Raw genomic sequence first — 56844 nt, 5'->3', positions numbered from 1 at the left:
GCACGCTCGTGTCGACGGGGGTCGCCGAGGCCGCTCCACCGGCGGTGACCGCCGGGCAAGCCCGCTTCGAAGTCCTGTCGCCGACACTCATCCGCACCGAGTACGCGGGCGACGCCAAGTTCGTCGACGCTGGCACGTTCAACGCGATCGGCCGCGGCAGTTTTCCCAAAACCCCTTACACCGCAACAAAACGCGACGGCTGGCTGACCATCCGGACCAGCGCCGTCCAGCTGCGCTACAAACTCGACTCAGGCGCGTTTTCCGACGACAACCTCACCGTCCAGCTGCGCACCGGCGGCCAGGATGTCACCGCGCGGCCGTGGGCGGGCAAGCTGACTCCCGTCTGCGCGTTCGGCACCCTCTGCGAGGCCGAACAACTGCAGCTCAACGGACCCGGCACGGCTACCGACCACCGCGGCTACACCGGCGACGGTTTCGCGGCCGGCTTCATCAACCCCGGCGACAGCCTGTCCTTCCGCGTCACCGCCCCCGGTGCTCAGCAGCTGGATCTGCGCTACGCCAACGGAACCGGCGGCGACGGGCAGCACACCACCCGCACGCTCACCGTCCTCGTCGACGGCACGAACGCGCACCCCGTCACCCTTCCAGCCACCGCGGACTGGGACACCTGGGCCCTCGCGACCGTGCCGCTCACCTTGCCTGCCGGACAGCACCAGGTGACCGTCAAGCGCGGCACCGCCGACTCGGGCAACGTCAACATCGACAGCCTTGCCGTGGTCAACCCCGGTGTCGCGTACCCGCAGCCCGTGCCACCCGCGCCGACGCCGTGCGCGTTCGGTGCCCTGTGCGAGGCAGAACAAGGCGCACTGTCCGGCGGCGCACACCCGGCCAGCGACCACGACGGCCACTCCGGCAAGTCCTTCCTCGCGGGCATGGAGCGACCTGGCGCGGCCGACGCGTTGACCATCACCGACGTCCCCGCCGACGGTGCCTACGACCTGCAGCTGCGCTACGCGGACGCGACCGCCGTCTCCGGCCAAACCCAACCGACCTCGTTGACCCTCCAAACCGGGGGCACCTCGACCAACCTGACCCTGCCGTCGACCAGCAGCTGGAATTCGTGGCGCACCAAGGCAATCCCGGTGCGACTCAAGGCTGGCGCCAACACCGTCACGCTGTCCTGCCCGGACCCGAACTGCCACGTCAACCTCGACACCGTCGCCGTCACCGCCGCGCATTCGGCACTGCTCGCCCCGCACGCGCCGCTCGGCGGCTACCGACGCGGCCTCGACGGCGTCGACGGAAGCGTGGTCTCCGCACCCGGAATCCTTTATCAGGACGGCTGGTCACTCCTCGACGACACCGCATCGGCGCTGTACGACCCGCGCACCAAAGCCGTCACCCAGCGGCCCAGCAGCGAGACCTACCAGGACGGCTACGTCTTCGCCTACGGCCAGAACTACGGCCAAGCGCTGCGGGAACTGGCCCAGCTGACCGGGCCGTCGCTGTTGCTGCCCCGCTGGGCTTACGGCGTCTGGTACTCCGAGTACTACGACCGCACGGCCGCCGACTTCCAGCAGACGATCGTGCCGAAATTCCGCGAGCAGCGCGTACCGCTCGACATGCTCGTCGTCGACACCGACTTCAAATCGCCCGACCGCTGGAACGGCTGGGAAATCGACCCGACCCGCTTCCCCGATCCGAAGGCGTTCTTCCAGTGGGCGCACGAGGAGGGCCTGCACACGTCGCTGAACATCCACCCGAGCATCCGCGCCGACGACCCGCAGTTCCCGGCGGCGCAGGCGACCGCGAAGGGCAAACTGCAGCCCAGCTGCGGAAAAGACTGCTACGTCTTCGATTTCGGCGACCCCGACCAGCTGCGCGCCTACTTCGACCTGCACCGGCCGATGGAACAGCAGGGCAACGACGTCTGGTGGCTCGATTGGTGTTGCGACAGCTCGAAATCCAGCCTCGCCGGCGTCACTCCGGACGCGTGGATCAACCAGCAGTACGCACAGCGCGGCAGCTTCGCGTTCTCCCGCGCGTACGGCTCGCTGCAAGCCGGCGGATACAGCTCGCCGACCGCGGTGCCGACCGGACCGTGGGCGGACAAGCGCACCACGCTGCACTTCACCGGAGACACCATTTCCGACTGGGCCACGCTGGCTTTCGAGGTCGGCTACACGCCCGGCGAATCCGCGGCGACCGGCCTCGCTTCGATTAGCCACGACATCGGCGGCCACACCGGCGGATTGCAGCAGCCGGGCACGGAGCTGGGCAGCACGAAACTGCCGGACGACCTGTACGCGCGCTGGGTCCAGCTCGGCACGTTCCAGCCGATTGACCGGCTGCACTCCAACCACAGCGACCGGTTGCCTTGGCAGTACGGAGCGGCCGCGGACGCGTCCGCGACGAAATTCCTTAACCTGCGCGAAAATCTCGTGCCCTACACGTACACGCTCGCACAGCAGGCCACGGCGACGGGAATGCCGATCGTGCGCCCGCTGTACCTGCAATACCCGGACCAGCAGGAGGCGTACGCACAGGCTGGCGGGGAATACCTGTACGGCCCGGACGTCCTCGTAGCTCCGGCGACCAGCCCGGGCACCACGGCGACCACCAGTGTCTGGTTCCCGCCGAGCAGCGACTGGACGGATTACTTCACCGGCAAGACCTACCGCGGCGGCACCAGCGCGCAGATCACCACGGGCTGGGACACCATGCCGGTATTCCTGCGCTCGGGCGGAATCATGGTGACCCGCAGCGGAAACGTGCCCGGCGACGCACAGGACCCGCGCACCGCCGCGACCGTCACCGTGGCTGGCGGGCACGACGGCGCGTTCACGCTTAACGACGGGCCGGGCACGACTGCGTTGCGCTACACCGAAAATCCCCACTCGGCGACGCTCGCGATCGGTGCCTCGCAACGCGCTTGGACGGTCCGGTTCACGAATGCCAGCGCGCCAGCCGCGGTGTACGTGGACGGGCGGCGCAGCGGAAGCTGGAGCTGGGACGCGCCGACCCGGACCGTGACCGTGCAAGCGCCGCCGACGCAGCACCCGCAGAAGGTCGTGAGTGTTTATCCCGGTTAGAACCGGGATGCGCACTCACGAGCCACCTGCGGCTCAGGCCGGGCGGACACGCCGGTGAGTGCTGTGCACGGGGACTGGCCGTGCGCAGCAGTCACGAGCCGGTCAGTCCAGCGGACGTGCGCCGAGGTGGTCCGAAAGCAGCTTGCGGGCGATCTGCTCCGGGTCCTCCTCGGCGGGCGGCGGCGGAGGCGGCGGGACCGGGCTCGAGTCCTCGGAGTAGATGTCGTCGTCCTCGTCCGTGGGTTCGGGCGGGAGCGGGATGTCCGGTTCGCTCGTGGTGACGCGCGGGCGGCTCGGGGCCTCCGGCGCGGGTTTCGGCGGCGGGGGCGCGGCGGCCGCCGGGGCCTGCGCGGACGCGGACGGACGCGTGAACGACCGTTCCGGAGCCGGTGCGGCCGGTTGCTGCCGGGGCGCCTGCCGCGCCGGAGCGGCGGCCGCGGCCGCGCCGTGCACGCAGCGGACCTGCCATTCGCCGCCGAGCACCTCGCTCAGCCCGGCCGCGATCTTGCTCGCGTTGCCCTGGTCGCTCAGGCGCCGGGCGAGCGGTTCGGACTTGTGCGTCAGCGTGACCGCCGAACCGTCGACTTCGGCGACCGTCGCCTGCGTGAGCATGGCTTCGAGCGCGCGCCCGCCGGTGAACTTCCGCAGCGACGCCAGCAGTTGCGGCCACTTCTCGCGCACCTTGGCCGCGTCGATCCCGCCCGCGGCCGGGGCTTCCGCGGCGGCAGGCGCTTCCGGGGCGGGAGCGGGGGCAGGCGGTTCAGCAGGAGCCGGACGGCTCACCTCCGGCCGAGCCGGACGCGCTGGTTCCTCCGCCGCCGGACGGGCCGGTGCGGCGGGAGCTTCCTGCACCGGACGTGCGGGGGAAGCTTCCTGCGCCGGACGCTGCGAAGGGCGCTGGAACCGAGCCGGAGCCTCCGCCGGAGCAGCGGATGCGGCCGGAGCAGCGACCGGAGCGGGACCAGCGTGCGGAGCCGGAGCGGGCGCACCGGCCGGACGCCGCTCGAGCTTTTCGATCCGCGCCAGCAAGGCTTTCTCCGCCTCGGTGACCGACGGCAGCAGCATCCGCGCGCAGAGCAGTTCGAGCACGAGCCGCGGCGACGTCGCGCCGCGCATCTCCAGGAGTCCACTGTGGACGATGTCGGCATAGCGGGACAGCGTGGCCGGGCCGAGCTTCTCGGCCTGCTCGGTCATCCGCTTCAGCTCGTCGTCCGGTGCGTTGACCAGGCCGCGTTCGCCCGCTTCCGGGACCGCGCGCATCAGCAGCAGGTCGCGCAGGCGGTCGAGCAGGTCGGTGGCGAAGCGGCGCGGGTCGTGCCCGGCGTCGGCGAGTTTCTCGACGGTGCCGAACACTTCGGCCGGGTCGTCGTTCGCGAGCCCGTCGATCACCGCGTCGATCAGCGCGGTGTCCGTGACGCCCAGCAGCGCCACCGCCCGCGGGTACGTGACGCCTTCCGGACCGGCCCCGGCGAGCAGCTGGTCCAGCACCGACTGCGTATCGCGAGCCGAACCCCCTCCGGCGCGGATCACCAGCGGGTACACCGCCGGTTCGACCGTCGCGCCCTCGGCGGCGACGTTGCGCTCCAGCAGCTCCCGCATCGAACTCGGCGGGATCAGCCGGAACGGGTAGTGGTGCGTGCGCGAGCGGATGGTGGTGAGCACCTTGTCCGGCTCGGTGGTGGCGAAGATGAAGATCAGGTGCTCAGGCGGTTCTTCGACGATCTTCAGCAGCGCGTTGAAGCCCTGCGTGGTGACCATGTGCGCCTCGTCGATGATGAACACGCGATAGCGCGATTCGGCGGGCGCGTAGAACGCCTTGTCCCGCAGGTCGCGGGCGTCGTCCACACCGCCGTGGCTGGCCGCGTCGAGTTCGGTGACGTCGACGCTGCCCGGGCCTTCCGGCGCGAGCGCGCGGCACGAGTTGCACTCGCCGCACGGATCCGGCGTCGGGCCCTTGGCGCAGTTGAGCGAGCGCGCCATGATCCGCGCGCTCGACGTCTTGCCGCAGCCGCGTGGCCCGGAGAACAGGTACGCGTGGTTGATGCGCCCGGCGGCCAGCGCCGTGCGCAGCGGTTCGGTCACATGCTCCTGGCCGACGACCTCGGCGAAGGTCGCCGGACGGTACTTCCGGTACAGCGCGAGAGCCACGTGCCCGAGACTACAGTGAGCACGGTGAGCCCCTCCCGTTCCGGTCGCGGCCGTGCGCCGAGCGGCCCGCGGCCGGGCACGTACCCGGTGCGGTTCGGGACCGCCGAGCTGCTGCGCGACGCCGATCGGCCCAACGCGTGGATGCTTTCGGTGGGCGGGGTGGCGCAGTCCTACGTCGATCTGGACGATCCGACGAATCTGGAGTTCGACTACGTGCGCCGGCTCGGCGACCTGGTCGACTTCCTTCCGCCCGGCCCGCTCGACGCGCTGCACGTCGGCGGCGCGGGCTGCTCCCTGCCGCGCTACGTCGCCGCGACGCGCCCAGGTTCGCGGCAGCTGGTCTTCGACGCCGACGAACCGCTGATCGACCTGGTCCGCGAACAGCTTGACCTGCGCAGCGTCCCGAAACTGCGGGTGCGGATCGAGGACGGTCGCGCGGGCGTGCGCAGCCGGCCCGACGCGACGGCGGACCTGATCGTGCTCGACGCCTTCGAACGCGCGACGCTGGCGAGCGGCTTGGCGACCGTCGAGTTCGTGACCGACGTGGCCCGCGTGCTGCGCCCGGGCGCGACGATGCTGGCGAACATCTCCGACGGCCCTGGCCTGCCGTTCGCGCGCCGGTTCCTCGCGACGCTGGCGGAGGTGTTCCCGCACGTCGTCCTGCTGGCCGAACCCAGCGTGCTGCGCGGGCGCCGGTTCGGGAATCTCGTGCTGGCCGCTTCCCGGCTCGAACTGCCGACGGCGGAGCTGACCCGGCGCGCGGCGTCCTCGCCGTATCCAGCGCGGGTGGTGCACGGCGCTGAGCTGCGGCAGCTTCGCGGAAAGGCCGCGCCGGTGTTTGACGCGGAAGCGCTGCCCTCGCCGACACCGCCGGACGACGTGCTCGGCCTGTTTTAAGGCATACTGCGCCGTCTGCTGCTCATTCGCCGACAGTCACGGCGGGGAGGGTTGCAGCGAGCAGATCGGCTGCGGTCCGTGCCCGCCTGCTTTTCGCCGAATCAGCATAAAAAGCGGGTTCCCCCCGTACCCGCCAGAGCCCGCTTATCCTTGCTGCCTTCCGGCCCTGGGGAAGTTCACAGGGTGGACGCCACGGGGGGTCCCCGCAGACGACTATAGCGGACTCGGTTGCCGCGCCCGCGCCCCCTCGGCCACCCCCGCCGCGACCAGGTCGAGCACCTCGCGCACGGACGCCGGGTCGCGGGCGTCGAACGGGTGCACCGGGACGCCGTCGCGCACGGTCAGCGCCCAGCGCACGTCGTGCAGCGGCCGGGTGAGCAGGCCGTCGAAGCAGTTCACCCCGACCACGAAGGGCAGCCGCATGCCCTCGACCGCGTCGAGCACCGGGTAGGCGTCCGCGATCCGCCGCGGGTCGACCACCACGAGCGCGGCGTCCGCGCCCCGCACGAGGTCCGGCCAGCGGAACCAGAACCGGGCCTGTCCCGGCGCGCCGAACAGGTACCGCCGCCGCTCGCCCTCGCCGAGCCTGCCGAAGTCGAGCGCCGCGGTGGTGGCGCCGGCGTCGGTGCGCACCGGCGCGATCTCCGAAACGGCGTGCACCGCCGTCGTTTTCCCGGCTCCGGCCGGGCCAAGCACGAGGATCTTCACGGGTCAGGCGAACGCGGTGTTCTTCAGCTCCTCGACCAGCGCGGGGGTGAGGACTTCGGACGCGCGGTTGGCGAACATCGCCATCTCGTAGGCGATCGTGCCGAGGCTGGCCTGCTTGTTGGCCAGCACGCCGAGCGAGCAGCCGATGCTGATGGTGCAGACCACCAGGTAGCCGCGTTCCAGTTCGACCACGACCTTGTCCGGATCGCCGAGCGGATGGCTTTCGGACACGCTCTGGGCCAGCGCGAGCATCGCCGAGCAGGTCGCCGCGAGCCGGTCGGCGTCCGCCCGGTCGAGGTCCTGCGAGGCGGCGATCAACAGCCCGTCCGCGGACACCGCGAGCGCGGCGATCGCGCCGGCGGTGTGCAGTGCGAAGCGGTTGACCAGCCAGTTGAAGTTCTGCGCGGCGGCGGGAACGGTCATGATCCTCCTTGATCGGCCTGGCGAGCGGTGACTTGCTGTGCTTTGGCGACGCCGTCGGAAAACGAGTCGAAGGTGGCCCGCTCGGCGGCCGGATCGCGCAGTTCGCGGCGCGGCAACGGGGTGCGGACGAGCTGCGGGAGTTTCAGCCCGGGAGCCAATTGGGCGCCGGGGACGCGGCGGAACACTCCGTCGCGGGATTCCGGTGGCACCACGGTGAACTGATGCGTCGGGGACGGGTCAGCGGCACCCTCAGTGTCCTTTGTGGACGGCTCAGGCTCTTCGGGTTCGTCGGGGAGTTCCAGCGTTCCGGTGAGCGAGGCGAATTCCGGCTCCGCCTCCGGCCACTCCGGATCCTCTTCCGGTTTCGCTTCGTCGGCTTCGGGCTCCGGCTGGTCGGCGAACCACCGGAATCCGGGCGGGGTCGGCGTGGACAGCGCGGCGATCGCGGGCGCGGGCAGCAGCACCGGCCGCGGGTCGGGCACCTGTCCCGGTTCGAAAAGCCCTGGCCCGCGCCGGAAATCGACGTCGCGGGTGAACAACGCCTGCGGCACCGAAACCATCGCCGTCACCCCACCGTCCGAAGTGGACTCCAATTGGACGCGCAGCGAATGCCGCCGCGCGAGCCGCCCGACCACGGCCAGGCCGAGTTGCTGCCCGGACGCCGCGTCGACCGGTTCGGCGAGCCGGTGGTTCTCCTGCGCCAGCCGTTCCGGCGACAGCCCGACGCCGTGGTCGGCGATGCGCACCAGCAGATCGCCGGAGGGCTGGAACTCGGTCGAGATCTCCACCAGGGACTCCGGCGGCGAGAACGCGGCCGCGTTTTCCAGCAGTTCGGCGAACAGCAGCACGAGGTCGATGCCCAGCGACGGCGCGAGCAGCGCCTCCGCCGGTTCGCCGATCCGGATGCGGGATTCGTCGTCGATTTCCGCGGCGGCCGAGCGCAGCGCGGTGGCCAGTTCGATCGGACCGCCGACCCGCGTTTCGTCCCGGTTTCCCGTCACTACCAGGAGATCGTCGGCGGTGCGGCGCAGCCGAAGGGCGGCGTGCCCCACGCGACGCAGACCGGCGAGCAATACCGGATCGTCGGTGCCGCGCGTCAATTCCTCCACCGTGGTGCGCTGGCCAGCGACCAGGTTCTGCGTGCGCTTGGCCGCTCCGACCAGCAGCTGGAGCGCGGCGCGGCGGGCATTCGCCTGTTCTGTCACGGCTTCGACCGCGGTGCCTCGGAGCCGGTTGAACGTGTCGGCCAACTCAGCGAGTTCGCCACCGGTCCCGGCCTCGAGCGCGGGCAGCAACGGTTGCGGCGGACCCGACGCCGGCTCCGCGGCCTGAACCAATTCAGGGCCGGCCAGGTCGGCGGTCGAGCGGGCCTGCCCGCTCAGCCGCCGCAGCGGCCGGACGACCGATCGCGCGGCCAGCACGGACAGCGCAGCGATTAGTCCGAAAAGGACAATCGCGGCACCGCCGACGAGATAAGCCGTCCGGGTCGCGCTGGACGCTTTCGCGGAGGCGGTATCGGCGATCGCGCCGGCGATCCGGGCTTCCACCGCGCCGCGCTGCTCGGCGAGCTGAGTACCGGCAGTGACCACATCGGACACAAACTGCCGGTCCTGCCGCGGCGCGGCGGCCAGCCGGTCGAGCTGCTGGGCAGTCGCCCCGGTTTCCATCGCGGAGACCTGTGCCGCGTCCTGCTTCCCGGCCAGCCGGTCGAACTCTTCTTCGTAAACCGCAGCGCGCTGACCTGCGCGATCGGCTCCGGCGGACGCGATCAGCGCGGTCGCCCTGGCCGCTCGCTGCTCGTCCGCGCGGAGCAGTGCGTCGAGGGCCCGGACCCCAGCATCGTCCGAAGTGGCCAGTCCGAGTGCGTCGATCAGCCCACCGGAGATGGAATCGTAGCCAGAGGCAACATCAGCTACGGAAATCTGTCGATTGAGCGCGTTCTGCCGCAGTTTCGACAGTTCGCCGCCGGGGCCGACCAGGCTGTCCGCGACGCCGTGCGCGGTGCCGTCCACCATCTGCTGCTGCCGGACGAGCGCGGTGTTGGTGGCCGAGGGGTCCGCGACAAAAGCGGCCGTGAGCAGGCCTTCCCGCTGCAACTGCCCCACCAGGGAGCCCACCTGCCGCGCCCGGGCCGCGGTGTCCGAAGTGGTCGCGGCCTTCGACGCGGCGGTGACCTGGGTGAGCACGAGCGGGACCGCCGCCGCTGCGGCCAGGATCAGCGGAGCCACGACCAGCACAGTCACTCGCGCCTGCACAGTGCGGATCCCGAGGCGGTCAAGCAGCCGCGCAGCGGATTCCGGCGACCGGGCCGAGCCGTCGCGCATCCACGTCACCTTCCGTTCCCGAGGAGTCCCGGCGAGACCGAGGCGTGAAGTGCACCGAACGGGGACACCCGCAGGACGCTACTACTCTCGGTAGTACTCGTCGCGGTACGCACATGGTCGGACACCCCACGTCTGCGCAGAGCTTAGCGAGATCGGCAAGAGCTAGACAATGCCCTCTTGCCCCGTGTCGCGCCCTGCCACGCTGGGGTTTTCCCGGCGAGTGGCACCCGAGGCGGCCCGGAAGAGGAGAATGACCGATATGCGCATCGCACCCTCTGCCGCCGACGTCGCCACTGCCCACCTCCGCCTCCGACCACACGTCCGGTGGACGCCGCTGTTACGCACCGAAATCGATGGTCGTCCGCTCGTCCTCAAGCTGGAGCACCTCCAGCGGTCCGGTTCGTTCAAGCTGCGCGGCGCGGTAAACGCCCTGCTCAACGGCCCTGAACCGAAGCGAGTGGTCACCGCGTCGGGCGGCAACCACGGTCTCGGCGTCGCGACCGCCGCGCAGGCGCTGGGGGTTCCCGCTGTCGTCTACGTGCCGGAGACCGTGCCCGAGGCGAAGGCTGCCGGCATCGAAGCAGCCGGTGCGAAGCTCATCCGGCACGGCGCGACATATGGCGAAGCCGCGGCAGCCGCGTTGGCGGTCGCCGACGAACCCGGCACCCGCTACCTGCACGCGTACGACGACGCCGACGTGATCGCCGGGCAAGGAACCGCGACCGCGGAAATTGTCGCCGACGCACCGGACGTGGACGCCATCGTCGTCGCAGTGGGCGGTGGCGGACTGGCCTCCGGCGCGACGCTGGCCGCGGACGGCCGTCAGGTGTTCGCCGTGGAGCCGGAGCACTGCCAGGCACTGCACGCCGCCCTCGCCGCGGGCGAACCGGTGGACGTCACCATCGACTCGGTCGCCGCCTCGGCACTCGGCGCGACCCGCGTCGGCGAGCTGGCGTTCGGCATCCTCAACTCGCCAAGCGTCACTTCAGTGCTGGTGTCCGATGCCGAAATCCTCGCCGCGCGCGAACTGCTGTGGCGCGAGTTCCGGCTCGTCGTCGAGCCCGCCGCCGCGGCTCCGCTGGCCGCCTGGCTGGCTGGGCGCGTCCCGGCCGAGCTGCCGTGTTTTGTCTTGTGCGGAGCCAATACCTCGGTCACCTTCGCGTGAGGTCGTCGCGCCGCTCGACCCGGGCGGCGCACCGCTCACGATTGCGGGAAGGAAGCCACGAACTCGGTACGCCCCGGCTGGCTGGTGACCATCACGCGCCCGGAATGCGCGGCCACGACCGCGGCGACGATCGCCAGCCCCAGCCCGGTGCTCCCGGCGGCACGCGACCGCGAATTGTCGCCCCGGGCGAACCGCTCGAACACCTCGGGCAGGATTTCCGGCGGAATGCCCGGCCCGTCGTCCACAACGGACAAAGTCGCCCATCCGTCCTTAGTGGACAGCGCGGTGGTCACCGTGGTCCCCGCGGGCGTATGCGTGCGCGCGTTGCCGAGAAGATTCAGCACCACCTGGTGCAACTGCCCGGAATCGCCGAGCACCGAGATCGGCTCGCCGGGAAGTTCCAGCAACCACTTGTGTTCCGGGCCGGCGACGTGCGAATCGGCGACCGCGTCCGCGACCAGCCGGGACAAATCGACCGGCTCGGGCACCACCGGACGCCCGGAGTCGAGCCGGGCGAGCAGCAGCAGGTCTTCCACGAGCGTCGTCATCCGCGCCGATTCGGATTCCACCCGGCTCATCGCGAACGCGATGTCCGGCGGCACCTGTTCGCCGCTGCGCCGGGTCAATTCGGCGTAACCGCGGATCGCGGCGAGCGGCGTGCGCAGTTCGTGGCTCGCGTCCGCGACGAACTGCCGCACCCGGCTTTCGCTCGCGTGCCGAGCGGCGAGCGCTTCGGCGATGTGGCCCAGCATCCGGTTGATCGCCGATCCGACCTTGCCGACCTCGGTCCTCGGGTCAGTGTCCACTTCGGGCACTCTCTCGGACAGCGCGACCTCGCCGCGGTCCAGCGGCAGTTCGGACACCCGGGAAGCGGTGGCGGCGAGCCGGTCCAGCGGGGCCATCGTCCGCCGGATCGTGACCGCGCCGGCGAACCCGGCGACGAGAATGCCGCAGAGCGCGACGCCGCCGAAAATGAATCCCAGCCGCCACAACGTTTCCGAGACCCGGTTCATCGGCAGTCCGATCACGGTGAACTCGCCGCGCGGCGAATACGTCGCGACCACGCGGTATTTCTTGAGGCTTCCGGGAAGCTCGACGGTGCGGCTCTGTCCGTTCGGCGCGAGCACGAGCAGGATCCGGTCCTGGTCCGGTGTCAGCGGGACGAGCCCGAACGGGCCGATCACCTGCCCGTTGACCACGCCGTCGTGCACGACCAGGCTGAGCGTCCCCTCGGGCTGGCCGAGCACGCGAAGCGGGTCCGGCGGCAGTTTTCCGGGACCGTTGATGGGCGGACGCGGCACGCCGTGCCGGAACCCGCGGTCGCTCGCCGCCGCCAGCTGTCCGTCGAGCTGCCCGACGAGGAAACTGTTCAACGCCAGTTCGGTGACCACGCCGACCACCACGCAGACCAGCGCGAGCAGCGCCGCCAGCTGCACGATCAGCCTGCGGCGCAAGGACCACGGACGGCGGCGCTCAGCCCGCGGCGGGTTTGAGGACATACCCGGCGCCGCGCATGGTGTGGATCATCGGTTCCCGATCGGCGTCGATTTTCTTGCGGAGATAGGAAATGTACAGCTCGACGATATTGGCCTGGCCGCCGAAATCGTAGCTCCACACCCGGTCGAGGATCTGCGCTTTCGACAGCACGCGGCGCGGATTGCGCATCAGGTACCGCAGCAGTTCGAACTCGGTCGCGGTCAGCGGCACCAGATCGCCGCCGCGGTGCACCTCGCGGCTGTCCTCGTCCAGCGTGAGATCGCCGACCACGAGCTGCGACCCGGTCGCCCCGGAAACGCCGCCCGCCCGGCGCAGCAGCGCGCGCAGCCGCAGCGCCACTTCCTCCAGGCTGAACGGTTTGGTCACGTAATCGTCGCCGCCCGCGGTGAGCCCGGCGATCCGGTCCTCCACCGCGTCTTTCGCGGTGAGGAAAAGAACCGGCAGATACGGCGTTTCGGCGCGCATCCGGCGCAGCACCTCGAGCCCGTCGAAATCGGGCAGCATCACGTCGAGCACCACGGCGTCCGGCCGGAAATCGCGGCCGACGCGCACCGCCTCGGCCCCGGTGCCCGCGCTGCGCACCTCCCAGCCCTCCATCCGCAGGGCCATGGACACGAGTTCGGCCAGCGTCGACTCGTCGTCGACGACCAGCACACGGACCGGGCTGCCGTCCGCGCGGCGCAGTTCGGCCTTGCCCCGGCCGGCAGACGCGGCGTTCACACTGCTCATGGTGCCATCTTCGGATTCCGTCTTCAGGCCGAGCTGAGTACTGGCTGTGCGTTTCCTGTGCGGCGTTTCCCCGAACGGGGCGCACAGGTGTCCCCCACGTCCGGCACAGCCTCCGCACAGCGGCCGCCCCGACGCTCGGAGGACCAGCCCGAACGTTCCGGAGGAGACCATGACGACCGATCCAGCACAGGGCGCGACCTGGGGAGAGCAGCCCGCTCCGGCATCCGGCGGCCCGCGCACCACGTGGTCGGGCCGGAAAACCGCGCTCGCGGCGGGTGTCGCGGCCGTGCTCGCGGTGGGCGGCGGACTGGCGATCTGGGCGGGCACCAGCGGCAACGACGCGTCCGCGCAGCAAGGTCCGGGCGGATTCGGCGGCCCAGACGGACCCGGTGGTTTCGCCGGCCGCGGCATGGGCGGAATCGCCGCGCTGCGCGACGCGCTGCACGGCGACTTCGTGGTGCCGGACGCGGCCGGCGGGTACGTGACCGAACGCCTGCAGACCGGGACGATCACCGAACTCAGCGCCACGTCGGTGACCCTGACCAGCAAGGACGGCTACCAGCAGACCTACACGCTGGATTCGGCCACGGTGAAAACCGGTTCGCCGAAGTCCGGCGACAACGTCACCGTGGTCGCGAAGGTCCAGGGCACTACGGCCACCGCGACCTCGCTCGGCGAAGCACAGCAGCTCGGAAACGGACAACCTCGCCGCCGCGGGTAACTCGGGACGAAGGGAACCTTGAGAGACTTCCTCGAGGTTCCCTTCCCGAGCGAGGAGATGGTCGTGAAGCGGTGGATCACGCTGGCGTGCGGGGTCGTGCTGGTGCTCGTCGGCGCGGTGTGGGTGCTGCAGGGCGTCGGCGTGCTGACCGGCAGTTTCATGACCGGACAGAAACTGTGGTTCCTGATCGGACTGGTCGCGTTCCTGGTCGGCGTGGTCCTCGTCGCGGCCACCGCGGTCCGGAAGCGCTGACTCACCGGGTGAAGACCTCGAACACCGGGTAGCCCGGCGCGATTTCCAGCAGCTTTTCCTCCGGCGCCTTCGCGTCCACGCCCTCGAAGAACGCGCCGACCTCGAACGCCCAGCGCTTGAGATACGAGCGCAGGATGGCGGGTTTCTCGTCGTCGGACAGCTCGCGATAGCGGAAAGTCTCGGTGCGCCGCCCAACGGTCAGCTGGCCTTCGCCCGCCGCGCGCAGGTTCCGCACCCACTGGGTTTCGCCGCGCGCGGCCACCAGGTACTGCTTGCCCTCGAACGGCAGCAGGTTCACCGGCACCTCGCGCAGTTCGCCGGACTTGCGGCCGCGAACGCCCAGCACCCGGCTGCCCCACACGCTCAGGCCGCGCTTGGTGAGCCAGCGGACGCAGCCGTTGAACGCCGCGGACGCCTTGCCCGGTTCGAGGTAACGAGTGCTGGTCATGGGGTTCTCCTCCAGTTTACGAGAGCGGTGCTCTCTGTTGTGAACAGTGAACACCTCAAGCGGTCTCGCGTCAAGAGCACTGCTCTCGGTTTTGCGCAGCGCTCTATTCCGAGGCACACTGATCGCATGACTGCCGCACCCCGGACCGCCCGCGAGCGGGTCCGCGCCGAGCTGACCCGCGAGATCAAGGACGAGGCCCGCCGCCAGCTCGCCGAGGTCGGCGCGCACGGACTTTCCCTGCGTGCGGTCGCCCGTGAGCTGGGGATGGTCTCGTCGGCGCTGTACCGCTACTTCCCGAGCCGCGATCACCTGCTCACCGCGCTGATCGTCGACGCGTACAACGCCGTCGGCGAGGCCGCCGAACAGGCCGACCCGCACACCGGCGACCCGCGCGAACGCTGGCGGGCCATCTGGCGCGCGACCCGCGAATGGGCCCGCGCGCACCCGCACGAGTACTCGCTCATCTACGGCTCGCCGATCCCCGGTTACCAAGCTCCGCAAGACACCGTCGGCCCCGCCGGACGGGTGGCGTTCGCGCTGGTCGCGGTGCTGCGCGACGGCAACCCGCACGAACCCGCCGTCACCGCGCCGATGTCGGACGAACTGCGCGCGCAAGCCGGCGAGCTCGCCAAGATCCTGGACATCGACGCGCCGGCCGAGGTCGTCATGCGCGCCATCGCCGCCTGGACCCAGCTGTTCGGTGCGCTCAACTTCGAGCTGTTCGGCCAGTACGTCGGCAGCGTCGACCCGGCGGACGCGTACTTCGAGCACCTCATCGGGCAGATGGCGGACTTCGTCGGTCTGTAGTCCGGGGTAAGTTCGCCGTGGCGCCAACGCGAAAGGTGGGTTCGACGTGACGGGATGGGCCGGACGGGTCGGCAGGATCCGGGTGATCGGCACCGGGGTGATGGGACGCGGCATCGTCCAGCTCGCCGCGACCGGCGGAGTCACCGTGGAACTCGCGGACGCACAGCCGGAAGCGGTGACCGCGGCGATCGACCACGTCGGCGCGATGGTCGACCGGCTGGTCGCCAAGGAGAAGCTGACCGAGGAGGCCGGCCGCGCGGCGAAGGAAAACCTCGTCCCGGTCGACGGCCCGCTCGCCCCCGCCGAGGGGGTCGACCTGGTGATCGAAGCCGTCCGCGAAGACCTGGAAACGAAGCAAACCCTCTTCGCCGGCCTCGAGAAGGTCTGTGGTCCGGACACCATCTTCGCGACCAACACCAGCTCGCTGTCCGTCACCGAAATCGCCGCCGGACTCGCCGATCCCACGCGAATGATCGGCTTGCACTTCTTCAACCCAGTCCCGCTGATGCGACTGGTCGAGGTCGTCCCCGGCGCCCGCACCGCCGATTGGCTTCCCGGCGAAGCCCTCGAACTCGTCCGCGGCTGGGGCCACGAACCCGTGCTGGCGAAGGACGCCCCCGGATTTCTCGTCAATCACGCCGGCCGCGGCCTGAACACCGAAGCCCTGCAGATTCTTTCGGAATCCCTCGCCGCCCCCGCCGAAATCGACCGCATCGCACGCGACGTACTCGGCCTCAAACTGGGCCCGTTCGAGCTGCTGGATCTGACCGGCCTGGACGTCTCGCACGCGGTACTGGAAAGCATCTGGAGCGGCTTCCACGCCGAACCACGCCTGCGCCCGTCGTGGCTCACCCGCCCGCGTGTCGCCGCCGGACTCTTCGGCCGCAAAACCGGCGAAGGTTTTTACCGTTATGTCGACGGAAAACAGGAACTCCCGCCCGAGCCCGCAGCACCGCCGGCCCCCACCACACCGGTCTACGCGGCCGACGAACGACTGGCCCGCCTCCTCTCCGCAGCAGGCGTGGACGTAGTCCAAGACGCCTACCCCGACACGGTTCTCCTGGTCACCCTGCGCGGAGAGTCCACTGTGGAGGCCGCGCGGCAACTGGAACTGCCCGCCTCACGCGTCGTCGGAATCGACGCCCTAGGCTACGAATCGCGCTTCACGATGTCCGTCCACCCAGGACTGGACCCCCACTATGGCCGTGCTGCCTGGGGTGCCCTGGCCGCCACGGGAACCCCAGTAACGGCAGTCCGAGACGGTGCCGCCCCCATCGCCCAACGCTTGCTGGCCTCCATCATCAACACGGCCTGCTACCTAGCCGACCAGGGCCTGGCCGCCCCCGCCGACATCGACACCGCAGTCCGCCTAGGCCTGGGCTACCCTCGCGGCCCCCTGGAATGGGGCGACCGGGTCGGACCAGAAAAAGTCCTCCGAATCCTGAACGGCCTGCACCGAGCCACCGGCGACCCCCGCTACCGCCCCAGCAACTGGCTGACGGAACGCGTCGCACTGGGCTTGCCACTCGCCTCCATCGGCACCCGCCCGGCTGACCTGGCCTGACTTTCTGTCGGTGGTGCGCGGTAGCTTTTTGCATGACTGCCGTTCACCGCCCCTAAAACCGCACCGCTGCACCCAAACAGCGAGGCACCCAGCCCCTCCCCCACACCCCGATACGAAGCCGCCCTGCGGTTCGGGGGTGCTTGTCAAGGCATCTTTCCCGCCTTGACAAGCACACCCGAACCGTCAGCACAATTGGCTTTCGGGGTGCCCCACGCAACCACTCCGGGCGCAATGTCGCCGCCAGGCGACGAGCCGCCCACGAGCACCTCACCACCGATAATCCGCCACACCCCCATTCCGATAAACAACAAACCCACCCCGAAAATCACTACGAGCACCCCCGCCAATCGGATACTCATCCGACACAGGCAACCCCAAATACCCTCTCTCCCACCCCAACGCAGCCCACCGCTTCCGAATCTCCCCCTGCACCATATGCGCCCCAGTCCCCGCACTCCAATAAACCGACCCACCACCGCCAAAGTGGTTATACCGAGCACCCCCACCAGGAGTAGCGGTCTCATCGGTCACGGGATACCCAAGCCCCCGCTCCCACCCCAACGAGGCCCACTTGTCCCGAATAGCCCCACCAATCTGATGCGCCCCAGTACCCGGCGTCCAATACACCGACCCGCCCGTAAAGTGGTTATACCGCCCAACCCGATCCGGCGTCACAGACTCATCGGTAGTCGGATACCCAACCCCCCGCTCCCACCCCAGCGAAGCCCACTTGTCCCGAATAGCCCCACCAACCTGATGCGCCCCACCAGCAGGAGTCCAATACACCGACCCACCCGTGAAATGGTTGTACCGCCCAACCCCGTCCGGAGTCCCGGACTCGTCAGTGACCGGATACCCAACCCCGCGCTCCCACCCGAGCGCAGCCCACTTGACCCGGATCTGCCCCTGCACCGAATGCGCCCCAGTACCCGGAGTCCAATAAACAGAAGCGGCTTGACTCCCCGGCGTACCCATCAAATGGTTGTACCGCCCCACCCCATCCGGAGTCGGAGTCTCATCGGTAACCGGCGGCCCATAAACCCGATGCCCGCCAATCGCGAGATACCGAGCCAAAATCTGCCCGCCGATCTCCCGCACCCCAGTAGCCGCGGACCAGTACAACCGCCCGTTCGCATAAGCCCGGTACCGCACCAGCCCGTCCACCACCTCGGGCCCCGTTGGCGCACCAAGCAAACTCCGCAACCCAGGCTCACCCGCATACCGCTGATCAATCGCAGTAACGTAATTAGCAGTAAGCGTCAGGTCACCAGCACCAACGGTGATCGACCACGAAGAGGTGGCCGGACCACCCTGCCACCCAGCGAACTTGGAAACCCCGTCAGTCCCCACCAACGCCGCGGTCACATCAAACGTGGCCCCCTCAGTGACCATCGCACTGCTGACACCCCCTTCGCTGGGAATACTCAACGCGGCAGGCTGCGTCCCCACCAACGTCAACCGATGCTGGCGCGGGTAAGCGACATAGGTCTTACTAGCCTGCACCCCAGCACTATCGGTAACCGTCGCGGTGAACTCCATCCGCGAGTCCGTGTGCTCAGTAAACGGCACCGTCAACGACGGCCCAGTCGAACTATCCCCAGGATGCACATGGCAGGCCCCAAGATCCGGACAGTGCCGAATCATCGACGTCCACGTAACAGGAAGCCCGCCATCCTCCACATCACTAGCCGTGGCCGACAACGAAACCGGCTCACCCACCGCAAAAGCCTTGTCCGGCGCGGACAACGTCAACACCGGCGAGTGATTACCCGGCGCGACAACAACCTTCGCAGTCCCGACCCCGCCCAGCGGATCCGACACCGTCACCGTCGCGGTGAACGAAGCCCCCTCGCCATACTGATGACTGACCTGAACCCCAGCACCCGTAGCACCGTCCCCGAAGTCCCACGAATACGTCAGCGCATCCCCGTCAGCATCAGTAGAACCGCTGGCATCAAAGGAAACCGTCCGACTGTCCGGATCCGTAGCTGAAGCAGCCTTCGCCGCCGGAGGAGCATTGTTCGTCGAGTAACTCAACCGCCGCAACACCCCGGCGTTGAGATCACTGAAGACGATGTCCCCGTTGGGCGCAGCGGAAATCCGAGTAACCCCACCAACATTCTGGAACGGCGCCGGACTCGAAGGCGCCTGCGTGAGCTTGCCCTGCGCGTCATACCGCAGCGTCCAGATCTTCTGCCCCGCGTAGTCCCCGAAGAAATACGCACCCTGGTAAGCCGCCGGATAGGTCGTGCCCCCATACACAATCCCGCCGGTAACGCTGTTGCCTTGCGCCGGACCAGTCCCGTGCTGGTAGTCCCACAACGGCGGCGTGTTCACCGCCGAAGCACAGCGCGCGTCAGTCGAATAGCCCGGCGTCAGGTGGTTCCCCTCATAGCAAGGCCAAGCGAGATTCGCGCCAGGCTGCACGACATCCAGCTCTTCCCACGTGTACCAGCCGACGTCGCCGACCACCGGCAGCCCGCTCTTCGGATCGAGGCTGAACCGGAACGGGTTGCGGAATCCACTCGCGAACACCTTGCTACGAGCGGAATCCGGCGCGGCAGCGTTGTAGTACGGATTGCTCGGCACGCCCTTGCCGTCCGCGGTGAGGTGCAGGATCTTGCCGAACGGCGAGTCGAGGTCCTGTGCGGCGAAGGCGACCGGGTTGGTCTTGCCCGCGTCGCCGTTGTCGCCGACGGAGTACCAGAGCGTGCCGTCCGGTGCGGGATAAACCGTGTCGAGGCCGTGGATGTAATACGGGCTGCCGGGCAGGTCGAAAATCACCTGCTCTCCGGTCAGTCCGGACGGATGCCCAGCACCGTCGAGCTGCACGGTGAACTTGGCGGCGCGCAGCGTGTACTGACCGTTGCCCAGCGACACCGAACGGTTCAGGTAGATCTGGTGCGAGGTGGCGTAGTCCGGCGCGAGCGCGATGCTCGTCAAGCCCATGTCGCCCTGCGTTTCGACCGAGAAGGTCGCGATCTGCTCCGGTGCGCCGCCGCCCGCGGCCGGTACCCAGTTGACGACGCCGGACTTGCCGAGGGCCAGCACGCTGTCGTCGGGCATCCAGGCGAAATCGGTGAACTCGTACTGCCCGAGCCCGGTGGGCAGGTCCCGCAAGACAAACCCCGGCGGCAGCGCCGGAGTATCGGCTGCTGCCACCGGGGCGGTGACCACGGTGGGGACTGCGACGACTGTGCTGGCCACGAATGCGGCCACCAGCAGGGAACGGAGCTTGTGCCAGGCCATCCAGGCCCCCTTTCTCAGCGATCGGTAATCGCTCAAAAGGGGGAGTAAGTTGCCTCGATCGGGTGATATTTACTCGACCGTGACGCGCTGAGTCACGCCACGACCTGGACCACGTCACCGATGTGCAGCGTGGTGAAGAACCGCAGCGACGACGCCGCCGACAGGTGGATGCAGCCGTGCGAGTACACCTTCAGGCTGCCGGTGTGGAACGCGTCGCCCGGGTAGAAGAAGACCGAGTTCGGCATCGGCGCGTTGTCGAACTGCTTGCTCAGGTGCAGCTTTTCCTTGGACAGCACGTGGAACGTACCGGTCGGGGTCGCGTGCCCCTTGCGTCCGGGCAGCATCGAGACGGGGCCGTAGATCACCTTGCCGTCCTGCAGGAGCCAGGCGCGGTGCGCGGAAATGTCGACACAGGCGCTGGTGCCGGAAGCGGCGGCGGCCGCCGCGCACGGGACGTCGGCGTCGCTCGGCTCCGGGTCCGCCTTCGGCTTGGGCGTGGGCTTCGGCGTCGGTTTCGGAGTCGGCTTCGCGCTGGTGCTCTCCGGGCTGCTGCTGGTCGCCGGGGCAAAACTGCTGGTCGGCGCACTCGAGGACGAGCTGGACACGCTCGCCGCCGCGGGCACTGCCCCGCCGCCGGACGCCGACCCGGCCGTGCCCCCGGAGCAGGCCACGAGCCCGAAAGCCGCGGCCAGCGCCGCCATCCCCACCAGAACCCTCTTCACGATCCGGTACCCCCGCGTTCGGTCGGGTCGCATTCGGCAGGACCCGTATCACCCGAATAGACGACCACCACCCCTTCGTGGTTGCTCGGCAATGGTCACGATCCGGCGTCTCCACCCGAGGGTTGAACCGCGAATCCACCCGGCCCCAGTCCGTGCGCCGACGAAAAGCGCATCGATCCCGGCGAGGCTGGGAGCACGCCGGGCCTCCTCCCGGCACCCGCCGCCGGCCGGGCGAAGCCGACCACCTCCCCGAAGGAGCACCGTGAACCTCGGCCCGCTCACCATCGTTCTGTACGTCGCGATCGCGGCGCTCGTCCTCTACCGGGTCGTCTACCGCCAGTGGCGCGGCACGCTGCTCAGCCGCAAGCGCTTGCTGACGCTCCCGTTCATCCTGACCGCGATCGGCGTGTTCTCCGCCGCCACCGCGTTGCAAAGCGCGACCGCGACGGACTACGCGCTGCTGGCTGGCGACGTCGTGGTCCTCGGGCTGCTGGGCGTCGTCCGTAGCTCGTCGTCGGTACTCAGTGCTCGCGAAGGCACGACGTTCGTGAAGGGCACTCCGCTCACGTTGGTGCTGTGGTTCGCCACTATCGGTGTACGCGTCGCCTTCTCCTTCATCGGAGCCGCGCTCGGCGTCAGCAACACCGTGGCCTCTTCGACGATCATGCTCACGATCGGCATCAGCATCGGCGTACAGAACGCCTGCACCTACTACCGCATCCAGAAGCTCGGCCTGCCGCTCTCGGAGCAGACGCCGACGAGCATCAACGCTGGCCGCTAAGCCCCACCATGCGCGCGTACATCCGCGAAGGACTCAACGCCGTTGCCGGGTGCAGGAACCCCGGCAACGGCGGCAAGTCCCGCGCGAAGGGCACTAGATGCGCGTACAGGACTTCCGCCGCAGACGGTCGCATCGAAGGATCCTTCGCAAGCGTCGCGGCGAGAAGCGCATTCAGCTCCCGAGGTACGCCGGGAACGACCGGCGCTGGTTCCTTCACCTGCTTGTCGAAGACGGCGTACGCGGTCGGCCCGGTGAAGACCGGACGGCCGGTGAGCATCTCGTGCAGTACACAACCGAGCGCGTACAGATCGCTTCGCGGCTCTGCCTGCCCACGCTGAATCTGCTCCGGAGCCATGTACGACGGTGTGCCCAGCAGCTGTCCCGCACGCGTGAAGCGAGCAGTGTCGGCTTCGCGCAACACAGCGAGCCCGAAGTCCATCACCTTGACGCTGCCGTCCGGGCAGAGCATGAGGTTGGCCGGCTTGAGGTCACGGTGACAGACCGCGCGCGCGTGCGCCGCCGACAGCACCGCGGCCGCCTGCGCCGCTATCGCCGCCGCCCACGGCACCGGCAGCGGGCCGTGCTCGGCGAGCAGATCGTCCAGCGCCACGCCTTCGACGAACTGCATGACCTGGAACAACCGGTCGTCGTGCGTGCCGAAGTCGTACAGCGTGGGCGCGCCGGGATGGTCGAGCGTGGCGAGAATCCGCGCTTCGCGCGCGAAGCGTTCTTCAAGCTCTTCGTCGCCGCCGGGAAGCCGAAGCAGCTTGATCGCGACTTGCCGGCCGAGCCGCCGGTCGAACCCACGGTGCACCGAACCCATGCCGCCTCGGCCGAGCGGCAGATCGTCGACCTCGTAGCGGTCCGCGATCAGCATGGGCCCCCTCACAGCGCTCACCCGCCACCGGGCTTCAGCCGTCCTTCGGCGAGTGCGGCAAAGCCTAGCCGCACCAGGTCGCGGCCGATTTCCGCGGTTTGCCGCAAGGCCCGGTCGAAGTCCGCGAGCGCGCGGAACGCGACGCCGTACGCACGCTGCGTTTCGAGCGGATGCCGCGGCACCTTGAGCCGGCGCGCGTCGATCCGGGTCGACGCGCTGTGCACCGGGAAGTCCGCGGCGCGCAGGCATCCGGCGAGGAACTGCGCGTCGAGCAGCTCCGGATCCACGCGATAACGGGAAAGCGCGGGTCCGAGCCGCACCGGCGCTCCACTGTGGACGATCACCGCGCCGGTGACCGACGCGACCACGTCGCCATCGTGGGCGAACACCGCCGCCGGATCGGCCGCGGCGTGCCCGGTCGGCGGACCGCCGATCAGGACGTCGTCGGTGGTCAGCACGGGTTCGTCGCCGTCGGCGGTACGCGGCGGCGCGTGCGTGATCCGCAGCGCGCCCGCCTTCACCAGCTCGCCGACGGTCGTGTGCGCCGCTTCGCCGGACGCCAGTTCCAGCTTGGGCAGCTCGATCCCGATCTGGCCGAAAATCCGTTGCGCGGCCAGGAAAGCCTCGCCCGAATCGCTCTTGCCAGGCCGGCCCGAGGGGGTCAGGTCGACGTCGTCGTCGAGCACGTCAATGATGCGTCCGCCGGTGTCCGGATCGGCCAAAAAGGCCTGCCACACCTGCTCGACGTTCTCCGCGGTGGTGTCGGCGATCAGCACGGTAGCCGGTGCGCGCTGCTCCGGCTCCGGTCGCGTGAGCAGCCAGAGATCGGTGCCTGGCGCGAGCGTGCACACCGCGCGCAACGCGCCCGCACGCAGCAAATTGGCCCGGATGCGCTTCCCGCTCCGCCGTCCGGCCGCCGCGCCCGGCATCAAAACCGCCACCGCGCCACCGGGTTTCACGTGCGCGAGGCAGTGCTGCACCCACGCCAGCTCCGACTCGCCACGCGGCGGCAAGCCGTACTCCCACCGCGCGTCGCCGACGAGTTCCTCGTGCCCCCAGCCCCGCTCGTTGAACGGCGGGTCGCACAGCACGACGTCCGCCAGCCGTCCGGCGAAAGCGTCCGCGCGCAACGCATCCGAGGCGTGCACCTCGGTGTCCGCGCCGTGCAGCCGCAGCCGGATCGCGGCGATCCGCGCGGTGTCCGGGTCGACGTCCTGCCCGCGCGCCCGGGTCGCCGCGGCGGCCAGCAGCAGCGACCCGAATCCGCACGCCGGGTCGAGCACCGTGGCTCCCTTCGCACCGGTCAGCCGCACCATGAGGTCGGCGTACGCGGTCGGCGTCGTGGAGAGCCGACGCGCGTGTGCTTCGAAGAACCGGTCGCAGAGCTGCTCGAACGTCTCCGCCGCGCCTTCGTCCGAGGCGAGCTGGGAGATCAGCGCCAGCAGCTGCGGATCGTCCGGCCCCGCGGCGTCGTCCGCGAGATACTCGCCGACCGACGCCAGCCGCGCGCCAAGGTCGAGGTCATCGCCGAGCGCGCGCAGCCGTTGCCACGCTTCGTCGATCGGCGCCAGCTCGAACGGACGACCGCGCCCGCGCAGCCACGCCTGCACTTCCGGCAGCGAAAACAACGGGCTGGATGCCGTGCCGCCTACCGGCTTGGGAAAATCGTCATGGCGCCGCCGCCAGTTGCTCACCGCCGCCCGGCGCACGCCCGCCAAGCGCGCGATGTCGGCCGCACTCACCGCCGCGTCGTCTGCCATGTCGAGCACGATAGCCGACGACAGCGGTTTCCATCGTTTTGCTTGTTAACTCAGTCAACCAATGGTTTCATGGGGGCATGGCCACCGAGCAGACCCGGTTCACCCTGCGCTACTCAGCGGGATCGGACCAAGGGCGACGACGCCCCAACAACGAGGACTCCGTGTACGCCAGCGGGCGGATGCTCGTGGTGGCGGACGGGATCGGCGGCCAGCCGCACGGAGAGGTGGCCAGCTCGACCGCGGTCAGCGTGCTGGCCTCGCTGGACGCGGAGCTGCGCACCCTGGACCTGACGGCGCACAACCTGTCGAACCTGCTCGCCGACGGCGTCCGCCGGGTCGGCGAACAGCTCGCGCAGGTGGCCGAGGAAACCCCCGCGACCCACGGCATGGGCACCACGCTGACCACCCTGCTGTTCGACGGCACCCACTTCGCCGCGGCCCACGTCGGCGACTCCCGCGGCTATCTCCTGCGAGACGGCGAACTGCAGCGCATCACCCGCGACCACACCCTGGCCCAGGCCCTGGTCGAAGACGGCACGATCAGCGCCGCCGACGCCGACGGCCACCCGCGCGGCTCAATGCTGATGAAGGCCCTCCTGAGCACCGGATCGGCCGAACCGGACGTCTGGGAATTCACCCCGCAAGCAGGCGACCGCTACCTGCTCTGCTCGGACGGCCTCACCGCGGGCGCCAGCGAACCGGCCATCCAGGACGTCCTTTCCCAAGGCACCCCAGAGGAAACCGTCCCGAGGCTCATCGCTCTGGCCAACGAGGGCGGCGGCCCGGACAACATCACCATCGTGGTCGCCGACGTCGTCCCGGCCTGAACGCGTACCCGCAGGTCGGACCACCTGCGGAAGGCGAAAGGGCCTTCCGGTATTCTTCCCCACGGAGGATTGGCCGAGCGGCCTAAGGCGCACGCTTGGAAAGCGTGTTGGGTTCACGCCCTCGCAGGTTCGAATCCTGTATCCTCCGCAGCGGTAACCAGCGGAAACGCCGGTCGTCCCAGGTTTGGGGCGACCGGCGTTTCTCGTCTTGGGCTCAGTTTTAGGCTCGGCTGCCCCTGGCCGGTGACCGGCTCCTTGCCCTTGTCCGCACGCCCCTCTTCACGAGCCTGCTGACGTCGGGTTTCGTCGCGGGAAATGCAGAGCGCCGCAGCCTAGGCGGGCTTGGCGAAGGAGCCGGTTCGGCGCTTGGTCACCCCCTCACCGAACACGGACAATCACCACAGCCGCCCCAAGCATCAACCCCGCACACACCACCGCCGCCACCCCGGTTTCCGTGCTGAACGCCGCGAAAGCCGCCTCGCGCAACGCATCCCCGGGCGGGAGCTTCGCCGCCGCTTCCAAGGTCTCGGCACCCGACGGCATCGCCGCGCGGTACACGGCCGCGCCGATGCTTCCCAGCAGGGCGATTCCCATCGCGCCGCCGAATTCCGCGGACGTTTCCGCCATCGCCGACGCCATTCCGGCTCGTTCCGGGGGCGCGGCGGACAGGATCACGTCCGTCACCACCGCCGCGACTCCGGCGATGCCCAGCGACACCACGGTGAGCGCCGCGATGAAGTACGCGGCTCCGGGCAGCGGCAGTGCCAGCAGTCCGAACCCCGCCGCGGCCACGAGCAGGCCGAGCGCCAGCACCCGCGGTTTGCCGATGCGGGCGGCCAGCGTCGCGGCCACCCCGATCCCGATCGGCATCACGGCGAACGTCGGCAGCGCCCACAGCGCCGACTCCAGCGGGCTCATCCCCAGCACGACCTGCAGGTACTGCCAGGTGAAAAGGTTGAACCCGACCAGCGCGAACGTCGCCAGCAGGTCGATCAGCAACGGCACCGCGAACGCACGCGAGCGCACCAGCGCCAGGTCGATCAGCGGACGCGCCGCGGTGCGCTGGCGGCGTACGAAGGCGACGCCGGCGACGAGACCGGCGACGCAGCCCGCGATCGGCAGCCAGCCGAACCCATGCGCGGCGAACTGTTTGACGCCGTAGACGATTCCGAGCACGGACCCGATCGACAGCACCGCGCCGAGCAGGTCGAAGGGCCCCTCCGCGAGCGTCCGGTGTTCGGGCAGCAGCAGCGGGCCGAGCGCCAGCAGGAGCAGCATCACCGGCACGTTGATCAGGAACACCGAGCCCCAGTGGAAGTGCTGGAGCAGCAGGCCGCCGATGATCGGGCCCAGCACCGCGCCTCCCGCGAACCCCGCGGTCCACAGGCCGACCGCGGTCGCGCGCTGCCTGGCGTCGTGGAACATGCCGCGGATCAACGCGAGGGTGGACGGCGCGAGCGTCGCCCCGGCGATCCCGAGCAGCATCCGGGCGACGATGAGCATCGTCGGCGTGGCGGAGAAAGCGGCGAGGACCGACGCGCCGCCGAACGCCGCCGCTCCGGCCAGCAGCAAGCGGCGGCGGCCGATCCGGTCGCCGAGGGTGCCCATGGTGATGAGCAGGCCGGCCAGCAGGAACCCGTACGAGTCCATGATCCACAGCAGCTGCGAGCCGCTCGGCTCCAGATCGGCGGTCAACGACGGCATGGCCACGAACATCACCGACATGTCCATCGACGCCAGCACGCACGGCAGCAGCAAGACCGCCAGTCCGGCCCATTCCCTCGGACCCGCGGTCGAGGAGGTTGTTTCTTCCAGCATGCGTACAAAGTACGCACGCCTGCCGCCGACTTCCAAAGCCTTTTATCCAGCGGCTGACAGAGCAATTCCGGCACCGGCTAGACTTTCCGCACGGCCGTTAGTGGTGTGACGAAAAGAGGTATCGAGTGAAGTGCGGGTCCTGCGGAAAGCCCCTCGCCGCTCCGGACCGGGGCCGGCCGCGGCAGTACTGCTCAAGGGCCTGCCAGGCGAAGGCGTATCGCGCGCGCAAGGCGGAATCCGAGGAGGACCGCGGCCAGTTGACCGTCGACCGGATCGTGCGGGCGGGGATCGCGGTCGCGGACGCCGAGGGGCTCGAAGCGCTGTCGATGCGCCGGGTGGCGGCAGAACTCGGCGCGGGGACCATGGCGCTTTACCGGCACGTCGCGTCCAAGGACGACCTGGTGGCGCTGATGGTCGAGGCCGCGCTCACCGAGGTCCCGCCGCCGGAAACCCCGCCGCGCGACTGGCGGGCCGGGCTGGAGCGCGCCGCCTACCGCGACTGGGACCTCTACCACCGGCACCCGTGGATCCTGGCGAAGGTGCTGGTCACCACCCGGACCCACGACAGCCCGGCCCTCTCCGCGGACAGCGAGCACGCGTTCGCCTCCTTCGACGGCCTCGGCCTCGACCCGGCGGACGCGTTCCGGTACCTGTTCCTGTTCGCCTCGTACGTGCAAGGCGTGGCGCTCACCTACGTCAGCGACGTGGAGGCCGAACGCCGCGGCGCACCGAGGCACCGCCCGAGCTTCGACGCCTACCCGCGGCTCGGCGCCGCGATGCGGGCGATGGCCGATCCGTGGGACCTGGACGAACTGTTCGCGTCCGGGCTTTCCGGTGTCCTGGACGGGATCGCGGCCGACCTGGCCCGCAAGGGAATCCTCTGACGGCGCACAATCCCACCCCTCGGACGCTGGCAGAATCCGGTCATGGACCACAGCGCGGCGCACGAGTTCGCCACCCACTGGGCGAAGGCCTGGAACGCCCACGACCTCGACACCCTGATGACCCACTTCGCCGACGACGTGACCTTCCGGTCCCCGGTCGCGGTCCAGGTGATCGGCGGCGACGGCGTGATCCGCGGCAAGGAGGCGCTGCGCGCGTACTGGGCCGAGGGGCTGCGCCGGATTCCCGACCTCCGTTTCGAGGTCATCGGCGTCTACGTCGGGCTCGGCGCACTCGTCATCAACTACCGCAACCAGAAGGGCGGGCTGGTCAACGAGGTCCTGGTTTTCGACGGCCCGCTCGTCGTCGAGGGCTACGGCACCTACCTCGGCGACGACCCGAATCCGGCCGGGGCTCGCTGAACCAGGGGGAGCGGTCCGCGACAAGGGGCTGGGATCGGCCGAACGGTCCTACCCGCTAGGCTTCGCCGCAGACTTCATCGCAGCCGTCCGGAGAGGTTCCCCGGTGTCACGAATACCGTTTTGACCTGGGCGTTGGCGGTCGCACGCCACCGGAAAACCCGCAGCTCAGAAGAGGGTCGGGCGGGTTTCGGACCCCGCGTGCGCACCAGTGAAGCCAACGCCCGACAGGCCCCGGACCGCCACCCGCGTCCGGGGCTTTGTCGATTCTCCCGTTCCCACTTACTTACCGAAAACACTTGATCACGCTAAGTTTGTACGTGGTCGTTCCAGCCCCAGACGTACCGAGGAGCCCGCCCCCATGGCCGGAGTGGAAGAGATCCGCGCTGGTATCGCGCTCGCGAACGAGAAGGCGTCCGCGAGCATCGCCGCGCTGCAGCAGGCAGCACAGGCACTCGAAGAAGCACAGCTGTCGCTGTCCCAAGCCACCCAGGGCAGCAGCCAGCACGAGGTGAACCAGGCACACGGCCTGCTCGCCGAGGCGCTGCAAGGGATCACCGGCATGCAGAGCACCATCCAGGCCGGCATCTCGTCGGCCGATTCCTACTCGGCACGGCTTTAACGCCGATGTCCGGGCTCGCCGAAATCCACCAGTTGCTCACCGCCGCGCGAGCGGGGGTCGGCGACGGACGGGCGCACGCCGAGCGGGCGAGGACTCTGCTCGGCGACGCCCGGCGCGCTCTCGTCGACGCACAGGCCAAGGCAGATCCGTGGCTGCCCGGGCAGCTGGCGCAGGCCGACGAGGCGATCGAGCATCTCCTCACCCGTTTGTCCGCCGCCGACGATTTAGTGGGCGGATACCAGTCACGCCTGTAGGGATGAGATGGCCAGCAAGGCAGCCGAGCAACGCAATCGTGTGCAAACCGCCCTCGACCGGGTCCGGCACCAGATCGGGCTCGTGCTCGGGGCCGCGGCGGGCGCGCGCGAAATGGCCGAGGCCGAGGTGGCGCGGCTGACGCTGGAACAGGAGATCGTCCGGGTCGGCATGGACCACGCCGATCCGGCGCAGCAGACGGAGTGGGCCCGGCATCCGGCGGCGCACGAGGTGTTCGCCGCGCTCGGCGGCACCCGCGCCGCCTTCTACACCGACTGGAGCGCCGGTCCCGGCGAGTTGCGCGATCTCGTCGCCGCGCACGCGCCGGGCCCGGCCGGACGGCCGCCGAGCGAATGGCTCGGCCGCGTCGGCACGAATCCCGGCGTCACCGCGCCCGGGTTGTGGCGGGTCGGTTCGGCCACCGCGGCCGGACGCGACATCTCGCGCACGTTCGACGTCGCGGTGCCGTTGCTGGACGAATCGCACCTGGCCATCACGTCCGCGCCGAAAACGCGGCCGGTGGTGGACGGGATCGTGCAGGGCCTGCTGATGCGCGTGCTGTCGGCGTTCGAGCCCGGCGCGGTGAAAATCCACCTGTGGGACGTCGGGCAGCTCACCGCGATCCTGCCGGACCTGTACCCGCTCAGCCGCACGAGCGCGCTGTCGCTGTACGACCCGACGCGGCTGGAGGATCTGCTCGACGAACTCGCCGGGCACATCCGCCGGATCCACGCCACCGGCATGCAGGCCGGCCACACCTCGTTGCGGGAACTGCGGAAAGCCACCGGCCAGCGTCTGGAGCCGTACCGGATCGCGGTGCTGTACGGCAACGGCGAAACCCTCGACGCGGAACGCGCGCGCGACCTCAAACGCGTGGCCAGCGGCGCGCTCGCGGCCGGGATCTGCCTGATCCTGGTGGACGTGCCCACCGCGGTGAGCGCGTCGATCGAAACGCTCAGCCTGCTGGACGAACGCCGCGCGGTCAGCAGCATGACCGGCAGCGACCTGGTCGTGGACCTCGACCCGCCGATGCCGTCCGGGCAGGTCATCCGGGCGGCGAACCGCATCGCCGAAGCGCTGATCGCCCGCCAGGGCGGCCCCCGGTCGTTCGCCGACCTGATGCCCGCCGAGATCGGCCAGGAAAGTTCGGCGCGGGAACTGCGCGCGCCGGTCGGGTTCCACGAGGGCGAAGCGGTCGAGGTGGTGATCGGCGACGCGAGCCCGCACGCGCTCATCGGCGGACCGAGCGGTTCCGGGAAAACGAACTTCCTGTACGCGTTGCTGGGCAGTCTCGCCGCGCGCTATTCGCCGGACGAGCTGGCGTTGTACCTGCTGGACTTCAAGGAAGGCGTATCGTTCGCCGGTCTCGCGCCCGGACGCAAGGACTCCAGCTGGCTGCCGCACGCGAAACTGGTCGGCGTCAACGTCAACACCGACCGCGAATTCGGGTTGGCGCTGCTGCGTTTCCTCGCCGACGAATTGCGCCGCCGCTCCGCCGCGGCCAAGGAGCACGAGGTCACCAACCTGGCCGACCTGCGGGAACAAGACCCGGGCGGGCACTGGCCGCGGATCGTCGCGGTGATCGACGAATTCCAGTATCTCTTCGCCGGACGCGACCAGGTCACCGCGCAGGCCACGCAATTGCTCGAAGACATCGCGCGCCGCGGGCGTTCGCAGGGCATTCATCTCGTGCTGGCGAGCCAGGACGTCGCCGGCATCGAGGCGTTCTGGGGCAAGCCCGCGGTATTCGAGCAGTGCACGCTGCGCATCGCGATGCCGAAGGCACGCCGGGTGCTCGCGGAAACGAACAACGCGGCGGTGTCCGCGCCCAAGTGGCACGCGGTGATCAACCACGATTCCGGGGTCGCGCACGGAAACCAGCTCGCGCACGTGCCGGACGCGAGCACTCGCAACGTTTTCGTGAACCTGCAGCAGAAACTGTGGGAACTCTACGCGGGCCGCTTCACCCGGCCGCGCCTTTTCGACGGGGCGCATTCGCCGATCCTGGAACAGTTCCCGGCTTTCCTGGAACTCAAGCCGAACCCCCAGCCACGGGCGATCCTCGGCCAGTCGATCGACGTCACCGAGGCCGCCTGCGGAGTCGAACTGCCCCGCGTACCCGGCCGGAACGTCGCGGTGCTCGGCGGCGCGACCGCGGAGGCTCTGTCCATTATGGACTCCGCCGCGCGCTCGCTTTCCAAGCAGCTGAAGGAAGGCGAGGCCGAATTCCTGCTGCACTGCCCGATCGAAGCGAGTTCGTCAGCCGTCCTGGATCTGAAGGACCGGCTGGTCGACGAAGGACATCTCGCGACGCTGACCGACAACCTGTCCGCGGAGCTGGAGTCCATCGCCGAATCGCTCGACACGACGACGCCGCGCATCCTGCTGCTGTACGGAGTGGACGCCGCGTTGCCTTCGTTGGAGGCAAAGGCCGTCGGACAGCTGAAAAGCGGTCTCGACCATCTGCGCACGCTGCTGAAAAACGGCCCGTCGCACGGCGTGCACGTCATCGGCTGGTGGCGCAGCGTCGCGCGGCTCAAGGACACTCTCGGCTTCGGCGGCACGGACGACATCGGCACCTGGGCCGCGCTGGACGTCCAGGGCAACGAACTGTCGCCGTTCGCCGCGGGCCAGGTCGTGCACTGGTCGCCGCGACCGGGCCGGGCCTTGTTCTTCGACCGCACCACGCACGGGGCGCCGGAAGTCATCATCCCGTTCCAGCGCCCGGAAACCGAGCCGACCGCGGGAGGCACGCCGTGACCGAGGGAACCACCAGCCCCGCCATGCGGTACAAGGAAATCGTCGGACTCGCCCGAGGTTCGGCGGACAGCTTGCGCGCGTGGGAACTGGCACGAGCGGACGAAATCGAACGCCTGCTGGCGGACGCGCACGCCGCGGTGGCCGCCGCGCAGGACCGAGAAGAGAAGGCCCGCGAGCGCGCCAACCGATGGTGGAAAATGGCGCTGCACAACGTTTCCCGGCTGAGTTTCGTCGAGGCGCTGGACGATCCGCAGCCGATCCCGACGGCTCGGCCGCAGTATTTGGACCGGTATCTGGAAGAGGTCAAACCGAGTTACCAGGAGCTGGTCCAGGCGGTACTGGGGCTGGGGTGGCGGGCCAAACGCTGACCCGCCTCTCGCTGGCCGCCCGTTTTTGTCGGTGCCCGGCCCTAGCATGCGAAGTATGACCCGATATGTCGACGAAGACCTGCACGGCGCGGAGTTCCGCGAGTGCGATTTGACTGGGGCGCGCCTGATCGGTGTCGTCATGCAAGACGCGGTGATCGACGGACTGGTCACCAACCTCGTGGTGAACGGGGTCGAGGTCACCGAGTACGTCGAGGCGGAGCTGGACCGGCGGTATCCGGTGCGGGTGCTGATCCGCTCCGGCGATCTCGCCGACCTGCGCGAGGCGGCCCGGCGGCTGCACGCTGACTGGGCCGCCACGATCGAACGAATCCGCCGTGCACCCGGCATCGAAAGCCGCGGCGTGAACGACGAATGGTCGGCCGCGCAGACGTTGCGCCACCTGGTTTTCGTGCACGACTCGTGGTTCCGCCGCTGCTGTCTGGGGTCGACGGAGCTGTTCACGCCAATGGGCATCGGGCCAGCTGTCGAGCCCTACCGGGAAGCGCACGGGATTGATCTCTCGCTCGATCCGTCCCTCGACGAGATCGTGCGGGTGCGTGCCGCACAGGCCGCCGAACTGGAGTCCTGGCTGGATAAAGCCACCGCAGCGCAGCTCGCGGCGCCAGCTCCGGTGCCAGAAGACGATGTCTGGCCGCCGTACGCCCGGGGCCGCTCGGTGCGGCAATGCCTTGGCACGGTGCTGAACGAAACCTTCGAGCACCACGGCTTCTGCGTTCGCGACCTTGACCTGATCGAAGGCGAAAAGCCGTGAGGGGAACCGTGCGGTCCCCCTCACGGACGGCTAACTACGCCGTGCGATGCAGAAACCGGTCGAACTGGTCGAGCAGGTCGTTGGCGAAGTCCGCGAACGGATTCCCCTCCGAAGGCCGGAACCGCACCACCTGCGGGTCGTGGTCGCTCGCCTGGTCCGCGAACTCGGCGTTGACATGCACCACGTCATAGTCCACGCCGCGCGGGGCGGCCGACGTCAGAATGTGGTCCAGCACCTGCGACTGCCCTTCGTACACGTAGCTGTACCGCTCGGCCGGCGGCAGCGTCGAGATCAGGTCCTTCAGCAACCCTCCCGATGTCAGCTTCGCCAGCGCGGGCGAGAACTGGTAGTCGTTGAGGTCGCCGGCCACCACGACGTTCGCCCGCGGGTCCGCGTTGAGCAGCTGCGCCACAAACCCCTGCAGCACGGTCGCCTGCTTCTGCCGCTGCACCTCGGAGCTGCGCTTCGGCGGCTGGTAACGGCCATGCGTTGGCTGGTCGCCGCCCTTGGAGTTGAAGTGGTTGGCCAGCACGAAAACGGTGCGGCCGCGGAACACGAACTCCCCGGCCAGCGGCTTGCGGCTGTCCTCCCACGCCTCGTTGCCCGGGTCGACCCGGCCCGGCGACTGCGTCAGATGTGCCTTGCCGTGTTCGGAAACCACGCCCACCGAGGAGGTCGGGCCGCCACCGGGGCGGTCCACAAAGGACACCCGCGCCGGGTTGAACAGGAAGCCGACCCGGATGTTGCCGCCCGGCTGTCCGCCGTCCTCGTCGTTCACCGGGTTGATCTGCCGCCACTGGTACCGCGGGCCTCCCGCGGCGACGATCGCATCGGTGAACTTCTTCAGCGTCGCGTCGGCGTCGACCGTGCCGTCGTCGGTCGCGCCGCTGTTGTCCTGGATTTCTTCCAGGGTAACGATGTCCGGCGTCGCGAGGTTGTCGACGATGCCGTGCGCGAGCTGCGCGTACTTGGTGTCCGAATCGGACGGTGCGAGGTTCTCGACGTTGTAGGTCGCCACCGAAAGCTCGCCCGGCCGCTGCTTGCGCGTGGTTTCCCTCTGCAGCTTGTTGTCCTTGGCCGCGCCCAGCTTCGACGCGAACAGCGTGTAGCCGCCGAAGTTGCTGTACTCCACCGGGCCGGAGGTGACGCCGGTCAGCACGTCGCCGGTGTTGACCTTCGGAGCCGCCTGCTGCGCGGAAGGAATGATCGACTGCACCTTCAGCACGCCAGTGTTGATCTTGTCGTAGCCGAGGTACACCGTGCCGCCGCGCGGCGTCGGGTTCTGCTGCGGTTTCGTGGTCACGTAAAGCTCGCCGTACTTGTTGCTCGGCCCGACCACGCGCGCGTCCGAAACCTGGACGATCTCGCTCTCGTGCGATTCCCAGAAGTCCAGCGAGTACTTCGCAGGCTCGAGCGGCAACGGCTCGATGTTGCCGCCCGCGTTGGGAGCCAGCACCTCCGGCACCTGGTCCGGCGTCAGCACCGTCGGCGCGGGCAGCGGATTCCCCGCCGAATCGACCGTCCACTGTGCACTCGTCAGCTCGGTGAGCGACTGGTAGTTCGAGGTCGCGGGCGCGTCCGGGTAGTACTCCTTGACCTTGCCCCGAGCGGTCACCGCGTCGCCGACCACCACGTCCGGGGTGGTCGATCCGGTGAACACGAACAAGCCCTCGCTGGTGCGCGGGTCGCTGTCCGGATGCGGGTCGGTGATCCAGAATCCGCGCGCCGAGCCGAAGCTCCGCACCGCGGTGACAATGCCGGTGACGTCCTCGACCTGCTTGTCCTTGAACGGCGAAATCCGCGTCGTGCCCTGGATGTCGTGGATCTTCGCCGGAACGCCGGGCTCGCCGGGCGGGGTGCCGGTGGTCTCGCCCTTGGTGTTGGTGGGCGTCGGGTCGCCGACGGCGAAGTCCGCGCTGTTGTTGTCGGTGTCGGCGAGCGTCGCCGCGCGCGCGACCGAGGTCGTGTTGGACGGCGCGGCGGCCGGATTTCCTTCGCGGACAACGGCATCGCCGAAGCCGACGAGATCCTTGACGCGGCTGTCCGCCAGGCAGTCAGCCGCGGTCTTGCAGGTCAGCGGCGCGCTGTCGGACACGAGCGCGACGGTTCCCGCGGTCGCGGACATCGCGATGCCGCCGGTCGCGTCGGGCGTCGGCAGCGCGACCGTGCCGCCGTTGCCCTTCCCCTCCGCGACGAGGTAGCGGCCCTTCGGCGCGACCGAGCCGGTCAGCGGCGTGACCTGCCACTTGCTCGACGCGCTCGCCGAAGCAGGCAGGTACTGGACGCTGTAGCCGTCGAGCGCGACCGGCGCGCCGCCGTGGTTGGCCAGCTCGACGAAGTCGTTGGTCAGCGTGGCGCCGGAATTGCCGCCACCGCCGTAGACCTCGGCGATCAGGGCGTCCGCGCTCGGCGTCGCCGAAGCGGGCGCGGCCAGTCCGCCGAACGCGAGAGCAGCGGCGGAGGCGGCAACCGCGCCTCTGGTCAGTCTTGCCCCACCGGCGCTGCGGCCCCCGGCGGGACGACGGGATATGGTCACCCTGAGTCCCCTCTGCATGTCAACGGTCGAGGCATCGTCCCCCGAACAAGCGAAGCGGAGGAAGACGAAAGGGCAACGATTCGTAACGAGCTGGAGGGATTTCCTCCTTTGGACGGGTTGACGCAATGATCACGCTCGTACTCGGCGGAGACGTCAACCTGCAGGGCCGCGCGAACCCGGAAACGGCGTTCCACCCGTTGACCTCGCTGCTCACCGGTGCCGACGTGCGGTTCGTGAATCTCGAAGGGCCGCTGTCCGGTTCGACCGGCATGGACATCCCGCACGAGCCGAACTGGCGGCATTCGCCGCCGGAGATGGTCGCCGCGCTGACCGCCGCCGAGATCGACGTGGTGTCGGTGGCCAACAACGTCACCTACCCGCCGGCCGCGGCGATGGCGAGCCTCGCCGTGCTGGACCGCGCCGGAATCGCGCACTGCGGCGCGGGCGCGAACCTCGCCGAAGCGCACGCGCCGGCGATCCTGTCGCGCCCCGGCGGCCGGATCGCGTTCCTCGCCTACACCTCGCTGTGCTGGCCCGTCGGACAGGAAGCGACCGAAGACTCGCCGGGCGTCGCCGTGGCGGGCGCTTACACGTCGTACCAACCGGATCCGCGCGTCCTGGACGTCCCCGGCCGCCCGCCGATCGTGCACACCACGCCGGTCCGCCGCGACCTGGAGCTGCTGCTCGCCGACATCCGCCGCGCCCGCGCCGAGGCCGACCACGTCGTCGTGTCGATGCACTGGGGCATTCCCGGCGAAGAACTGGCCGAATACCAGGTGGCCTACGCGCACGCGATCATCGACGCCGGAGCCGATCTGGTCGTCGGACACGGGCCGCACACCGTGCAGCCGGTCGAGGTGTACCGCGGCCGCCCGATCCTGTACAGCCTGGGCAATCTCGTCTTCGACTGGCCGGCCATGCGCGACCGGCACCGCGACGGCCTGCTCGCCGGCTGCGTCGTCGGCGAGCAGATGCGGGTCGAATTAGTGCCGATCCGCCGCGACGAAGACAACGAATGCGTACCGTTGACGGGAGCGGACGCGGACGAGGCGCTGCGGCGGTTTGTGGAGCTGTCCGCGCGCCGCGGCACGAGCGTGACGGTCAGTGACGGTTTCGCGGCCGTTGAAGGACTTCGCGGCTGACCCGCCGATCCCGCCGTCACCCGGACGGCGCATCTGCCTTAAATGCAGCTCAAGCCCGGGGTCGGCTGGTACCGGGCGGGAGTACCTTACCGATGAGCACGGAAATTGTGGCCCAGACCACTTTCGGGCCGCCCCGGCGCTCACGGGTAGCACCTCGCGGGGGGAGGCGACACGGTCACGTGGGGGTTGACCGTCGTCGAGTGCGCGGGTGCCACCACCCGGAGGAAACAGCCGCGGGCGCGGGACTTTTTCCGCTTCGCCCGCGACCGCGGCTCCATGGATTTGCCCCGGGGAAGCCTCGCGAGTGGCGAGGCGCCGCCTTGACCGCGCGGGGGAGCGCGGGAGGGGGAGGAAGGCGGCCTGCCTCGCCACTCGTGAGCACTAACCGCTGAGCAGCGCCGTCGCGAGTCCGCCGGCAACCCGGGCACAGATCTCGCCGTGGGTGAGCGGCAGGTAGTGCCCGGCTCCCGGCACGATCTGCAGCGCCCCGTCTTGGCAGGCAGCCAAAAACCGTCGTTCGCCGAGGCGGAAGTGGTCGTGGCGGCCGTTGAGCAGCAGTACTCGCCCGGGGTACCGCGCGAGGTCGGCGAGCGGATCCAGCCCAGCCGCCAGCACGTCGGGGACGACTTCGGAAGCGATGCCCGCGGCGACCGTCGGTTCAGCCACCTCAGCGGGAAGAACCCGGCGAAGCAGCCACGCACCGTCGTGCGCGGTCGCCGCCAAGCTGCGGCTGGCGAACCGGAATCCGCCGCGCAGAACGCTGTTCGGCACCAGTGAACATCCGGCTCCCACCAGGGAAACGACCCGCTCCGGATGGCGAGCCGCGGTCGCGATCGAGACATAGCCGCCGAGCGAATGCCCGACCAGGACCGCCCGTCCGCCGACCTCGTCGATGGCGTCGGCGACCGCGGCGACCGCGCCGTCGAGCGTGAACCTCTCCCCGCGCCGCGTCCCGTGCCCCGGCAGGTCCGGCGCGGCGATTCGCCCGTGTGCCAGGCGTTTCTGCTGCTGCCAGCACGCTCCGGACAACCGGATGCCGTGCACGAAAACCACCGGCAGTACGTCGCTCATGTCCCCGCCTTCGCCCAGTTTGCAACGGTGCGTTGCGTATCACCGGTCTACCGAATGCAACGCACCGTTGCAACTCTGGCTAGGATCGGGCCATGGACCGGACCGCCTCCCGCCCGCGCAAGGCGGACGCCATCTTCTCCGCGACCCTCGCGCTGCTGGCCGAACGCGGGTACGACGCGCTGACGATCGAAGCGGTCGCCGCGCGGGCCGGGGTGCACAAAACGACGATCTACCGCACGTGGGCGACCAAGGACGAGGTCCTCGCCGACGCGCTCGTGCGGGCCCCGGAGCTGACCTTCGCGATTCCCGACACCGGCTCCCTGCGTGGCGATCTCCTCGCGCTGGCCAAGGAGATCCACCGCCTGCTGGTCGATCCGGCGAACCGGCGCGTCATCACCGCCGTCGTCTCCGCGCTGCCGGACCGGCCCGCCACCGCCGAGGCCGCCGCACGGTTCTTCGCCGACCGCCTCGGCCGCGAGCAGGCCGTTTTCGACCGCGCCCACGCCCGAGGCGAACTCGCCGACGCCGCGGATTCGGAGATGATCATGGATCTGCTCGGCGGGAACCTCTGGTTCCACACCTTGGTCCGGGCGAAATCCGCCGACGACGCCTATCTCGAACGACTTGTCGACACCGTCCTCACCGGGGTGTCGTGAGTGTTTATCCCGGTTCTAACCGGGATCACCACTCACGAGGTCAGTACGGCCGATCCCCGACGATCGCGACGCGCTCGGCGATCCGGACGTGCGGGTGGTAGTCGTTGACCGCGTAGTGCTGGGTCGCGCGGTTGTCCCAGAACGCCACCGAATTCCGTTCCCAGCGGAACCGCACCTGGAACTCCGGCGTGTGCGCCTGCAGGAACAAATACCGCAGCAGCCGGTCGCTTTCCGCGCGGTCGAGGCCGACGATGTGCGTGGTGAACGCCTGATTCACGAACAACGTCCGCCGTCCGGTCTCCGGATGGGTCCGCACCACCGGGTGCTCGACCGGCGGGTACGCGTCCTGCCAGCGGGCCAGCAGATCCGGGTCGGTGAACCGGTCGAAACCGGGGACGAAATCGTGCACCGCGGTGAGGCCGTCGATCCGTTCGCGGACGTCGGCGGGCAGGTTGTCGTAGGCGGCGGCCATGTCGGCCCACATCGTGTCGCCGCCGATCGGCGGGACCTCGACCAGCCGCAGCACCGAACCGAGCGCCGGATTCGGCCGCCAGGTGACGTCGGTGTGCCAGATGTTCTCGTACCCGGGCATCCCGGCGGTGCGGGTGAACCGCACGACCTGATCGGAGTCGCCTTGCGGGATGAACGGGTTGGTCTCCAGCTCGCCCCAGTTCGCGGCGAACGCGCGCTGCTGCTCCGAGGTGAGGTGCTGGTCGCGGAAGAACAGCACCTTCCACTCCAGCAGCGCGCGGTTCAGCTCGGCCCGCAGCCGAGGCGACACCGGCGCGCCGAGGTCCACTCCGGAGATTTCCGCGCCGATCACCCGGCCGAGCGGGTGAAGGGTGAAAAGCTCGTAGGGACGTTCTTCAACGCCGTCCGGAAGGCGGCGCAGCACGCGCGGGCCCTCGAGGATTCCGTCGTCCGGAGTGATGGCCGAACGCAGGCGGGCAGGCAGGTCTACCGACATGGAGGTACTCCCGGAAGAATAGGTGAATTCGGCTGTATCAGCGGAAAATCGCCTACGCGGGAGGGGAGCCGAGACGACCGCGACGCCTCAGGAGAGCGGCCACGCCCTCGCCGTCCGACCGCGCCGGGGCACGGCCGGCTTGCGGCACTACCCGGTTCTCTGGCATGACTCCAATTCTGGCGGGGCGCGGAGCGGCCGGTCAAGGATCTCCACGATGTGGAATCGTCGCACGCCCGGCCGAGTGACCCGGGCGGCCTCGATGGGGTTAGATCTCTCCAGAGGGTGGCGGACCGCGGTGCGCGCCCTCCCGGAAGCGGAGGTCCCGATGGCAGGTTCGACGAGCGAGCGGCTCAACGCCGCCGCGGACGCGCTCGATCGGGCGGCTGCCGACGCGGACCGCGCGGCGGGCCGGTTCTCCGAAGCCCGTCTCGAATCGACGCCGTGGGGGATTTCCGCGCCGGCGCGGGAAATCGCCGCCCGGTGGGAGGCCGCGCTCGCCGCGCGGGACGTCGACGCGCGCATCCTCGGCGACGCGACGTCCGATCTGGCCGGTCAGCTGCGGATGGCCGCCCGCGGCCACCACCAGCGCCCGACGATCGCGACGGCGCTGCTGAGTTGATGCCGTTCCTCCACCCGGCGCTGGACAACGCGGCCGCCGGGCTGGCTTCCTTGAGCGCCGCGGCCGCCGTGGTCGGCGCACCGGATCCGGTCACCGCGCTGCGTCAGATCGACTGTTCCCCGCAGGCGATCCGCGAATCGGCGCGCACGCTCTCCAGCGGCCGCGACGTTCTGGTGATGGCGCGGCTGGAGTTCGAACGCGGGGCGCACAGCGCGGAACGCAAATGGGGCGGCGAACCGGCCGCGCGCTTCCGGAGCAGCGCGGACGAGCTGGACGCGCACTACCGGCAGGCCGCGGAAGCCGCCGCGCGCACCGCGTCGGTCGGCTTGGACCTGGCGGAGCTGCTTGACCGGCTGGCGGATCAAACCGCGGCGCAGGTCATGCTGATCGCGGAAGGCGTGACCCCGGCTGCCGTCGCGCTGCTGGCGGGCGACCGCGCCGCGGAGCCGGCGGTGCGGGAAGCGTGCCGGACCATCGCGGAAGCGGTCGAGCGCGGCGTCGCGACCATAGGAGAGGCAACGACTTTCCTCGACGCGTTCGGAACACCGGTGCTGCAGGAAGAGAATTAGCGAGTCGCGGTCACGAATCCGCCGCGCGTGTGCTCCACCGGCTCGCGTCCGTACCGGACGGCAAGTTCCGCCACCGTAACGGTTTCCGGCCGCCAGCCGTGCTCGGCAAGCCATTCCGGAGCATCGCCGCCGAGACCGCCGCGCCACAGCGCCGTGACCTCGCCGCCGACTTCGCGCGCCCGTTCCAGCAACCCGTCCCGCTCGCCGTCCGGCCGGTGCTCGAACGAAATCCGGCTGCCCGGCGCGGACAACTCGGTAACCGCTTCGAGCAGCCGCTCCGCCTCCTCGCGGCTGAGGTAGACCAGCAGCCCCTCGGCAAGCCACCCCGTCGGCTGCTCCGGGTCGAATCCCTTGTCGCGCAAGGCAGCGCCCCAGTCGTGCCGCAGATCCGCCGGAACCACCGTGCGCTCGCACCTAGGCCGCGCACGCCGCTCCGCCAGCACGGTCTCCTTGAACGCGAACACGTCCGGCAGATCGATCTCGAACACTCGCGCCCCGTCCGGCCAATCCAGCCGAAACGCCCGCGCGTCGAGCCCAGCCGCGAGCAGCACCGTCTGGGTCCCGCCGGACACGAAGTCGTCAAAGAACCGCGTGCGGATCGCGACCTGCTGCGCGAACACCATCCCCAGCTTGCGGTGATTCTCCCGGCCTTCGAAGATCGCCCGCCCGGCATGGAAGAACGCCCCCGCGTACGGATCCTCGAACAGCCGATCTGCCCGCCCGCTCTCGACCGCCCGAAGCCCAGCGACCCCAACCGCGGTCTTGCCAACCGCAGGAAGCTCTCCGCCCATAACCCCAAGCTACTGCGGAACCCTCCAACCCAAAGGCGACCACCCTCCGGCCGGCACCGGGGGGTTGCACCCCTGCGGAAACACCCCACCGGAACCCTCCACCCAAAGGCGAGCACCCTCGGGGGGGTCCGGGGGGCGAAGCCCCTCCGGGCGGGGCCTGGGGGTTGCACCCCCAGAAACACGGCGGGCGAGCCAGGCCGACGCTTTCCGTCGGCATGGCTCGCCCACTCGCACGCGGTGGCGGTGGGATTTGAACCCACGGACGGGATTAACCGTCACACGATTTCGAGTCGTGCTCCTTCGGCCGCTCGGACACGCCACCGCCGAGAACAATACCGGACCCCTTCCGCGGGATGCGGCGGGGGTTACTCGGCCACGGGGCGACGGTCCGCGAAGTACGTCTCGAGCAGGGCCGCGCACTCGTTTTCGAGCACTCCGCCGTGGACTTCCGGCCGGTGGTTGAGGCGGCGGTCGCGTACGACGTCCCACAGCGACGACACCGCGCCGGTCTTGGGCTCCCAGGCCCCGAACACCAGCCGCGCCACCCGGGCGAGCACGAGCGCGCCGGCGCACATCGTGCACGGCTCCAGCGTGACCGCGAGGGTGCAGCCCTCCAGCCGCCAGCCGTCGCCGAACTCGCGGGCCGCGGCGCGCAGCGCAAGGATCTCCGCGTGCGCGGTGGGGTCGGCCAGTTCGACGCGCGCGTTGCGGGCGGCGGCCAGCGGGCGCCCGTCGGGGTCGAAGACGACCGCGCCGATGGGCACGTCGGCGCCGGGGGCGCGGGCCGCGTCGAGCGCGGCCCGCACGGCCTCGGTGTCGTCCGGCCGTCTCAGAGCTGGTCCAGCAGTTTCGAGAACTCGGCCTCGAAGCCGCACCGCTGGGCGATCATCTGGAGCTGTTCGTCCGGGTAGAGGTCGACCTCGCCGACGATCACCTCCAGTTCGCCGCCGGGCAGGCCGAGGTCGGCCAGGATTTCGAGGTCGCCTTCGGGCCAGACGGCGTCGTCGTCCTCGTCGGGCGGGTCGACCCGCAGCACGTCGAGGACGTCGGCCGCGATGTCGTAGTCGAGCGCCGCGGCGGCGTCCGACAGCAGCAGCGACGGTCCCCTCGGGCTCGGCCGGACGATCACGAAGAACTCGTCGTCGACGGCCAGCAAGCCGAACGCCGCCCCGGTCGACCGGAGTTTGCCCAGCTCGGTGATCGCCGCGTCGAGTTCTGTGAGCGCCGAGGAATCGAGCGCACTGCACCGCCACCGACCGTCTTCACGGACCACAGCTATCGCGAAGCCCGTGACCGGCTCTTGCACCGCCATGCGCACACCGTATTCCGCCTCGCTGGCGAACGCACGCACGGTGCGCCCGAAGCGTGCGAGGTGCCACTATCGAGCCATGACCGGACCCACCGACCTCCCCACCCTCCCCGGCAATCGGCACGCCGGGCTGCTCGACGCCGCGCGGCAGCTGCAGGACCGCACTGTCGAGCTTCGCCGCGCTGTGCACCGGCACCCCGAACAGGGGTTGCAGCTGCCGCGCACCCAGGCGGCCATCCGTGCCGCGCTGGCCGACCTGCCGATCGAACTCACCGACGGCCGCTCCACGACGTCGCTCACCGGCGTGCTGCGCGGGGCCCGTCCCGGACCGGCCGTGCTGCTGCGGGCGGACATGGACGCGCTGCCGCTGACCGAGGACACCGGCCTGGAGTTCTCGTCCGAGATCGAGGGGGCGATGCACGCCTGCGGGCACGACACGCACGTCGCGATGCTCGCTTCCGCCGCGCGGCTGCTGTCGGAGCGCGTGGACGACCTGGCGGGCTCGGTGGTGTTCATGTTCCAGCCGGGCGAGGAGGGCTTCCACGGCGCGCGGCACATGATTCACGAGGGAGTGCTCGACGCGGCCGGGACGCGCGTCACGCGCGCCTTCGGGCTGCACACGATCGCCAACAGCCCGAGCGGCGTCCTGCAGGTGCGCGGCGGGCCGATGATGGCGTCGGCCGACGCGTTCAGCGTCGAGGTCACCGGCCGCGGCGGCCACGGTTCGGCCCCGCACGACGCCATCGACCCGGTCCCGGCCGCGGCCGCGATGGTCGGCGCGCTGCAGACGATGGTCACGCGCCGGATCAGCGTCTTCGACCCGGCGGTGGTCTCGGTGACCCGCATCCAGGCCGGGACGACGACGAACATCATCCCCGAGACGGCGGTGCTCGAGGGGACCATTCGCACGCTGTCGGAGGCGACGCGTTCCTTCATCCGCGAGGAGCTGCCGAAGGTGTGCGAGGCGGTCGGAGCGGCACACGGCTGCCGCGTGTCGGCCGGAGTGGACCCGGGCTATCCGACGACGGTCAACGACCCCGCGGTCGCGGCTGAGGTGTTGTCGCTGGGTGCGGAGGTGTTGGGAGCTGAGAACGTCGAGGAGCTGGCCACGCCGATCATGGGCGCGGAGGACTTCTCGTATGTCCTGCAACGGGTTCCGGGCACGTTCGCGTTCATCGGAGCCCGCGAGCCGGGAGCGGACCCGGCGACGACCGAGGACAATCACTCGAACCGGGTGAAGTTCCACGAACCGGCGATGGCCGCCGGAGTGGCCATGTACACGGCGTTCGCACTCGACGCCCTGCGCTGAGTTTCCCGGCACGCCCTCGCGCAGGGCGTGCCGGTCCGCTTTTTTTGCCAGGTCAGCCTGCGCTCCGCGGTTGATCTGGGACACCTATCCCAAAGATCAGGACGACTGTCCTGGGCTGCCTCGTGTTACGCTCCGGTTGTCGAGACATCATATATCAGATCGGATCTGCTCGTGGCGTTCGAGAAACAGCGACAGCGGCTCGCCGGCGTGGTGGCCATCCCGGTGACCCCCTTCACCGCGGCCGGGGACGTGGACGCCGAGACGTACGAGCGGCTGGTCGAACGGCTCGTGCTGAGCGGTGTCGAGGTCGTGACGCCGAACGGCAACACCGGCGAGTTCTACGCGCTGGACGAGCAAGAAGCGCGACAGTGTCTCGAAGTCACCGCGAAGGCCGCGCGTGAGGCGAGTGTCCTCGCTGGCGTCGGCCATGACGTACGTACCGCCGTGAAGGCCGCGAAGCACGCACGCGCGTCCGGCGCGGACATGGTGATGATCCATCAGCCCGTGCACCCGTACGTATCGCGCGAGGGCTGGATCGACTACCACCGCACTATCGCGAACGAAGTGCCCGAACTCGGGGTTGTCCTGTACGTGCGCAACCCCGCCATCGAGGGTTCAGACCTGGCACAGCTCGCCGACGCCGCGCCGAACGTGCTCGGCGTGAAGTACGCAGTGCCGGATCCAGTGCGCTTCCGCACCGTCGCGCGCGACGCGGGGTACGAGCGCTTCGTGTGGATCGCCGGTCTCGCGGAACTGTCCGCCCCTGGCTACTTCGCCGTCGGCGCGACGGGCTTCACCTCCGGCCTCGTGAACGTCGCGCCGCAGATCTCGCTCGACCTGTTCCGCCGTCTGCGTAACCACGACTTCGCCGGTGCGATGGAGATCTGGGACCGCATCCGTCCGTTCGAGGAGATGCGCGCCGCACACGGCAACGCCAACAACGTCAGCGTCGTCAAGGACGCGCTCTCGCAACTCGGCCTGTGCCGTCCCGACGTACGGCCGCCGAGCAGGCTGCTGACGGCCGCCGAACGGGACCAGCTGTTCGCAATCCTGTCCTCGTGGGGGCTTTCGTAACACGTCAGCCGAGCGTCGGCGGGAGGTCGAAAGCCGGGAAAACTTCCGGCGCGAAGGTGGTCACTTCAGCGACGCGTCCGCCGTCCAGCCGGAGAGTCACCAGTCCGAAGGCCCGGAACTCTCCGACCGTGCGCGCGTACGTGGCGAGCGCAGGCAGACCATTCGCGCGCGTCTCCAGAAGGCGGAACTCGACCGCGTCGCCACCGCGCAACGCCGGCGCCCAGGCTTCGAGCACTGCGGCCCGCCCCGCGTACCACGTTGGTTCCGGACCCATATGCCCACCAGCGCCGGGAGCGTGGCTGCAACGGACGTCTTCGCGCAGCAGTTCAGCGAAGGCCGCTTCGTCGTGCTCTACGAGCGCCTTCACGTACTTCGCGACGACAGCGCGCTCCTCATCGCTGGCAGAAGCCGACGCCCATTCCGTACGTCGGGCAGGCAAGTGCTCCCGCAGCTGGGCACGCGCTCGCAGCACATTGCTGTTCACGGACGCAGGCGTCGTACCAAGCGCTGAAGCCGTTTCGCGCGCAGACCAGCCGAGTACGTCGCGAAGCACCAACGCAGCCCGCTGCCGCGGTGACAGGTGCTGGATGGCCGCGAGGAACGCCAACTCCACCGTCTCGAGCGCGACGACGACAGTGTCCGGCTGAAGCGCGCTGTCCGGCACAGGCTGCAGCCACGGCACCGCGACGTCGGGACGCGGCGCGAGGTCGGAGTCGGGCGTGACGGGCAGGTCGAGCGTCGGCAGCTCGCGCGGGTGCGCATCAAGGTGGTCCAGGCACGCGTTGGTCGCGATCCGGTACAGCCAGGCCCGCAAGCTCGCGCGCCCCGCGTACGTCGAGCGGCTGCGCCATGCCCGCAGCAGAGTCTCCTGGACCAGGTCCTCGGCCTCGTCGAACGAGCCCAGCATCCGGTAGCAGTGCACCCGCAGCTCGTGCCGGTACGGCTCGGTCTCGCTCGCGAAGTCGGTCATCTGTTCAACCATGTCCGATAAGACGGCGGATCGCCGCAAGACTCGGCAAAGCCCAGCTCAACCGGGGTGTGGCGGAGGTTACTCGTGCGTTAAGAACGCGTCAGCACGGCCGCCTGGACCGTCAGGGGGCCGTTTCCGGGTCGGTGCGGTGCGGGCTCGGCGCAGTGTGCTGGCGATGTTCGCCGCGATCGACATCGACCGGAGGTAACCGTGACGCTCAGCGAGCTGCTCCCGAGTCTCGGCTGCGAGGCCGCCGACCATCTCGAACCGGGGCTGTGGCCGCAAGGCACGAAGCTCGGCGAAGGCGGTGAACTGCTCTTCGCCGGCGCGCCGGTCAGCCACCTGGCCGCACGCTTCGGTACGCCCGCCTACCTTCTCGACGAGGAGCAGGTGCGCGAAACGGCCCGCGCGTACCGTCGCGCGCTTCCGGAGGCCGACGTCGCCTTCGCGAGCAAGGCGCTCTGTACGCGAGCAGTGTTGCGTTGGGTCGCTGAAGAAGGACTGTCGCTCGACACGTGCTCCGCCGGCGAGATCGCCGTCGCGCGCGCGGTCGGTTTCCCCGCGGAGCGCATCCTGTTGCACGGCAACGCGAAAACGCCCGAAGATCTGAAAGCCGCGCTGCAGTACGGTGTCGGCCGCATCGTCCTCGACTCTCTCGACGAAGTCGAGCAACTCGGCGCCCTCGCCCACGGTGCACAACGCGTCCTCATCCGCGTCACGCCCGGCGTCAGCGGCGACACGCACGCTGCGATCACGACCGGCACCGAAGGACAGAAGTTCGGCTTCTCGCTCCGCCCCGACGTACGCGACAACGTCGACCGCGCGGTCGCAGCAGCGCTTTCGCAGCCAAGCCTGCAACTGACCGGACTGCACTGCCACATCGGCTCGCAAGTGTCCCGAGTGGACCGTTACGAAGAAGCCGCACGACGGATGGTCGAAGTGCTCGTCCGCATCCGCGACCAGCACGGAATCACGTTGCGCGACTTAGACCTCGGCGGCGGCCACGCGGTGCCGTACACCGACCGTGAAGCGTCCTTCGACCTCGACGGGTACGCACGACGCCTCCGGGTCGCACTGAGCTACGAATGCTCGTCGCGCGATTTCCCCTTGCCCCGCCTGACCATCGAGCCCGGTCGCGCGATCGTCGGACCGGCAGGCATCACCGTTTACCGCGTGTGCGCAGTAAAACGCGGCGCACGCACCTTCGTCGCTGTCGACGGCGGCATGAGCGACAACCCGCGCCCTGCGCTGTACGGCGCGCGCTACACCGCGCGTCTCGTCGGCCGTCGCACGAAGGCCGCGCGTACGCCGATGACAGTTGTCGGACGACACTGCGAGTCCGGCGACGTACTGGCGGACGTCTGCCTGCCGGACGACATCCACGTCGGCGATCTGTTGGCCGTACCTTGCACCGGCGCGTACCACCACTCGCTGGCGTCGAACTACAACCTCGTCGGCCGCCCACCGCTGGTCGGCGTCCGCGACGGACACGCGACACTCCTCGTACGCCGCGAGACCGAAGAAGACCTGCTCCGCCGCTGCTAGCTTTCGATGGTCTGACCGTCGCGGGCAACGGCGCCGCGCGTCAGGCGTCGCCCAGCGAAGAAGTCACGGCACGCGCGTTGCACAGCGAACATCAACGGGAAGCCGACAAGGATTGCTACGACCCCGATCACCGCGACGCCGCCGATGCCGAACACTGTGGTCTCTCCGGCGTCAGGCTTCGCGTACGCAATTGCCGCGAGCACCAGTACCGCCAGGAAGAACACGCCGCCCACGAAGGGCAGTAAGCCGCGAAGCACGAAGTTGCGCACGCTCGACAACAGCGTCCGGCGAAACACCCACACGCACGCAAGCGCCGTCACAGTGAACTCGATCGCGATCGTAAGCCCGACAGCGTCGACCGAATCCGCGAGCACGTTCCGGCTCCACAATGCCAGCAACACGTACAAGGCGAGCGACACCAACCCGAACGCCCAGGTGGTCACCGACGGCGTCTGGTACTTCGGATGCACGCGGCCGAACACCTTGGGCAGCGCGCCGTGGCTGGCCATCGACAACGTGGTGCGCGCGGCGGGCATGATCGTCGCCTGGCTCGTGGCCGCACCGCTGGTCAGCACCGACACGATCAGCAGTACCCCCATGACCTTGCCGAACCCGGACGTCCCGAACACCGCGCCGCCCAGCCCGGCGAGCACGTCCTCGGCGTTCGCCTCGTTGGCCAGCCCGATCCCGTGCTCGCCGACGCCCGCGAAAGCCAGCGAAGCGACGGTCACCAGCAGGTAGTTGAGCACCAGCAGCACGGTGGACAGAATCGCCGCCCGCCCCGGCGCGTGCCGCGGGTCGGCCGATTCCTCGTTCACCGAAAGCGAACTCTCCCAGCCCCAGTAAATGAACACTGCGAGCAGCACCGCCGACACTGCCGTCCCGACGCTGACCCCGTTCGGCCACAGCCAGTCCCACTGCGGCGTGGTCGCCTGCGGGCCCGCCGTGCCGCTATAGACGCGCGTAAGCGCGACGACGGAAAAGATCACCAGGACGGCGAGTTCGATGCCGAGGAGGATCCACTGCGCCCGCGCGGACACTTCGATGCCGCGGTAGCACAGCCAGCAGAGCCCGAGCAGCCACGCGCACCCGATCGCGGTCGTCACCGCGCGGTTGTTCGCGAGGTCGTCTAGACCAAACAGCAGCAGCGTGTACCGGCCGGTCAGCGCCGACTGACTGCTCATCACCAGCAGCTGCTCCACCAGGACGACCCAGCCGGTCATCCAGCCGACGCGGCTGCCGAACGCGCGGGTGGCCCAGGTGAAGTTGGTGCCGCAATCGGGTTCGGCCGCGTTGAGTTCCCGGAAGGCGAAAGCGACGAACAGCACCGGGACGAACGACAGCAGCACGAACGCGGCGGCCTTGAACCCCGTCCCGGCGAGCACGATGAACCCGAGCGTCGCGGCGATCGAATACGCCGGCGCGGTCGACGACATCCCGATCACCGTCGAAGACACCATGCCCAGCGCGTTCGGACGGAGCCCCTTGGCCGGCACCACGGGCGCGGCGACGGCTTCGGTCATTGGAATATTCCTCCTCGGGATCGGCGGTTCGCGACCGTACCCGCTGTTTGCCCGAGCCAGAACGGGGGCGTGCGGGAGCGCACATGTCCGCCATCCGGAGAAGAAAACGGGAAAGGGTCTCCTGCTCTCCGGCTCCTGCCGATACGCTGCGCGTCTGACGAATCACATGCCGAAACACAGGGAGGGACGGCATGGGTGACGAAAACCGTACGAAAATCGAGGAACCGCGTGCTCCGAGAGCGCTAGACGGGACAGACCGGACGCTCATCACGCTGTTACAGGAAGACGGCAGGGCGTCGTTCACCGCACTGGCCAAGGCGGTGGGTCTTTCGGAGGGCGCGGTGCGGCAGCGAGTACAACGGCTGCTGCGGGAGGAAATGGTGCAGATAGTCGCCGTGACCTCGCCGGAACACGTCGACCTGACCCGAAGGGCGATGGTCGGCATCACGGTGGACGGAGACGCCCGCGAAGTGGCCCAGCAACTGGCCAAGGTCGCCGACGTGCACCAGGTGGCCCTCTGCTCGGGCCGCTTCGACCTGCTGGCGGAACTGCTGTGCCGCGACGACGACCACCTCCTGTCCGTACTCGGCGACGAGGTACGGCCAATCGCGGGCGTCGTCTCGACGGAGCTGTTCGTGTACCTGAAGCTCGCGAAACAGGACTACTCGTGGGGAAGGCTCACCGCCTGACCCATGAGTACGGTTCACGGTTGGACGCCCGGCTGGCGGGCACGGGCCGGGGTTCTCGGTGGGGCTCCCGGCCTGAAATGCCAGCTGAGCCACGGAGGGGCGCGGAGGGACCGGTTGCCCGGTTGGGTTCCTGGGCTGGTCTCGGTTCTGGGGCTCGCTCCGGTTCTTGGGTTGGCCCCGGTTCCTGGGCTGGCCCCGGTTCGCGAGTTGGTCTCGGTTCTCGGGTTGATCCCGGTTCTCGGGTTGGCTCCGGTTCGTGGGCTGGCCTCGGCTCTCGGGCTGACTCCGGTTCGCGGGCTGGCCTCGGCTCTCGAGCTGGCCTCGGTTCGCGGGCTGACCTGGGCTCCTCGGGCGATGCCCCTTGGCGCGGTGGGCACGGTCCGCGAGCCAGCGCGGAGGGTCCGGACCGGTACCCGGCTGTGCCTTGGGCCGACTGGATCGGGCTGGCACCCGGCTCTGGCCGGGCCGACCCGAACCGGTACTCCGGCTCGGCTGGCTGGGCCAGATCAGGCTGGCCCCAGGTCTGGACCACTGGCCCCGCGGCCGGTGTCTCAGACCTCGAACGACCAGGTCCGGAGCTTGCCCAGACCGGAATCGGCCGGGCTTCGGAACTCCGGTTCCAGCACCACGCCGGCCCCGGTTTCGGAACTCCGGCACGGCACCGGCACTGGTCGGGCACGGTTCCGGCGCAGCCATCCGTCCGACGCCAGCACCGACACCGATCCCGGCTCCACCGCTGCCCCAGCAACGACGCTGGCCAGCACGGGATTTCCACCCCAACCACCTCTCCAGCAACGACGCTGGCGGACACCGAACCGGCCTGATCGCTAGCTCCAGCAACGACGCTGGCCCAGCAACACGCCACCCGGCAACGGAGCGGGCCTAATCACCAGTTCCGGCAACGACGCCGCTCTGGCACCAGGCCCAGCTCGCCCTCGGTTCCAGCACCCGTGCTGACCCCGGCAACGAACTCCGACCCCATCGGCACCCAGCCGATCCGGGTTCAGCGAGTCCCCCGTCGGATCAGCATCAGTGCAGGTCGGGGCGACGAGTTCCACAGCCACGGCATCCGCGCTGGCCCCGGCGACGGGCACCAGCGAGCGACACCGGCATCCGAGCTGGCCCCAAGCAACGGGCGCCAACCCGAGCCACCGGCATCACACTGGTCCCGGCGACAGGACCCAGCTAGAGCCACCGGCATCGGAGCTGACCCCAGCAATGGGCACCAGCCCGAGCCAGCGGCACCCGTGCCGCCCAGACAACGGACTCCGGCCCACCACCGGTTCCGGCAACGGCACCGGCCCTGGTCCGGGTTCCCGGCCCAGCACCGCCGCTGGCCCGCCTCGGCCGCACACCGACGTTCCCTGCCCCAGTCCCCGGCACGGGAACGCTCGCCGATTCCCCCGTCTCCTCAACGCGACCAGCCCCGGATCCCACTCACCGGCACAGTGCCGAACTCGGCGAACCGACCGCGGCCAGCACTCACCGCCACGCGAATTCGCGCCCCTTCCATACTACTTCAAGATGACTATTACATCCCTTCACCGATTAGACCGACTGGCCGAAGCCATCAGTTTCGCTAATACGCCCGAACGGCCGCACTAGTCGAATTTGCCCACCGCGCAGTCGCAATAGCGCTTCCGGCGATTCCGTATCGCCCTCCGCCGCCGAGCCGGTTCCGGCTCCAATCCCGGCCCGCGCCTTCCCCGATCTGCCCGGCGCAATTGCCGAGCAGCCAATCAGGCCGGTTATCCGCCCAGCAGAAATTCCCGCGGAGCCAGCGCCCGGTCGACCACGCGAGCCTCGCCGATCTCGCCGTAGAAACTGCGTTCCACCTTGCCCCGGTACGACGACGCGCCGACCAGCCAGCTGCCGCCCGGGTTGGCCAGGCCGATCGCCGGCGTCTTGGGGTTGCGCAGCAGCGGGCAGCCGTCGACGTACAGGGTGCTGCGCCATCCGTCGTTGACGACCGCGACGTGCCACCACTTCGCCAACGGCAGTTCGTGTCCCCAGTTGGTCGAAATTCCGTTCTGGTTCAACGGGTACACCGCCCACTGCAGCTCCGCGCCGTCCGAGACGCTGAACGTCGCGGCCGATTCGTTCGGGTCGTCGCCGGACTTCCCGGCCGCGCCGCCGTTGCCGAGGCGTGCGAAGAGGCCGCACCAGCCGTGGGTGCCGTCGCGGAAGTCTTCGGGCAGGCGGATGAACGCCTCGACGGTGTAGCCGCGCTGGAAGTTCAGGCTGTTCATCGGCGCGCTGTCGACGGTCTGGAGGTACGCGCCGCGGTTAGGGTTGCGCGCGCCGTCGAAGCGAAGGCTCGCCCGCGACGGTTGGCGGGGCGAGAAGTCCGCCGAGTAAGTCAACGCGTCGGGCGCGCTGCCCGGCACGGTCGCGCGGCGCAGGTCGTTGCCTCGGCCGGTGAGGTCCTTGATCAGCGCGTTGTCCGGTACCGGAGTTCCCGCGCGACCGCCCTCGAACCGCCAGTACGCGACGGTGCCAGGTACGAGCTGCGGCTTCACCGGGCGAGCGGGCGGCACCGGAACGGGCGCGAACCCGGCGAACCGCTTGTCGAAGTCGATGTCGATGCTGAAGTAGTCGACGTCGGTGCTGCGCTCGGCCTCGATGCGCTCGAGTTCGCTGAGGTCGCGCCGGCCGTCGAGCCACGGCGAGAAGGTGCGGACGTCGATCACGCCGCGGGCGACGTCGAACTGGTACAGCCGGATCATGCCGCTGCCGCCGTAGTAGCGGTCCTGGTAGTTCGCGAGGTGCAGGTGCACGTCGTGGCCCGCGGCGTTGCGCTTCACCAGCCGGCTCGGCGGCCAGTAGTGACCGTTGAGGGTCAGGAAGATCTGGTCGCTTTCGTTGACGAACTCGTCCCAGACCTGCTGCCCGAAGTCCGACAGGAACGCCTTGCCCTGCTCGTCGGAGTTGACCAGCTCGTGGATCGTCAGGATGGCGGGCGTCTTCGGGTGTTGCGCGAGGACCTGCTTCGCCCACGCGAATCCGCCCGCCGACGGACGCCAGTCCATCGCGAGTACCAGCCATTCCCGACCGGCGGCGCGGAACACGTGGTAGGTGTTGTAGCCGTCCTTCGAGGAACCGCGGAACGTCGGCGAGTTCCGTTGCCGCTGCGGCCCGAACGCATCGAGGTACGGCGTCCGGCCGCGCTGGTCGTCGGTGCGGCCGTCGATGTCGTGGTTGCCCGCGAGCGTGCTGTACGGGAAGCGGAACCGGTCGAGCGCTTGGAACGACCGGCTGATGCCAGCGAACTCCCGCGCCTGCCCGTTCTGCGTGAGGTCGCCAAGGTGCGCGAGGAAGACAACGTTGTCGTCGTGCGCGTGCCGCAACACGTACGCCAATGAGGCGTCCACCGGCGCCGAGTCGCCCCGGTCCTCGTCGAACAGGTACTGGGTGTCCGGCATGACCGCGATCGTGAACCGCGGGCTGTCACCGTCAGGCCGCCGAGCGACACCAGGATCGGCCGCGGCGATCCCGTTCAGACCAGGAAGCGCGGACACCGCCGCACCGGCACCGAGGATTCCGGCACCGCGCAGGAAGTTCCGCCGTGAAGAGTCAGTCACGAGCAGGAAGCTACGGGCCAGTCCCGACCGCTACGGCAACAATTGCCGACGGCTCGATGAACAGCTCCACGGCACGGCGTTTCTGTCCGGCACAGGACAACGGCAGCTCGGTACGGATACCGCTCAGTGACCGTCGCGTCGCCTCTCGTCGCCGACTAGCATGCCCGGCACCGCAAACCACAACAGCCCGAACAGCAAGACCGCCATCCCGCCGACGAGCCCCATCGCCACCGGTCCGAATGAGACCTTCGCGATCAGCGCCACAGTCACCGTGATCGCCGCGGCAAGACACCCGAACCCCACAAGCACGACCCGGTTGCCGACCCGCAGGATCTGCTCCCGCCGCCCAGTACGGAACAGCATGCGGTGCCACGCCGCAGGCGCGATCAACAACGCCGTCGCCGCGACGGTAAGCAGCACCGCCAGCAGATGCAGCGTTTTCTCGAACCCGCTCGCGTCATGGAACCGACCCGTGAAGACCACCGACAGCAGGAAGCCGAAGAGGATCTGGACGCCCGCCTGCGCGACCCGCAACTCCTGCAACAGCTCGCCGACGTTCCGCTGCAGCATCTGGTTCCGCGTCTCGCCGGTGTGCTCGACGTCGTCTCCAACCTCAGCCGACTCGCTGACCTGCGCCGGACCACTGACCTGCGCCGATTCCCCGACTTCAGCCGTTCCGCTGGCCGCCGCCGATCCCTCGGGCCGCGCAGAGCCACTGCCCTCCGCCGACCCGCGGGCCGCTGATCCGCTGGCCGCCACTGTCCTGGGGACCGGCGCAGAGCCGCCGTCCTGCGCTGGCTCCCTGGCCCGCGCCGATCCGGTGGCCTGCGCTCCTCGGCCAGGTTGTGCCGGTCCGGCGGGTCGCTCCGATCCGCTGGCCTGCGCTGGCCTGTCGGCGCGCGCCCGACCACTAGCCTTTGCTGGCCCGTCGGCTTGCGACCAACTACTGGCCTGAGTCGGCCCGTCGGCTTGCGTCCGCCCGCTGGCCCGCGCCGGCCCGTCGGCTTGCGACCGCCCACTGGCCCGCGCCGGTCCGGCGGCTTGCGCTCGCCCGCTGGCCTGCGCTGGCTCGTCGCCTTGCGCAGCTTCGCTGGCTTGAGGCAATCTGCGGCTCCGACCCGACCCGCCGGGTCCCGGCGATCCGGATGCCTGCGCCCGGCGGCCGGATTGCGCGGATTGCGCCGATCCGCCGCCGCCCGGCAGCCCGCCACCGTCTGGCCCGCCGCTCGGCAGCTCACCGCTCGGCAGCTCACCGCCGTCTGGTCCGTCACCCGCCAGGCCGCCACCAGATGGTCCGCCACCGGCCGATCCGCTACCGCTGGCCTGCCCTCTGGCGTCCGCCGGCCCACCACTCTCCGACGCCCCACCGGCCTCGACCGGCCCGCCGGCACCTGCCGTTCCGTGGTGGTCCGCGCGACGGCCGTCAAACCCCATGGCTCCGTTCGGGTCGTCAGGCATGTCAGGCTCCACCAGTGCTCGCCGAAGCATCGCCGGGCAAGTCCGACGCTGCCACGCTGCCAAGTACCCAACGCGTCAACGCCCGAAAACTCACCAGACCACCCGGGCGACCTTCAGATCCGCCGCAACCGCGATCCGAGCCCCACCCGGCCCGTCAACCGCCCCTGCAAACCGAGCGCGCGCTGCAGACCGGGCACGCCGAAACGCACCAACCACCGCAGAGCCGTTCCGCGCTCAGCACAGCATTCGGCCCTCCCGCCCGACGTCCGGGCAGGGACCCGCAGCAGCGCCTCGCCTGGCCCGGCCCACGGCTGAATCTGGCCGATCCCGACGCCGTCCAGCGCCCCATCGCACCTCACGCCCGCGCGGAAAGCCTTCCCGAGGTCCGGGCGACCTCCACACGTTCGAGTGGAGAACATGGCACGGCGCGCGCCGACTGGTTAGAGAAGTTTCATGCGTTCCCTCCCTAAGTTCCTTTCCGCGGCCCTCGCCGCCGGTCTCTCCGTCACGAGCCTTTCGGCCACCTCCGCCGCAGCGGCTCCGCGCACGGCCTCACCACTGCACTTCACCGCTGCCCACGGCACGTTCGCGGCATACACGCCCGGCAGCAAGGCCGTCACCTACCGTCCGGATCTGGTTCCCGCCGGAGCCAAGGCGCACGTCTCCGCCCTGTCCGGCAGCCGCATCGGCACCACAACCGTGCTGGTGATCAGCGGCCTCCTGCCGCAGCACGAATACGGTGCACACGCGCACGTGAACTCCTGCGGCGCCACCGGTGACGCCGCAGGCGGACACTTCCAGCACGTGCCGGACCCGGTGAAGCCATCGGTGGATCCGGCCTACGCCAACCCGCGCAACGAGATCTGGCTCGACTTCACCACCGACCGCTCAGGAATCGGTCATGCAACCTCCATGGTGAACTGGACATTCGACGGACGGCGGGCGAAGTCCGTGGTGATCCACGAAACCCACACCCACACCGACCCCGGGCACGCCGGAACCGCGGGTGGACGGCTGGCCTGCCTGGACGTCGGCTTCTGAATCCGGACCCGCCTCAGAATCCCCAGGACTTCTCCGGCACGATCCGGATCCGGACGGAGTAGTCGGCGTCGAAGGCCGCCGGGTCAGCGAACCCGATACCGGCGTAGTGCCGCTGGTATTTCGCTAAGTAACCGGGTGCTTCAGAGGCCTTGGCCTCGTCGATGTGCGCGCGTCCGTTGACGACGATGATGCTCCCGCCGTGTTCGTCGCTGTTCAGGTGGAAACTCACCTCCGGGTTGGCGGCGAGATGCCGGAGTTTGGCCGTGCCTGGCCGGCTGAAGACCACGATGTCCTCGCCGTCGAGCACGAACCAGACCGGCCGCGGCGCGGGGCGTCCGCTCGGAGTCACAGTGGTGAGCCAAGCGACGGATTCGCCCGCGCGTTCAATGAGTTTCGGGTCGTGGGTGTAGGTCATGATCGGATGCCTCCTCGGTAGGTTTCCCAGGTAACCACGAGCCACCGACAGTTCTGGCCCGGCGGCCGGCGCGACGGCCTCCGCGAGCCGTCTCCGACCACTTTCCAGACAGCTAATTTTGTTGCTATACAAGGAAAACCCCCGATCCGAGGTAAATCTCGATTCCCCGGATCGGGGGACTTCTCACAAACTCAGCGCGAGGCGACAACCCGCGCGTACCGGGCACCGGCAACAAGCAGGATCACCCCGGCGCCGAGGAACGCGCCCACGCGCGCCAACCCGTCCAGCGCGGCAAGGTCGAACAACACGAGCTTCGCCACCGCAGCGGCCACCAGCACCAGCCCAGTGATCCGCAACGCAACCACCTCGATCCCGCGCAGGAGAAGGACGAGTGCCACCACCGTCCACGAAACCGTGACGAGCGTGTGGCCGACCAGGAATCCGGCGCGACCAGGGATTACGAGCATGGACGCGGCCAGAACCAATCCAGCGGCACCGTAGAGCGCACACAATCCTGCGGGCAGCCAAGGCGCAAGACTGGCCGATTTCACTACGTTGAGCCGAATCGCCGCCCACGGCAAGGCGATCGCCGCGGCGAGAAGAAGCGCAGCCGAGGCCAGCGCGGAAAGGAGCAGATCGCGCGGATGCCAATGCGGGAGCACCAACAGCGCCGGAGTCACCTCCGACCCGAGCGCGAACAGCCCGCCGATCACCGCGAAGGCGAGAGAACCACC

At 69.5% G+C, this 56844-nt stretch carries 49 protein-coding genes, 2 tRNA genes, 1 other RNA gene and 1 pseudogene (2 of these 53 running past the window's edge); 26 read left to right on the top strand and 27 right to left on the bottom strand.

Going from position 1 to position 56844, the window contains the following annotated elements:
• A protein-coding gene (locus F9C11_RS09040; RefSeq protein WP_409184425.1) for a TIM-barrel domain-containing protein crosses the window boundary here: on the top strand, nucleotides 1–3053 show its 3' portion. Its footprint begins 58 nt before the window's first position; 3053 of the gene's 3111 nt are visible here — the last part of the coding sequence; the start codon falls outside the window, past its left edge; the stop codon is at nucleotides 3051–3053.
• Nucleotides 3054–3155: 102 nt separating this feature from the next.
• On the opposite strand, the gene F9C11_RS09035 is transcribed toward F9C11_RS09040, so the two are convergent.
• On the bottom strand, nucleotides 3156–5201 hold the full coding sequence (locus F9C11_RS09035) for a DNA polymerase III subunit gamma and tau (protein ID WP_409184424.1): 2046 nt from the start codon (nucleotides 5199–5201) through the stop codon (nucleotides 3156–3158).
• A gap of 87 nt (nucleotides 5202–5288) precedes the next feature.
• Between F9C11_RS09035 and F9C11_RS09030 the strand changes: the two genes are divergently transcribed.
• Entirely contained in the window at nucleotides 5289–6098 is an 810-nt protein-coding gene (locus F9C11_RS09030; RefSeq protein ID WP_409186854.1) for a spermidine synthase, read from the top strand.
• Nucleotides 6099–6206: 108 nt separating this feature from the next.
• Here the strand turns inward: F9C11_RS09030 and ffs are convergent.
• The 4 genes from ffs to F9C11_RS09010 form a co-directional block, all read right to left on the bottom strand.
• Nucleotides 6207–6306, bottom strand: an RNA gene (gene ffs / locus F9C11_RS09025) — signal recognition particle sRNA small type.
• A gap of 5 nt (nucleotides 6307–6311) precedes the next feature.
• Nucleotides 6312–6806 carry a GTP-binding protein gene (locus F9C11_RS09020; protein ID WP_409184423.1) on the bottom strand — a complete coding sequence of 165 codons (495 nt, stop codon included), beginning with the start codon at nucleotides 6804–6806 and terminating at the stop codon, nucleotides 6312–6314.
• 3 nt (nucleotides 6807–6809) lie between these two features.
• Nucleotides 6810–7229 carry a roadblock/LC7 domain-containing protein gene (locus F9C11_RS09015; protein WP_009084595.1) on the bottom strand — a complete coding sequence of 140 codons (420 nt, stop codon included), beginning with the start codon at nucleotides 7227–7229 and terminating at the stop codon, nucleotides 6810–6812.
• Entirely contained in the window at nucleotides 7226–9553 is a 2328-nt protein-coding gene (locus tag F9C11_RS09010; protein ID WP_409184422.1) for an ATP-binding protein, read from the bottom strand. The genes F9C11_RS09015 and F9C11_RS09010 overlap by 4 nt, the downstream gene beginning before the upstream one ends.
• Before the next feature lie 259 nt (nucleotides 9554–9812).
• Between F9C11_RS09010 and F9C11_RS09005 the strand changes: the two genes are divergently transcribed.
• Nucleotides 9813–10718, top strand: coding sequence for a serine/threonine dehydratase (locus F9C11_RS09005; protein WP_409184421.1), 906 nt, complete (start codon nucleotides 9813–9815; stop codon nucleotides 10716–10718).
• Between the two features lie 35 nt (nucleotides 10719–10753).
• Here the strand turns inward: F9C11_RS09005 and F9C11_RS09000 are convergent, their stop codons facing one another.
• Together F9C11_RS09000 and F9C11_RS08995 are read right to left on the bottom strand one after the other, a co-directional pair.
• On the bottom strand, nucleotides 10754–12217 hold the full coding sequence (locus F9C11_RS09000) for a sensor histidine kinase (RefSeq protein ID WP_409184420.1): 1464 nt from the start codon (nucleotides 12215–12217) through the stop codon (nucleotides 10754–10756).
• Nucleotides 12192–12944 (bottom strand): response regulator transcription factor, encoded by a 753-nt coding sequence (locus tag F9C11_RS08995; protein ID WP_409184419.1) that lies wholly within the window; start codon nucleotides 12942–12944, stop codon nucleotides 12192–12194. The genes F9C11_RS09000 and F9C11_RS08995 overlap by 26 nt, the downstream gene beginning before the upstream one ends.
• A 169-nt stretch (nucleotides 12945–13113) precedes the next feature.
• Between F9C11_RS08995 and F9C11_RS08990 the strand changes: the two genes are divergently transcribed.
• Together F9C11_RS08990 and F9C11_RS08985 are read left to right on the top strand one after the other, a co-directional pair.
• Nucleotides 13114–13665, top strand: a complete 552-nt coding sequence (locus F9C11_RS08990) for a hypothetical protein (RefSeq protein ID WP_409184418.1) — start codon at nucleotides 13114–13116, stop codon at nucleotides 13663–13665.
• 63 nt (nucleotides 13666–13728) lie between these two features.
• Nucleotides 13729–13917, top strand: coding sequence for a hypothetical protein (locus F9C11_RS08985; RefSeq protein WP_409184417.1), 189 nt, complete (start codon nucleotides 13729–13731; stop codon nucleotides 13915–13917).
• Between the two features lies 1 nt (nucleotide 13918).
• Here the strand turns inward: F9C11_RS08985 and F9C11_RS08980 are convergent, their stop codons facing one another.
• On the bottom strand, nucleotides 13919–14365 hold the full coding sequence (locus F9C11_RS08980) for a nitroreductase family deazaflavin-dependent oxidoreductase (RefSeq protein ID WP_409184416.1): 447 nt from the start codon (nucleotides 14363–14365) through the stop codon (nucleotides 13919–13921).
• Between the two features lie 126 nt (nucleotides 14366–14491).
• Here F9C11_RS08980 and F9C11_RS08975 point away from each other — a divergent pair, with 126 nt between their 5' ends.
• Together F9C11_RS08975 and F9C11_RS08970 are read left to right on the top strand one after the other, a co-directional pair.
• Nucleotides 14492–15172 carry a TetR/AcrR family transcriptional regulator gene (locus F9C11_RS08975; protein WP_409184415.1) on the top strand — a complete coding sequence of 227 codons (681 nt, stop codon included), beginning with the start codon at nucleotides 14492–14494 and terminating at the stop codon, nucleotides 15170–15172.
• A gap of 46 nt (nucleotides 15173–15218) precedes the next feature.
• Nucleotides 15219–16736 carry a 3-hydroxyacyl-CoA dehydrogenase gene (locus F9C11_RS08970; protein ID WP_409184414.1) on the top strand — a complete coding sequence of 506 codons (1518 nt, stop codon included), beginning with the start codon at nucleotides 15219–15221 and terminating at the stop codon, nucleotides 16734–16736.
• A 267-nt stretch (nucleotides 16737–17003) separates the two neighbouring features.
• Here the strand turns inward: F9C11_RS08970 and F9C11_RS08965 are convergent, their stop codons facing one another.
• Together F9C11_RS08965 and F9C11_RS08960 are read right to left on the bottom strand one after the other, a co-directional pair.
• Entirely contained in the window at nucleotides 17004–19985 is a 2982-nt protein-coding gene (locus F9C11_RS08965) for a PQQ-dependent sugar dehydrogenase (RefSeq protein ID WP_409184413.1), read from the bottom strand.
• Nucleotides 19986–20077: 92 nt separating this feature from the next.
• Entirely contained in the window at nucleotides 20078–20707 is a 630-nt protein-coding gene (locus F9C11_RS08960) for a L,D-transpeptidase (protein WP_409184412.1), read from the bottom strand.
• 262 nt (nucleotides 20708–20969) lie between these two features.
• Between F9C11_RS08960 and F9C11_RS08955 the strand changes: the two genes are divergently transcribed.
• Nucleotides 20970–21488: a hypothetical protein gene (locus F9C11_RS08955; RefSeq protein WP_409184411.1), complete on the top strand. Its 519-nt coding sequence runs from the start codon at nucleotides 20970–20972 to the stop codon at nucleotides 21486–21488.
• Here F9C11_RS08955 and F9C11_RS08950 read toward each other — a convergent pair.
• Together F9C11_RS08950 and F9C11_RS08945 are read right to left on the bottom strand one after the other, a co-directional pair.
• Nucleotides 21472–22365, bottom strand: coding sequence for a serine/threonine-protein kinase (locus F9C11_RS08950; RefSeq protein ID WP_409184410.1), 894 nt, complete (start codon nucleotides 22363–22365; stop codon nucleotides 21472–21474). The genes F9C11_RS08955 and F9C11_RS08950 overlap by 17 nt on opposite strands.
• Before the next feature lie 17 nt (nucleotides 22366–22382).
• Nucleotides 22383–24125, bottom strand: coding sequence for a class I SAM-dependent DNA methyltransferase (locus F9C11_RS08945; RefSeq protein ID WP_409184409.1), 1743 nt, complete (start codon nucleotides 24123–24125; stop codon nucleotides 22383–22385).
• Between the two features lie 77 nt (nucleotides 24126–24202).
• Between F9C11_RS08945 and F9C11_RS08940 the strand changes: the two genes are divergently transcribed.
• A complete protein-coding gene (locus F9C11_RS08940; protein ID WP_409184408.1) occupies nucleotides 24203–24952 on the top strand; it encodes a PP2C family protein-serine/threonine phosphatase in 750 nt (249 codons plus the stop codon).
• Between the two features lie 63 nt (nucleotides 24953–25015).
• Nucleotides 25016–25100 (top strand) — tRNA-Ser (locus F9C11_RS08935).
• Between the two features lie 230 nt (nucleotides 25101–25330).
• Here F9C11_RS08935 and F9C11_RS08930 read toward each other — a convergent pair.
• On the bottom strand, nucleotides 25331–26770 hold the full coding sequence (locus tag F9C11_RS08930) for an MFS transporter (protein ID WP_409184407.1): 1440 nt from the start codon (nucleotides 26768–26770) through the stop codon (nucleotides 25331–25333).
• A 125-nt stretch (nucleotides 26771–26895) separates the two neighbouring features.
• Here F9C11_RS08930 and F9C11_RS08925 point away from each other — a divergent pair, with 125 nt between their 5' ends.
• The 7 genes from F9C11_RS08925 (at nucleotide 26896) to F9C11_RS08895 (ending at nucleotide 32845) form a co-directional block, all read left to right on the top strand.
• Nucleotides 26896–27654: a TetR/AcrR family transcriptional regulator gene (locus F9C11_RS08925; protein WP_409184406.1), complete on the top strand. Its 759-nt coding sequence runs from the start codon at nucleotides 26896–26898 to the stop codon at nucleotides 27652–27654.
• Nucleotides 27655–27696: 42 nt separating this feature from the next.
• Complete coding sequence (locus F9C11_RS08920; protein WP_409184405.1) at nucleotides 27697–28074, top strand: nuclear transport factor 2 family protein; 378 nt, start codon at nucleotides 27697–27699, stop codon at nucleotides 28072–28074.
• 358 nt (nucleotides 28075–28432) lie between these two features.
• Nucleotides 28433–28693, top strand: a complete 261-nt coding sequence (locus F9C11_RS08915) for a hypothetical protein (protein WP_009084635.1) — start codon at nucleotides 28433–28435, stop codon at nucleotides 28691–28693.
• A gap of 5 nt (nucleotides 28694–28698) precedes the next feature.
• Nucleotides 28699–28947, top strand: a complete 249-nt coding sequence (locus tag F9C11_RS08910) for a hypothetical protein (protein ID WP_409184404.1) — start codon at nucleotides 28699–28701, stop codon at nucleotides 28945–28947.
• 7 nt (nucleotides 28948–28954) lie between these two features.
• Nucleotides 28955–31705: an FtsK/SpoIIIE domain-containing protein gene (locus tag F9C11_RS08905; RefSeq protein WP_409184403.1), complete on the top strand. Its 2751-nt coding sequence runs from the start codon at nucleotides 28955–28957 to the stop codon at nucleotides 31703–31705.
• Complete coding sequence (locus tag F9C11_RS08900) at nucleotides 31702–32073, top strand: hypothetical protein (protein WP_409184402.1); 372 nt, start codon at nucleotides 31702–31704, stop codon at nucleotides 32071–32073. Before F9C11_RS08905 ends, F9C11_RS08900 begins: the two co-directional genes overlap by 4 nt.
• 55 nt (nucleotides 32074–32128) lie before the next feature.
• Nucleotides 32129–32845, top strand: coding sequence for a DinB family protein (locus tag F9C11_RS08895; RefSeq protein ID WP_409184401.1), 717 nt, complete (start codon nucleotides 32129–32131; stop codon nucleotides 32843–32845).
• A 34-nt stretch (nucleotides 32846–32879) separates the two neighbouring features.
• Here the strand turns inward: F9C11_RS08895 and F9C11_RS08890 are convergent, their stop codons facing one another.
• Nucleotides 32880–35381 (bottom strand): endonuclease/exonuclease/phosphatase family protein, encoded by a 2502-nt coding sequence (locus F9C11_RS08890; protein ID WP_409184400.1) that lies wholly within the window; start codon nucleotides 35379–35381, stop codon nucleotides 32880–32882.
• A 125-nt stretch (nucleotides 35382–35506) separates the two neighbouring features.
• On the opposite strand from F9C11_RS08890, the gene F9C11_RS08885 reads away from it, so the two are divergent.
• Complete coding sequence (locus F9C11_RS08885) at nucleotides 35507–36523, top strand: CapA family protein (RefSeq protein WP_409184399.1); 1017 nt, start codon at nucleotides 35507–35509, stop codon at nucleotides 36521–36523.
• A gap of 381 nt (nucleotides 36524–36904) precedes the next feature.
• Here F9C11_RS08885 and F9C11_RS08880 read toward each other — a convergent pair whose 3' ends face one another.
• On the bottom strand, nucleotides 36905–37594 hold the full coding sequence (locus tag F9C11_RS08880; protein ID WP_409184398.1) for an alpha/beta fold hydrolase: 690 nt from the start codon (nucleotides 37592–37594) through the stop codon (nucleotides 36905–36907).
• Between the two features lie 92 nt (nucleotides 37595–37686).
• On the opposite strand from F9C11_RS08880, the gene F9C11_RS08875 reads away from it, so the two are divergent.
• Nucleotides 37687–38250 carry a TetR/AcrR family transcriptional regulator gene (locus F9C11_RS08875; RefSeq protein WP_409184397.1) on the top strand — a complete coding sequence of 188 codons (564 nt, stop codon included), beginning with the start codon at nucleotides 37687–37689 and terminating at the stop codon, nucleotides 38248–38250.
• A gap of 40 nt (nucleotides 38251–38290) precedes the next feature.
• On the opposite strand, the gene F9C11_RS08870 is transcribed toward F9C11_RS08875, so the two are convergent.
• Nucleotides 38291–39217, bottom strand: a complete 927-nt coding sequence (locus tag F9C11_RS08870) for a TauD/TfdA dioxygenase family protein (RefSeq protein ID WP_409184396.1) — start codon at nucleotides 39215–39217, stop codon at nucleotides 38291–38293.
• Between the two features lie 325 nt (nucleotides 39218–39542).
• Here F9C11_RS08870 and F9C11_RS08865 point away from each other — a divergent pair, with 325 nt between their 5' ends.
• Nucleotides 39543–39836: a hypothetical protein gene (locus F9C11_RS08865; RefSeq protein ID WP_409184395.1), complete on the top strand. Its 294-nt coding sequence runs from the start codon at nucleotides 39543–39545 to the stop codon at nucleotides 39834–39836.
• On the top strand, nucleotides 39836–40405 hold the full coding sequence (locus F9C11_RS08860) for a hypothetical protein (RefSeq protein ID WP_409184394.1): 570 nt from the start codon (nucleotides 39836–39838) through the stop codon (nucleotides 40403–40405). The genes F9C11_RS08865 and F9C11_RS08860 overlap by 1 nt, the downstream gene beginning before the upstream one ends.
• Here the strand turns inward: F9C11_RS08860 and F9C11_RS08855 are convergent.
• The 4 genes from F9C11_RS08855 to F9C11_RS08840 form a co-directional block, all read right to left on the bottom strand.
• On the bottom strand, nucleotides 40402–41196 hold the full coding sequence (locus tag F9C11_RS08855; protein ID WP_409184393.1) for an SAM-dependent methyltransferase: 795 nt from the start codon (nucleotides 41194–41196) through the stop codon (nucleotides 40402–40404). The two genes, F9C11_RS08860 and F9C11_RS08855, sit on opposite strands and share 4 nt — an antisense overlap.
• A 235-nt stretch (nucleotides 41197–41431) precedes the next feature.
• Nucleotides 41432–41518: transfer RNA gene (locus F9C11_RS08850), tRNA-Ser, on the bottom strand.
• Between the two features lie 43 nt (nucleotides 41519–41561).
• Nucleotides 41562–42002, bottom strand: a complete 441-nt coding sequence (locus F9C11_RS08845; RefSeq protein ID WP_409184392.1) for a nucleoside deaminase — start codon at nucleotides 42000–42002, stop codon at nucleotides 41562–41564.
• Nucleotides 42003–42025: 23 nt separating this feature from the next.
• Nucleotides 42026–42508: a tRNA adenosine deaminase-associated protein gene (locus F9C11_RS08840; RefSeq protein WP_037354362.1), complete on the bottom strand. Its 483-nt coding sequence runs from the start codon at nucleotides 42506–42508 to the stop codon at nucleotides 42026–42028.
• 76 nt (nucleotides 42509–42584) lie between these two features.
• Here F9C11_RS08840 and F9C11_RS08835 point away from each other — a divergent pair, with 76 nt between their 5' ends.
• On the top strand, nucleotides 42585–43814 hold the full coding sequence (locus F9C11_RS08835; protein WP_409184391.1) for a M20 family metallopeptidase: 1230 nt from the start codon (nucleotides 42585–42587) through the stop codon (nucleotides 43812–43814).
• A 171-nt stretch (nucleotides 43815–43985) separates the two neighbouring features.
• On the top strand, nucleotides 43986–44888 hold the full coding sequence (locus F9C11_RS08830) for a dihydrodipicolinate synthase family protein (RefSeq protein WP_409184390.1): 903 nt from the start codon (nucleotides 43986–43988) through the stop codon (nucleotides 44886–44888).
• A gap of 4 nt (nucleotides 44889–44892) precedes the next feature.
• Here the strand turns inward: F9C11_RS08830 and F9C11_RS08825 are convergent, their stop codons facing one another.
• Entirely contained in the window at nucleotides 44893–45858 is a 966-nt protein-coding gene (locus tag F9C11_RS08825; protein ID WP_409184389.1) for an RNA polymerase subunit sigma-70, read from the bottom strand.
• A 210-nt stretch (nucleotides 45859–46068) separates the two neighbouring features.
• Here F9C11_RS08825 and lysA point away from each other — a divergent pair, with 210 nt between their 5' ends.
• Nucleotides 46069–47403: a diaminopimelate decarboxylase gene (gene lysA / locus F9C11_RS08820; protein ID WP_409184388.1), complete on the top strand. Its 1335-nt coding sequence runs from the start codon at nucleotides 46069–46071 to the stop codon at nucleotides 47401–47403.
• Here lysA and F9C11_RS08815 read toward each other — a convergent pair.
• On the bottom strand, nucleotides 47400–48926 hold the full coding sequence (locus tag F9C11_RS08815; protein ID WP_409184387.1) for an APC family permease: 1527 nt from the start codon (nucleotides 48924–48926) through the stop codon (nucleotides 47400–47402). The two genes, lysA and F9C11_RS08815, sit on opposite strands and share 4 nt — an antisense overlap.
• Nucleotides 48927–49117: 191 nt before the next feature.
• Here F9C11_RS08815 and F9C11_RS08810 point away from each other — a divergent pair, with 191 nt between their 5' ends.
• Nucleotides 49118–49615, top strand: a complete 498-nt coding sequence (locus F9C11_RS08810) for an Lrp/AsnC family transcriptional regulator (protein WP_009084674.1) — start codon at nucleotides 49118–49120, stop codon at nucleotides 49613–49615.
• A gap of 551 nt (nucleotides 49616–50166) precedes the next feature.
• On the opposite strand, the gene F9C11_RS08805 is transcribed toward F9C11_RS08810, so the two are convergent.
• The 3 genes and pseudogenes from F9C11_RS08805 to F9C11_RS08795 all read right to left on the bottom strand — a co-directional run.
• The gene (locus tag F9C11_RS08805) at nucleotides 50167–50379 is read right to left on the bottom strand and encodes a hypothetical protein (RefSeq protein ID WP_409184386.1); all 213 of its coding nucleotides are present in this window, start codon (nucleotides 50377–50379) and stop codon (nucleotides 50167–50169) included.
• Between the two features lie 984 nt (nucleotides 50380–51363).
• Nucleotides 51364–53196 (bottom strand): LamG-like jellyroll fold domain-containing protein, encoded by a 1833-nt coding sequence (locus F9C11_RS08800; RefSeq protein WP_409184385.1) that lies wholly within the window; start codon nucleotides 53194–53196, stop codon nucleotides 51364–51366.
• 123 nt (nucleotides 53197–53319) lie between these two features.
• Nucleotides 53320–53793 (bottom strand): annotated as a pseudogene (locus tag F9C11_RS08795) (DUF6328 family protein); the annotation flags it as partial.
• A gap of 1314 nt (nucleotides 53794–55107) precedes the next feature.
• Here F9C11_RS08795 and F9C11_RS08790 point away from each other — a divergent pair.
• On the top strand, nucleotides 55108–55695 hold the full coding sequence (locus tag F9C11_RS08790) for a superoxide dismutase (RefSeq protein ID WP_409184384.1): 588 nt from the start codon (nucleotides 55108–55110) through the stop codon (nucleotides 55693–55695).
• Between the two features lie 13 nt (nucleotides 55696–55708).
• Here the strand turns inward: F9C11_RS08790 and F9C11_RS08785 are convergent, their stop codons facing one another.
• Together F9C11_RS08785 and F9C11_RS08780 are read right to left on the bottom strand one after the other, a co-directional pair.
• Nucleotides 55709–56110 (bottom strand): TIGR03667 family PPOX class F420-dependent oxidoreductase, encoded by a 402-nt coding sequence (locus tag F9C11_RS08785; RefSeq protein WP_409184383.1) that lies wholly within the window; start codon nucleotides 56108–56110, stop codon nucleotides 55709–55711.
• A 191-nt stretch (nucleotides 56111–56301) separates the two neighbouring features.
• Nucleotides 56302–56844, bottom strand: the 3' portion of a protein-coding gene (locus F9C11_RS08780) for a DUF2339 domain-containing protein (protein ID WP_409186853.1). The gene runs 1194 nt beyond the window's last position; 543 of the gene's 1737 nt are visible here — the last part of the coding sequence; its start codon lies beyond the right edge, outside the window — the gene reads right to left on this strand; the stop codon is at nucleotides 56302–56304.

Origin of the sequence: Amycolatopsis sp. VS8301801F10, assembly GCF_046195355.1 — a bacterium.
GTDB lineage: Bacteria > Actinomycetota > Actinomycetes > Mycobacteriales > Pseudonocardiaceae > Amycolatopsis.
This window is presented reverse-complemented; position numbering and strand designations above follow the sequence as displayed.

What these genes read in the sequence shown, in the direction of transcription:
- F9C11_RS08860 (WP_409184394.1), top strand. Translation starts at nt 39,836, where the DNA reads ATGCCGTTCCTCCACCCGGCGCTGGACAACGCGGCCGCCGGGCTGGCT.
- F9C11_RS09000 (WP_409184420.1), bottom strand. Translation starts at nt 12,217, where the DNA reads ATGTCCTCAAACCCGCCGCGGGCTGAGCGCCGCCGTCCGTGGTCCTTG.
- F9C11_RS08835 (WP_409184391.1), top strand. Translation starts at nt 42,585, where the DNA reads ATGACCGGACCCACCGACCTCCCCACCCTCCCCGGCAATCGGCACGCC.
- F9C11_RS08945 (WP_409184409.1), bottom strand. Translation starts at nt 24,125, where the DNA reads ATGGCAGACGACGCGGCGGTGAGTGCGGCCGACATCGCGCGCTTGGCG.
- F9C11_RS08875 (WP_409184397.1), top strand. Translation starts at nt 37,687, where the DNA reads ATGGACCGGACCGCCTCCCGCCCGCGCAAGGCGGACGCCATCTTCTCC.
- F9C11_RS08785 (WP_409184383.1), bottom strand. Translation starts at nt 56,110, where the DNA reads ATGACCTACACCCACGACCCGAAACTCATTGAACGCGCGGGCGAATCC.
- F9C11_RS09005 (WP_409184421.1), top strand. Translation starts at nt 9,813, where the DNA reads ATGCGCATCGCACCCTCTGCCGCCGACGTCGCCACTGCCCACCTCCGC.
- F9C11_RS08840 (WP_037354362.1), bottom strand. Translation starts at nt 42,508, where the DNA reads ATGGCGGTGCAAGAGCCGGTCACGGGCTTCGCGATAGCTGTGGTCCGT.
- F9C11_RS08880 (WP_409184398.1), bottom strand. Translation starts at nt 37,594, where the DNA reads ATGAGCGACGTACTGCCGGTGGTTTTCGTGCACGGCATCCGGTTGTCC.
- F9C11_RS08810 (WP_009084674.1), top strand. Translation starts at nt 49,118, where the DNA reads ATGGGTGACGAAAACCGTACGAAAATCGAGGAACCGCGTGCTCCGAGA.
- F9C11_RS08815 (WP_409184387.1), bottom strand. Translation starts at nt 48,926, where the DNA reads ATGACCGAAGCCGTCGCCGCGCCCGTGGTGCCGGCCAAGGGGCTCCGT.
- F9C11_RS08980 (WP_409184416.1), bottom strand. Translation starts at nt 14,365, where the DNA reads ATGACCAGCACTCGTTACCTCGAACCGGGCAAGGCGTCCGCGGCGTTC.
- F9C11_RS08865 (WP_409184395.1), top strand. Translation starts at nt 39,543, where the DNA reads ATGGCAGGTTCGACGAGCGAGCGGCTCAACGCCGCCGCGGACGCGCTC.
- F9C11_RS08920 (WP_409184405.1), top strand. Translation starts at nt 27,697, where the DNA reads ATGGACCACAGCGCGGCGCACGAGTTCGCCACCCACTGGGCGAAGGCC.
- F9C11_RS08965 (WP_409184413.1), bottom strand. Translation starts at nt 19,985, where the DNA reads ATGGCCTGGCACAAGCTCCGTTCCCTGCTGGTGGCCGCATTCGTGGCC.
- F9C11_RS08915 (WP_009084635.1), top strand. Translation starts at nt 28,433, where the DNA reads ATGGCCGGAGTGGAAGAGATCCGCGCTGGTATCGCGCTCGCGAACGAG.
- F9C11_RS09010 (WP_409184422.1), bottom strand. Translation starts at nt 9,553, where the DNA reads ATGCGCGACGGCTCGGCCCGGTCGCCGGAATCCGCTGCGCGGCTGCTT.
- F9C11_RS08995 (WP_409184419.1), bottom strand. Translation starts at nt 12,944, where the DNA reads ATGAGCAGTGTGAACGCCGCGTCTGCCGGCCGGGGCAAGGCCGAACTG.
- F9C11_RS08990 (WP_409184418.1), top strand. Translation starts at nt 13,114, where the DNA reads ATGACGACCGATCCAGCACAGGGCGCGACCTGGGGAGAGCAGCCCGCT.
- F9C11_RS08870 (WP_409184396.1), bottom strand. Translation starts at nt 39,217, where the DNA reads ATGTCGGTAGACCTGCCTGCCCGCCTGCGTTCGGCCATCACTCCGGAC.
- F9C11_RS08825 (WP_409184389.1), bottom strand. Translation starts at nt 45,858, where the DNA reads ATGACCGACTTCGCGAGCGAGACCGAGCCGTACCGGCACGAGCTGCGG.
- F9C11_RS08950 (WP_409184410.1), bottom strand. Translation starts at nt 22,365, where the DNA reads ATGCTGATCGCGGACCGCTACGAGGTCGACGATCTGCCGCTCGGCCGA.
- F9C11_RS08855 (WP_409184393.1), bottom strand. Translation starts at nt 41,196, where the DNA reads ATGGGCGGAGAGCTTCCTGCGGTTGGCAAGACCGCGGTTGGGGTCGCT.
- F9C11_RS08885 (WP_409184399.1), top strand. Translation starts at nt 35,507, where the DNA reads ATGATCACGCTCGTACTCGGCGGAGACGTCAACCTGCAGGGCCGCGCG.
- F9C11_RS08910 (WP_409184404.1), top strand. Translation starts at nt 28,699, where the DNA reads ATGTCCGGGCTCGCCGAAATCCACCAGTTGCTCACCGCCGCGCGAGCG.
- F9C11_RS08975 (WP_409184415.1), top strand. Translation starts at nt 14,492, where the DNA reads ATGACTGCCGCACCCCGGACCGCCCGCGAGCGGGTCCGCGCCGAGCTG.
- F9C11_RS08790 (WP_409184384.1), top strand. Translation starts at nt 55,108, where the DNA reads ATGCGTTCCCTCCCTAAGTTCCTTTCCGCGGCCCTCGCCGCCGGTCTC.
- F9C11_RS08895 (WP_409184401.1), top strand. Translation starts at nt 32,129, where the DNA reads ATGACCCGATATGTCGACGAAGACCTGCACGGCGCGGAGTTCCGCGAG.
- F9C11_RS08905 (WP_409184403.1), top strand. Translation starts at nt 28,955, where the DNA reads ATGGCCAGCAAGGCAGCCGAGCAACGCAATCGTGTGCAAACCGCCCTC.
- F9C11_RS09015 (WP_009084595.1), bottom strand. Translation starts at nt 7,229, where the DNA reads ATGACCGTTCCCGCCGCCGCGCAGAACTTCAACTGGCTGGTCAACCGC.
- F9C11_RS08940 (WP_409184408.1), top strand. Translation starts at nt 24,203, where the DNA reads ATGGCCACCGAGCAGACCCGGTTCACCCTGCGCTACTCAGCGGGATCG.
- F9C11_RS08930 (WP_409184407.1), bottom strand. Translation starts at nt 26,770, where the DNA reads ATGCTGGAAGAAACAACCTCCTCGACCGCGGGTCCGAGGGAATGGGCC.